General features: G+C 44.0%; 58 protein-coding genes, 1 tRNA gene and 2 pseudogenes. 33 read left to right on the forward strand and 28 right to left on the reverse strand.

What is annotated here, in order from left to right; genetic code table 11:
* The first annotated feature begins 414 nt into the window (after positions 1 to 414).
* Positions 415 to 645 (forward strand): hypothetical protein, encoded by a 231-nt coding sequence (locus Q8J68_RS12365; protein ID WP_305311823.1) that lies wholly within the window; start codon positions 415 to 417, stop codon positions 643 to 645.
* Between the two features lie 45 nt (positions 646 to 690).
* Here the strand turns inward: Q8J68_RS12365 and Q8J68_RS15020 are convergent, their stop codons facing one another.
* Entirely contained in the window at positions 691 to 798 is a 108-nt protein-coding gene (locus Q8J68_RS15020) for a transcriptional regulator FilR1 domain-containing protein (protein ID WP_370867648.1), read from the reverse strand.
* A 5-nt stretch (positions 799 to 803) separates the two neighbouring features.
* On the opposite strand from Q8J68_RS15020, the gene Q8J68_RS12370 reads away from it, so the two are divergent.
* A complete protein-coding gene (locus Q8J68_RS12370; RefSeq protein ID WP_305311824.1) occupies positions 804 to 1,373 on the forward strand; it encodes a hypothetical protein in 570 nt (189 codons plus the stop codon).
* A gap of 608 nt (positions 1,374 to 1,981) precedes the next feature.
* Complete coding sequence (locus Q8J68_RS12375) at positions 1,982 to 2,293, forward strand: hypothetical protein (RefSeq protein ID WP_305311825.1); 312 nt, start codon at positions 1,982 to 1,984, stop codon at positions 2,291 to 2,293.
* 1,137 nt (positions 2,294 to 3,430) lie between these two features.
* Here the strand turns inward: Q8J68_RS12375 and Q8J68_RS15025 are convergent.
* Complete coding sequence (locus Q8J68_RS15025) at positions 3,431 to 3,634, reverse strand: transcriptional regulator FilR1 domain-containing protein (protein ID WP_370867644.1); 204 nt, start codon at positions 3,632 to 3,634, stop codon at positions 3,431 to 3,433.
* Positions 3,635 to 3,795: 161 nt separating this feature from the next.
* Between Q8J68_RS15025 and Q8J68_RS12380 the strand changes: the two are divergent.
* Positions 3,796 to 4,350 (forward strand): annotated as a pseudogene (locus Q8J68_RS12380) (ArsA-related P-loop ATPase); the annotation flags it as partial.
* A gap of 83 nt (positions 4,351 to 4,433) precedes the next feature.
* On the opposite strand, the gene Q8J68_RS12385 reads toward Q8J68_RS12380, so the two are convergent.
* The 6 genes from Q8J68_RS12385 to Q8J68_RS12410 all read right to left on the reverse strand — a co-directional run bounded on the left by Q8J68_RS12385 (position 4,434) and on the right by Q8J68_RS12410 (position 7,627).
* Positions 4,434 to 4,907 (reverse strand): arsenate reductase ArsC, encoded by a 474-nt coding sequence (locus Q8J68_RS12385; RefSeq protein WP_305311827.1) that lies wholly within the window; start codon positions 4,905 to 4,907, stop codon positions 4,434 to 4,436.
* Positions 4,908 to 4,984: 77 nt separating this feature from the next.
* Positions 4,985 to 5,146: a hypothetical protein gene (locus tag Q8J68_RS12390; protein ID WP_305311828.1), complete on the reverse strand. Its 162-nt coding sequence runs from the start codon at positions 5,144 to 5,146 to the stop codon at positions 4,985 to 4,987.
* A gap of 56 nt (positions 5,147 to 5,202) precedes the next feature.
* Complete coding sequence (locus tag Q8J68_RS12395; protein WP_305311829.1) at positions 5,203 to 5,601, reverse strand: putative zinc-binding protein; 399 nt, start codon at positions 5,599 to 5,601, stop codon at positions 5,203 to 5,205.
* 24 nt (positions 5,602 to 5,625) lie between these two features.
* A complete protein-coding gene (locus Q8J68_RS12400) occupies positions 5,626 to 5,856 on the reverse strand; it encodes a thioredoxin family protein (RefSeq protein WP_305311830.1) in 231 nt (76 codons plus the stop codon).
* 48 nt (positions 5,857 to 5,904) lie between these two features.
* Complete coding sequence (locus Q8J68_RS12405) at positions 5,905 to 6,594, reverse strand: metallophosphoesterase (protein ID WP_305311831.1); 690 nt, start codon at positions 6,592 to 6,594, stop codon at positions 5,905 to 5,907.
* A gap of 19 nt (positions 6,595 to 6,613) precedes the next feature.
* The gene (locus tag Q8J68_RS12410) at positions 6,614 to 7,627 is read right to left on the reverse strand and encodes a permease (RefSeq protein ID WP_370867645.1); all 1,014 of its coding nucleotides are present in this window, start codon (positions 7,625 to 7,627) and stop codon (positions 6,614 to 6,616) included.
* Between the two features lie 295 nt (positions 7,628 to 7,922).
* On the opposite strand from Q8J68_RS12410, the gene Q8J68_RS12415 reads away from it, so the two are divergent.
* Positions 7,923 to 8,258: a helix-turn-helix transcriptional regulator gene (locus tag Q8J68_RS12415; RefSeq protein WP_305311833.1), complete on the forward strand. Its 336-nt coding sequence runs from the start codon at positions 7,923 to 7,925 to the stop codon at positions 8,256 to 8,258.
* A gap of 131 nt (positions 8,259 to 8,389) precedes the next feature.
* Positions 8,390 to 8,557: a hypothetical protein gene (locus Q8J68_RS12420; protein ID WP_305311834.1), complete on the forward strand. Its 168-nt coding sequence runs from the start codon at positions 8,390 to 8,392 to the stop codon at positions 8,555 to 8,557.
* A 47-nt stretch (positions 8,558 to 8,604) separates the two neighbouring features.
* Here Q8J68_RS12420 and Q8J68_RS12425 read toward each other — a convergent pair whose 3' ends face one another.
* The 4 genes from Q8J68_RS12425 to Q8J68_RS12440 form a co-directional block, all read right to left on the reverse strand.
* The gene (locus Q8J68_RS12425; RefSeq protein WP_305311835.1) at positions 8,605 to 10,593 is read right to left on the reverse strand and encodes a hydantoinase/oxoprolinase family protein; all 1,989 of its coding nucleotides are present in this window, start codon (positions 10,591 to 10,593) and stop codon (positions 8,605 to 8,607) included.
* 108 nt (positions 10,594 to 10,701) lie between these two features.
* Complete coding sequence (arsB, locus tag Q8J68_RS12430) at positions 10,702 to 11,757, reverse strand: ACR3 family arsenite efflux transporter (RefSeq protein ID WP_305311836.1); 1,056 nt, start codon at positions 11,755 to 11,757, stop codon at positions 10,702 to 10,704.
* A gap of 4 nt (positions 11,758 to 11,761) precedes the next feature.
* The gene (locus Q8J68_RS12435; RefSeq protein WP_305311837.1) at positions 11,762 to 12,610 is read right to left on the reverse strand and encodes a universal stress protein; all 849 of its coding nucleotides are present in this window, start codon (positions 12,608 to 12,610) and stop codon (positions 11,762 to 11,764) included.
* Positions 12,611 to 12,660: 50 nt separating this feature from the next.
* Positions 12,661 to 13,014 (reverse strand): carboxymuconolactone decarboxylase family protein, encoded by a 354-nt coding sequence (locus Q8J68_RS12440; protein WP_305311838.1) that lies wholly within the window; start codon positions 13,012 to 13,014, stop codon positions 12,661 to 12,663.
* Positions 13,015 to 13,123: 109 nt separating this feature from the next.
* Between Q8J68_RS12440 and Q8J68_RS12445 the strand changes: the two genes are divergently transcribed.
* Both Q8J68_RS12445 and Q8J68_RS12450 read left to right on the forward strand, forming a co-directional pair.
* A complete protein-coding gene (locus tag Q8J68_RS12445) occupies positions 13,124 to 13,453 on the forward strand; it encodes a helix-turn-helix transcriptional regulator (protein ID WP_305311839.1) in 330 nt (109 codons plus the stop codon).
* Positions 13,454 to 13,594: 141 nt separating this feature from the next.
* Positions 13,595 to 13,909 (forward strand): hypothetical protein, encoded by a 315-nt coding sequence (locus Q8J68_RS12450; protein WP_305311840.1) that lies wholly within the window; start codon positions 13,595 to 13,597, stop codon positions 13,907 to 13,909.
* 188 nt (positions 13,910 to 14,097) lie between these two features.
* On the opposite strand, the gene Q8J68_RS12455 is transcribed toward Q8J68_RS12450, so the two are convergent.
* Positions 14,098 to 14,271, reverse strand: coding sequence for a hypothetical protein (locus Q8J68_RS12455; protein ID WP_305311841.1), 174 nt, complete (start codon positions 14,269 to 14,271; stop codon positions 14,098 to 14,100).
* 202 nt (positions 14,272 to 14,473) lie between these two features.
* Positions 14,474 to 14,869: pseudogene (locus tag Q8J68_RS12460) on the reverse strand (transposase); the annotation flags it as partial.
* 171 nt (positions 14,870 to 15,040) lie between these two features.
* On the opposite strand from Q8J68_RS12460, the gene ileS reads away from it, so the two are divergent.
* The 4 genes from ileS to Q8J68_RS12480 all read left to right on the forward strand — a co-directional run bounded on the left by ileS (position 15,041) and on the right by Q8J68_RS12480 (position 20,896).
* Positions 15,041 to 18,214: an isoleucine--tRNA ligase gene (gene ileS / locus Q8J68_RS12465; protein ID WP_305311842.1), complete on the forward strand. Its 3,174-nt coding sequence runs from the start codon at positions 15,041 to 15,043 to the stop codon at positions 18,212 to 18,214.
* A gap of 32 nt (positions 18,215 to 18,246) precedes the next feature.
* Entirely contained in the window at positions 18,247 to 18,879 is a 633-nt protein-coding gene (locus Q8J68_RS12470; protein ID WP_305311843.1) for a 6-hydroxymethylpterin diphosphokinase MptE-like protein, read from the forward strand.
* A gap of 105 nt (positions 18,880 to 18,984) precedes the next feature.
* Complete coding sequence (locus Q8J68_RS12475; protein ID WP_305311844.1) at positions 18,985 to 20,109, forward strand: DUF373 family protein; 1,125 nt, start codon at positions 18,985 to 18,987, stop codon at positions 20,107 to 20,109.
* The gene (locus Q8J68_RS12480; RefSeq protein ID WP_305311845.1) at positions 20,084 to 20,896 is read left to right on the forward strand and encodes an MTAP family purine nucleoside phosphorylase; all 813 of its coding nucleotides are present in this window, start codon (positions 20,084 to 20,086) and stop codon (positions 20,894 to 20,896) included. The genes Q8J68_RS12475 and Q8J68_RS12480 overlap by 26 nt, the downstream gene beginning before the upstream one ends.
* A gap of 28 nt (positions 20,897 to 20,924) precedes the next feature.
* On the opposite strand, the gene Q8J68_RS12485 is transcribed toward Q8J68_RS12480, so the two are convergent.
* A complete protein-coding gene (locus Q8J68_RS12485) occupies positions 20,925 to 21,755 on the reverse strand; it encodes an RAD55 family ATPase (protein ID WP_305311846.1) in 831 nt (276 codons plus the stop codon).
* A gap of 108 nt (positions 21,756 to 21,863) precedes the next feature.
* Between Q8J68_RS12485 and Q8J68_RS12490 the strand changes: the two genes are divergently transcribed.
* The 5 genes from Q8J68_RS12490 to Q8J68_RS12510 all read left to right on the forward strand — a co-directional run bounded on the left by Q8J68_RS12490 (position 21,864) and on the right by Q8J68_RS12510 (position 25,713).
* Positions 21,864 to 24,341, forward strand: a complete 2,478-nt coding sequence (locus Q8J68_RS12490) for a DUF5814 domain-containing protein (protein ID WP_305311847.1) — start codon at positions 21,864 to 21,866, stop codon at positions 24,339 to 24,341.
* 108 nt (positions 24,342 to 24,449) lie between these two features.
* On the forward strand, positions 24,450 to 24,824 hold the full coding sequence (locus tag Q8J68_RS12495) for a DUF3467 domain-containing protein (RefSeq protein ID WP_015052191.1): 375 nt from the start codon (positions 24,450 to 24,452) through the stop codon (positions 24,822 to 24,824).
* 138 nt (positions 24,825 to 24,962) lie between these two features.
* Positions 24,963 to 25,187 (forward strand): LSM domain-containing protein, encoded by a 225-nt coding sequence (locus tag Q8J68_RS12500; protein WP_048146662.1) that lies wholly within the window; start codon positions 24,963 to 24,965, stop codon positions 25,185 to 25,187.
* A 33-nt stretch (positions 25,188 to 25,220) separates the two neighbouring features.
* On the forward strand, positions 25,221 to 25,571 hold the full coding sequence (locus tag Q8J68_RS12505) for an Lrp/AsnC family transcriptional regulator (RefSeq protein ID WP_305311848.1): 351 nt from the start codon (positions 25,221 to 25,223) through the stop codon (positions 25,569 to 25,571).
* Between the two features lie 67 nt (positions 25,572 to 25,638).
* Positions 25,639 to 25,713, forward strand: a tRNA-Glu gene (locus Q8J68_RS12510).
* Positions 25,714 to 25,791: 78 nt separating this feature from the next.
* On the opposite strand, the gene Q8J68_RS12515 is transcribed toward Q8J68_RS12510, so the two are convergent.
* Together Q8J68_RS12515 and Q8J68_RS12520 are read right to left on the reverse strand one after the other, a co-directional pair.
* Positions 25,792 to 27,015 (reverse strand): UDP-N-acetylglucosamine--N-acetylmuramyl-(pentapeptide) pyrophosphoryl-undecaprenol N-acetylglucosamine transferase, encoded by a 1,224-nt coding sequence (locus tag Q8J68_RS12515; protein WP_305311849.1) that lies wholly within the window; start codon positions 27,013 to 27,015, stop codon positions 25,792 to 25,794.
* A gap of 57 nt (positions 27,016 to 27,072) precedes the next feature.
* The gene (locus Q8J68_RS12520; protein ID WP_370867646.1) at positions 27,073 to 27,927 is read right to left on the reverse strand and encodes a PHP domain-containing protein; all 855 of its coding nucleotides are present in this window, start codon (positions 27,925 to 27,927) and stop codon (positions 27,073 to 27,075) included.
* 333 nt (positions 27,928 to 28,260) lie between these two features.
* Between Q8J68_RS12520 and Q8J68_RS12525 the strand changes: the two genes are divergently transcribed.
* Positions 28,261 to 29,391 (forward strand): UDP-N-acetylglucosamine--N-acetylmuramyl-(pentapeptide) pyrophosphoryl-undecaprenol N-acetylglucosamine transferase, encoded by a 1,131-nt coding sequence (locus tag Q8J68_RS12525; protein WP_305311850.1) that lies wholly within the window; start codon positions 28,261 to 28,263, stop codon positions 29,389 to 29,391.
* Positions 29,392 to 29,415: 24 nt separating this feature from the next.
* On the opposite strand, the gene Q8J68_RS12530 is transcribed toward Q8J68_RS12525, so the two are convergent.
* The 3 genes from Q8J68_RS12530 to Q8J68_RS12540 form a co-directional block, all read right to left on the reverse strand.
* Entirely contained in the window at positions 29,416 to 30,057 is a 642-nt protein-coding gene (locus tag Q8J68_RS12530) for an HAD family phosphatase (protein WP_305311851.1), read from the reverse strand.
* Positions 30,058 to 30,290: 233 nt separating this feature from the next.
* Positions 30,291 to 32,096 carry an ATP-binding protein gene (locus Q8J68_RS12535; protein WP_305311852.1) on the reverse strand — a complete coding sequence of 602 codons (1,806 nt, stop codon included), beginning with the start codon at positions 32,094 to 32,096 and terminating at the stop codon, positions 30,291 to 30,293.
* A 2-nt stretch (positions 32,097 to 32,098) separates the two neighbouring features.
* The gene (locus Q8J68_RS12540) at positions 32,099 to 33,034 is read right to left on the reverse strand and encodes a PhnD/SsuA/transferrin family substrate-binding protein (RefSeq protein WP_305311853.1); all 936 of its coding nucleotides are present in this window, start codon (positions 33,032 to 33,034) and stop codon (positions 32,099 to 32,101) included.
* A 194-nt stretch (positions 33,035 to 33,228) separates the two neighbouring features.
* Here Q8J68_RS12540 and Q8J68_RS12545 point away from each other — a divergent pair, with 194 nt between their 5' ends.
* The 12 genes from Q8J68_RS12545 to Q8J68_RS12600 all read left to right on the forward strand — a co-directional run bounded on the left by Q8J68_RS12545 (position 33,229) and on the right by Q8J68_RS12600 (position 45,340).
* A complete protein-coding gene (locus Q8J68_RS12545; RefSeq protein ID WP_305311854.1) occupies positions 33,229 to 34,065 on the forward strand; it encodes a phosphate ABC transporter substrate-binding protein in 837 nt (278 codons plus the stop codon).
* Between the two features lie 1,131 nt (positions 34,066 to 35,196).
* Positions 35,197 to 35,379, forward strand: a complete 183-nt coding sequence (locus Q8J68_RS12550) for a hypothetical protein (RefSeq protein ID WP_305311855.1) — start codon at positions 35,197 to 35,199, stop codon at positions 35,377 to 35,379.
* The gene (locus tag Q8J68_RS12555; protein WP_305311856.1) at positions 35,379 to 36,161 is read left to right on the forward strand and encodes a winged helix-turn-helix domain-containing protein; all 783 of its coding nucleotides are present in this window, start codon (positions 35,379 to 35,381) and stop codon (positions 36,159 to 36,161) included. Before Q8J68_RS12550 ends, Q8J68_RS12555 begins: the two co-directional genes overlap by 1 nt.
* A gap of 480 nt (positions 36,162 to 36,641) precedes the next feature.
* The gene (locus Q8J68_RS12560; RefSeq protein ID WP_305311857.1) at positions 36,642 to 37,754 is read left to right on the forward strand and encodes a uroporphyrinogen decarboxylase family protein; all 1,113 of its coding nucleotides are present in this window, start codon (positions 36,642 to 36,644) and stop codon (positions 37,752 to 37,754) included.
* Positions 37,755 to 37,798: 44 nt separating this feature from the next.
* Positions 37,799 to 38,260 (forward strand): hypothetical protein, encoded by a 462-nt coding sequence (locus Q8J68_RS12565; protein ID WP_305311858.1) that lies wholly within the window; start codon positions 37,799 to 37,801, stop codon positions 38,258 to 38,260.
* Between the two features lie 62 nt (positions 38,261 to 38,322).
* Entirely contained in the window at positions 38,323 to 39,765 is a 1,443-nt protein-coding gene (locus Q8J68_RS12570; protein WP_305311859.1) for a radical SAM protein, read from the forward strand.
* Positions 39,766 to 39,804: 39 nt separating this feature from the next.
* The gene (locus Q8J68_RS12575) at positions 39,805 to 40,941 is read left to right on the forward strand and encodes a phenylacetate--CoA ligase family protein (RefSeq protein WP_305311860.1); all 1,137 of its coding nucleotides are present in this window, start codon (positions 39,805 to 39,807) and stop codon (positions 40,939 to 40,941) included.
* A 101-nt stretch (positions 40,942 to 41,042) separates the two neighbouring features.
* Positions 41,043 to 41,747 (forward strand): class I SAM-dependent methyltransferase, encoded by a 705-nt coding sequence (locus Q8J68_RS12580; RefSeq protein ID WP_305311861.1) that lies wholly within the window; start codon positions 41,043 to 41,045, stop codon positions 41,745 to 41,747.
* Positions 41,748 to 41,799: 52 nt separating this feature from the next.
* A complete protein-coding gene (locus Q8J68_RS12585; RefSeq protein WP_305311862.1) occupies positions 41,800 to 42,795 on the forward strand; it encodes a radical SAM protein in 996 nt (331 codons plus the stop codon).
* Positions 42,796 to 43,779, forward strand: a complete 984-nt coding sequence (locus Q8J68_RS12590) for an ABC transporter substrate-binding protein (protein ID WP_305311863.1) — start codon at positions 42,796 to 42,798, stop codon at positions 43,777 to 43,779.
* Positions 43,776 to 44,570, forward strand: coding sequence for an ABC transporter permease (locus Q8J68_RS12595; protein WP_305311864.1), 795 nt, complete (start codon positions 43,776 to 43,778; stop codon positions 44,568 to 44,570). Before Q8J68_RS12590 ends, Q8J68_RS12595 begins: the two co-directional genes overlap by 4 nt.
* Positions 44,567 to 45,340 carry an ABC transporter ATP-binding protein gene (locus Q8J68_RS12600; RefSeq protein WP_305311865.1) on the forward strand — a complete coding sequence of 258 codons (774 nt, stop codon included), beginning with the start codon at positions 44,567 to 44,569 and terminating at the stop codon, positions 45,338 to 45,340. The genes Q8J68_RS12595 and Q8J68_RS12600 overlap by 4 nt, the downstream gene beginning before the upstream one ends.
* Here Q8J68_RS12600 and Q8J68_RS12605 read toward each other — a convergent pair.
* From Q8J68_RS12605 to Q8J68_RS12630, 6 genes are all read right to left on the reverse strand, one after another.
* Entirely contained in the window at positions 45,329 to 46,093 is a 765-nt protein-coding gene (locus Q8J68_RS12605) for a DUF5714 domain-containing protein (RefSeq protein WP_305311866.1), read from the reverse strand. The genes Q8J68_RS12600 and Q8J68_RS12605 overlap by 12 nt on opposite strands.
* 46 nt (positions 46,094 to 46,139) lie before the next feature.
* Positions 46,140 to 46,949 (reverse strand): SDR family oxidoreductase, encoded by an 810-nt coding sequence (locus Q8J68_RS12610; protein ID WP_305311867.1) that lies wholly within the window; start codon positions 46,947 to 46,949, stop codon positions 46,140 to 46,142.
* Between the two features lie 31 nt (positions 46,950 to 46,980).
* Positions 46,981 to 48,390: an aldehyde dehydrogenase family protein gene (locus tag Q8J68_RS12615; protein WP_305311868.1), complete on the reverse strand. Its 1,410-nt coding sequence runs from the start codon at positions 48,388 to 48,390 to the stop codon at positions 46,981 to 46,983.
* 42 nt (positions 48,391 to 48,432) lie between these two features.
* Positions 48,433 to 49,143 (reverse strand): hypothetical protein, encoded by a 711-nt coding sequence (locus Q8J68_RS12620; protein WP_305311869.1) that lies wholly within the window; start codon positions 49,141 to 49,143, stop codon positions 48,433 to 48,435.
* A gap of 408 nt (positions 49,144 to 49,551) precedes the next feature.
* Positions 49,552 to 50,571: a methylcobamide:CoM methyltransferase MtbA gene (gene mtbA, locus Q8J68_RS12625; RefSeq protein WP_305311870.1), complete on the reverse strand. Its 1,020-nt coding sequence runs from the start codon at positions 50,569 to 50,571 to the stop codon at positions 49,552 to 49,554.
* Positions 50,572 to 50,843: 272 nt separating this feature from the next.
* A complete protein-coding gene (locus Q8J68_RS12630) occupies positions 50,844 to 51,509 on the reverse strand; it encodes a corrinoid protein (RefSeq protein ID WP_305311871.1) in 666 nt (221 codons plus the stop codon).
* A 389-nt stretch (positions 51,510 to 51,898) separates the two neighbouring features.
* Between Q8J68_RS12630 and Q8J68_RS12635 the strand changes: the two genes are divergently transcribed.
* Positions 51,899 to 52,636: a formylglycine-generating enzyme family protein gene (locus tag Q8J68_RS12635; protein ID WP_305311872.1), complete on the forward strand. Its 738-nt coding sequence runs from the start codon at positions 51,899 to 51,901 to the stop codon at positions 52,634 to 52,636.
* A 1-nt stretch (position 52,637) separates the two neighbouring features.
* Here the strand turns inward: Q8J68_RS12635 and Q8J68_RS12640 are convergent, their stop codons facing one another.
* Together Q8J68_RS12640 and msrA are read right to left on the reverse strand one after the other, a co-directional pair.
* Positions 52,638 to 54,806 carry an FAD-dependent oxidoreductase gene (locus tag Q8J68_RS12640; RefSeq protein ID WP_305311873.1) on the reverse strand — a complete coding sequence of 723 codons (2,169 nt, stop codon included), beginning with the start codon at positions 54,804 to 54,806 and terminating at the stop codon, positions 52,638 to 52,640.
* A gap of 71 nt (positions 54,807 to 54,877) precedes the next feature.
* The gene (gene msrA / locus Q8J68_RS12645; protein WP_370867647.1) at positions 54,878 to 55,477 is read right to left on the reverse strand and encodes a peptide-methionine (S)-S-oxide reductase MsrA; all 600 of its coding nucleotides are present in this window, start codon (positions 55,475 to 55,477) and stop codon (positions 54,878 to 54,880) included.
* A 143-nt stretch (positions 55,478 to 55,620) separates the two neighbouring features.
* Between msrA and Q8J68_RS12650 the strand changes: the two genes are divergently transcribed.
* Positions 55,621 to 55,965: a hypothetical protein gene (locus tag Q8J68_RS12650; protein WP_305311874.1), complete on the forward strand. Its 345-nt coding sequence runs from the start codon at positions 55,621 to 55,623 to the stop codon at positions 55,963 to 55,965.
* Positions 55,966 to 56,262: 297 nt separating this feature from the next.
* Positions 56,263 to 57,045, forward strand: coding sequence for a winged helix-turn-helix domain-containing protein (locus Q8J68_RS12655; RefSeq protein ID WP_305311875.1), 783 nt, complete (start codon positions 56,263 to 56,265; stop codon positions 57,043 to 57,045).
* Positions 57,046 to 57,671: the final 626 nt, after the last annotated feature.

A 57,671-nucleotide genomic window follows, 5' to 3' on the forward strand; every position in this document is an offset into this window, starting at 1 on the left:
GAACTATCTAAGATAGCGTAAGCTATCCTAAAATTAAGGTGAAAAGGAACAAAAACATAAAAATCTTGGATGAAGTGGGACGAGTAACAACTTGAATTTATCAGATGCTTAAAAAAAGAGGGTTAATCTGAATCCTCTATATTATAAACCAATATCGAAACTACCTTCTGACTCACCACCATTTTAAGCACTAGATAAATTAGAATTATATCAGCTTGTATATATATTATAAATACACACAAAATCTCGTCAATTTGACTAGGGATTTTAATTTTTGCTGCTGCTAAAATAGAATTCTGTAATAAAATAACTTGTCACCAGTATTATTAATAAAAGGTCATGTTAAATAGAGAAAAGACCTACTGATTATTGCGGGTCGTGGGGAAAATGAACCGCAACACGGGAGTGGATTAGTTGAGAGATGTTGGGGAACATCTCGGATTCGTTAAGGAGAGAGGCGCCTTAAAGCGTGGTGGTTTCCAGGCGCCTCATCCTGCTTTCACAACAGAGTTGTGGATGTGGGGATTGAAGAGATATTGGGGAATATCTCGGATTCGTAAGGAGAGAGGTGCTTCAAAGCGTGGTGGTTTTCCAAGCACCTCATCCTACCTTCCAACTACACAGGAAATAGTTTTTCTGGTATAAATCGTTCTCGTAATCGAAAATGTTTTCACACGAGAAATATTTTGATTACAGTTGGGTTACTGGTGTTGAATCTTTCAGATAATGCTCAAATAATTCTTTACCCCATTGAATAGCACGTGGAGTACCGCATAAAATACGGTTATTATCAAAAATTCAACGTGAGCTGGAAAAGATACAAGACCCCTAAGGACTATTATCTAATTGTATTTGTGGGAAGGGACACTGTGGATAATAAAGAAAACAACGGACTCGATGAATCAAACATCGATATGGCTTCAACTGAATTACATGACTTAACTAAGTTCTGGAATGGACTGAGTTTATGGGAACGTGACCAATCGATAATAACAGTGGAGGATTTCTTGGGCAGAGCATCACTCTGTTCATCTGACACATCAACAAAGCAATTTGAAAAGATGCGTGAAAATATTAAGTTTTTTTCATTGTCAAATCATATAGAAAAACAATCCCAAATTAAGTCTTTGCTCATTGAGTCATCAACAGATTTGACGAATGAGCAGAAAAAACCCAACTTTAATGCCTGCATGGAGATTATCCTATCTCTATCACGGGAAGAACTATTGAACTTGGGTGATTATATGGGGATGAATAAAGCAAGATTGAGTCTTATCAAGTCTGCAGAATTGTGTCGGTTATATGAAGAGACCTTAACAACAAAGAGTATTGCTGTATTCTTTGCTGTTCGAAACTATCTTGGGAAGAAGTAAATGTAACAATATTTTGACCAAATGAGTGGATGCACAATCCATCTACTTTTGGGCGAATGTACTGCAAACTGATGAACCGATTTGCGGGCATATATAGGAGGGGTCACACCCTCAGATTCTCGACCATTCGGTCTCACTTCGTCAGTGGGCATCCATCGAAGATGGAGCCAGCCAACTCCGTACATATAGGAGTCTAAAAATCCTGCCGAGAATCGAGATGGATATAGTGATATCAATTACTTTTCTATCATACTACTGAATCAATGATTTCTATCTGTTATATGTCGTGACTTCGCTTTTACGACCCTATAGAGGGCCTCTAGTGAGATGATTTGCACCAAGCATGCTTATTCAATGACTGATAAAATGGTTGCAGCTAAAGCGATTGTGGTGAATGTCAGACAGGATAGAAGAGTTCACAGCTAGCACAAGCAGGCAACCTATATTAGGATATGTTTAAATATACTGCAGTCCTTATATATTTTACTTGTAAACCCATGACACACATGTATCCCAAATAAGTCTATTTTGAATGGTGTCAAACGCCTCGTGCGTTATTCAATATTCGATTAGGCTAAGCCTTTTACAAAAGGAATAAAGGGATAAACATGAAAATAAGGGAAAAGATGGAGCAGTGGCTTTGTGAAATATTGGTAATGGATATTTCTGATGAGGAAATGGAAAAGTTCGTTCGTCACGTCCAATTTGATAACATGTGGCATGGGGTCGTTTCATGCAATTCTAACCCAAATAGGTATTATGGCTTACCTTCTATCCATGACACCTATGGAATGAAATGGGGCGGACGCATGCACATTGACATGGGATATCCTGGTGTGCATATAATGCTAGGCCGGCATGCTGCACCTTACTTCATCAATTACATAAAGGAATTGAGGAAGCAAAATAATTTAGGTTAAGAGGGGTACTTCCTCTCTATTATTTAATATGATTATATTATTTAGTTAGTATTTAATTATTGAGTATTACATTTTAAACTTCTTGTAGAAATGCATTTCCTGAAGTCAAATGGTTGGTATTGAAGCTTACAATATCTTTTTGTGGATTACTATAAAATCGATATGGGAAAGTGGGGAAATCATAATGATTGTCAACTTTTACACTATTGTAAGGGGGCTGTATTTCTTTTAGACAATCAATTAAAATCCACTCGTCTTGCCACCATCTTTCATCATAATAGACTTCTTTTCTGAAGGGTGGAATATACTGTATCTCATTCTCGCTGATTTCTTGTTTATTTAATTTAAAGGATTCAATTCCAAATTTGAAATTAATATTTTTACTTTTGGATGAATAGAAGTATCCTGTTGTATCAACTTTTACTTGTGTACCGTTGATATCAAGGAATTTTCCGAGATTTGCAAGTAATAGCTGTAAGTGTTCCTTATGCTCTTGTTGAATACCTGCATTCGATAATCCCCAGCACCAGAAGACTTTTCCATGATCATTATAGAAATCGTAGTGAGCATCAAGATCACCAACCGGAGGGCCTCCATAATATCCTTCTGGCTGATCTTTCTCTGGTTTAATGGAGAACTAGATATATCGAAGAAATGTCAGCATCTTGCCCTAGAATCAGCTATGCAGGGACTTTTTGAGTTAGTTCAGGTATTTGTATGACCTGAAAAATGATGTTGCTAAAAGTGATTGTAATGAACATCAGACAGGGTAGGGGAGTGTGTCTTCTTTTACCAGTTGTTTTTAATTCTTCAACATTATAAGACTGTTGCTTCGGTTAACATATCTTAGCAACGGGTGGCTGATTCTTAAAGAACATTTTTATCGTTGTCATTTCCCGGCAAATAATTAATGGGGATATCTAAATCCATATCTCCACTCACCAAAAACTCCGCGAATACCGGATAGTGATCCGACACCTCCACTGTTTACTCTCTTGTCGGGTTATACCGAGGTTATTTCCCCGGGGATAGCTTGGATTCGTAAGGAAAGAGACACCTTAAGCGTGGTGTTTCTGGGTACCTCGCTCTGCTTTAACTGTGTAAGAACGATTTTTTCTGTATCAAAAATCTTCGTGATTAAAATTCTGCTATCGATATCGCATCTTTCAGATAGTGATTAAATAGTTCCTTTGCCCAGCTAAGAGCAGAAGGTTCAGAACATAGAATGTACTTATTGTCCAATTTTCCGGTGTTAGTCATTGGACTGAGCAGAACATAATAGTCATTATGCACAAATTCCAGAAAATCTATTTTTTTAGGATCAACGTAAAAATGAAGCAAATCGGAGATTTTTTATTATTTTCTGTTTTCTCACCATAACCCAACTTTCCGCAGATGTCTTGAGAATTTTCGGAATTATCTGGATTGCATGTATTTACCAACTACTAGGGAGAATAACAGTACAGATTAGCATTTATCAGGGCGAATATTGTAGTAAGTATTCAAAGGCCAGGGAAACAATGAGCGAAGATGATATCGCCTATATTGAAGAAGATCTGCGATCTCCCTGTACGCAGGAAATTGCAGTTTTCAGAGCATTTGCCCAGATCGTGGAAAGATCCAAAGATGAGATCGTCGTTATTGATACAGCACCAACAGGACATACTCTGCTGCTCCTTGACTCGACCCTAAGTTATCATCGGGAGATCGAGCGTTCACAAGGCGACGTCCCGGAAGCCGTTCAAAATCTATTGCCCAAGTTGAGGGATTCTGACAAAACAGAGGTGCTTATCGTTACATTAGCAGAGACTACACCTGTGCATGAGGCAATGAGACTTGAATCGGACCTGGAACGTGCCGGTATCAGTAGTAAATGGTGGATAATCAATTCAAGCCTGTATGCTACTCAGACAACAAACAAGACTCTCAGGGCAAAGGCCAGCAATGAGATCGAGTGGATAAACAAGGTTGATGAACACTCTAATGGGAATTTTGCAGTCATAGAATGGAAGGCAGATGAAATAAAAGGAGAGAAACTGCTGGACCAGATCGAATAGTGTGATCATCCAAGATACTTACATTGTGAAAGCAATAGTGATAATTTGGTACTTGCTTAGAATACGTGCCATCAATTTCGGCATTATTCCTTGAATGCTTCTGTAATCCATTCTTTGATCTCATCCCTGACCCGACGGAACACCCTGAGCTGTTCTTCCTTCGAACCTTCAGCCGATGCAGGGTCATCAAAACCCTTGTGGATCACTTTCTTCGCCCTTGGAGAATCGTCATTTTTTGAAGCCGGCACTTCTAAAGGCATACTGCATATAGGGCAGGCCTGTTTAGCCCGGTCACAGACAGTTATGGCAACATCGAATACAATATCCTGAAACTCTCTGGCCTTTTTGGAGCGCTGAGAAGAAATGTCAATGCCAATCTCCTGCATGACCTCAATAGCGCGGGGATCCACACGAGTGGCCTCTACTCCAGCGCTATATACCTCATACCAGTCTCCGTAAGTGGCTCTCAGGAGACCTTCAGCAATCTGGGACCTGGCTGAGTTGTGTGTGCATAGAAATAGAACCTTCTTTTTTTCCTGCAATCTCTTACCTGTCATTATCTTATGATTTTATCTGTGATCCTATATATCATTTTGAGGGCAGCTCTAAAAGTTGTCTATGAGAAAGTACTCTTTCACCTTTCTGATATTTTGTGCACCTCACTTGTTATCCCCTTTATCATTTCTCCAACAAGATTTGCCTTTTCACAGTGAGAAGCTTCTTTTGGTTTGCAGTTGAGCAGAATGCTCATTAGTCTGTCAGCCAGCCGGTAGAATTCCATATCTTCAAGTGTCATCAGGAGATTGGATAATCTTTCACCTTTGTTATTGGATTATGTTGTTCGGTCTGGTCTCAATTAGTCAAAGCATCCTCTACTTTGACCAGAATCTCATTGACGTCACTTTCCTGCAGATCCAGACTTCCACCCTTTTTCATACCAAGTTCAGTAATTACTATACCCTTGTCTACTGTGAAACCTGCACGTTCCAATGACTTCTTTGCACAGAGAAGAGGACAACCATCGATAGCAACTATCTCGTCGGTCCCTTCAGTACTTTTTATGATACCAGGAACATTGCCTCCAATCCCGACAGTGCACATGATCTTGCCTTTTCCCTGTTTAGTGAGCTCAACTGCAACTTTGTTTGCCATCTGTCCCACATTGGAGCCACCTGCACATGCATATAATCCGATGATTGCCGCTTCACATGCACATTTTACTCCTTGCGTTATTTTTAGTTCTTCTGCCATGATATGTCCTTCATTATTTTGCACTTATGATAACCATTCCTTTACTTTCTCTATCGTCGGAACCTTCCCTGCGATCTTTACATCACCATCGATCACAACGGCAGGCGTGATCATCACTCCGTAATCCAATGCAGCATTTATGTCCTCGACTTTAACCACTTCAGCATCAATACCAAGCTCGGCAACTGCCTGCTCAACTAGTTCCTTTGTCTTCTTGCACTTTGCACAACCAGAACCAAGAATTTCTATTTTCATCATATCACCTTTGCTTATAAAATTATCATATGGGAAGTGAATTTAACTTTACTTCCCTCTTTTTAATATTGAGATCAGTTCGTCCGCATGAGGCATGTTCTTCCTGATCTTGTCGAAAACTGCTTCCATATCATATTCAACTCTGATGAGCTCGGCCTGTAATGTATCGGTATCAAATACCGCGCAGCTTGCTCGGATATCTCCGTCCCTGGGCTGACCCACGGAGCCGGGGTTTATCAGGGTCACATCCCCCACTTTACGTGTGAAGGGGATGTGCGAGTGGCCTATGAATATGAAATCTGCATCGACCTCTTCTATATACTCCTTTACTGTTTCTTCCGGAGTATCCGGTTTTATGTAATCATAGAAGGACAGGGGGCTTCCATGGGTAAAATATAGTTTTACCTCGTTCTCTATCCGTTCATGATTCATAGGAAGTTTGCGAAGGAAGTCCATCTGCGTATCATTTAGAATATCTCTTGTGTATTTTCGAGTTGCTATGGAGAGGTGCTTGTATTCATAACCACAGCCGCATTCCATTTCAAATGCTACTGCATTATCATGGTTTCCCCTGATTGTTAGTATATCCTGCTCTCTAAGCAGGTCGATACATTCACCTGGTGACGGCCCATAGTCCACAAGGTCACCGAGGCAGATGGCATCATCATGAAGTACAGCCATAACAGCGTCAAGTGCTTCCTTGTTTCCATGGATGTCTGAAATGATCAATAACTTCATCCTTTACACCTTTTTTTACTTACAGTATATAGTAGTCGAATACGAATCCTGAGATCATTGCCATGATGACGACCAGCACAATGTATGAAAGTCCCTTTTTAATGCCCATGACCCTGCTGATCACTATCATGCTGGGAAGGCTCAATGCCGGACCGGCGAGCAGCATAGAAAGAGCGGGGCCTTTAGCCATTCCAAGGATAGTAAGAGCACTGATTATAGGGACTTCTGTGAGCGTGGAGAAATACATCAATGCAGCAGCTACAGAGGCGATGAAATACGACATGAAATTGCCACCACCTACGTATTTTACCACTACTTCGGAAGGAAGGAGTTCTACAATGATACCTGCGAAGAAAACGCCTATGAGTAGCAGAGGAGCTATCATCCTCACAAGGAACCAAGTTTCCTGCATCCAGCTTGCCCTTTCTTCTTTAGTGTACCATTTGAACGACAGATAAACGGTCACGGCTATGAGCGGAATTTCTATAAGGGCCAGGTAAGTCCAGGATTGTATGATCTCAGGGATCACAAGTATTGCCAGCAACAACAGGAAAAGGTAAACAGTATGTGAATGCTCTTCGCTATTAAAGGTCTTTATTCCCTTTTTCAGCTCGTTCTTCTTTTCAAACATCAGTGCCATCGTCAATCCAATCACTACCGATAGCAAGATCGCTGCTATTGCCCTGGCGATCCCAATATCATATCCAAGGATCTTTGCTGTATAGACAATTGCCAGGATATTGATGGCTGGTGCTGAGAACAGGAACGTGGTGGCTGGCCCGATCCCTGCACCTCTTTTGAAGATGCCCGCAAAAAGAGGAAGCACAGTACAACTGCACACCGCAAGCAGGCAACCGGAAACCGCTGCCACAGAGTAAGAAATGTATTTTGGTGCATCAGCACCGAAGTATTTCAGCACAGATTCCTTTGAGAAGAGTGATGCAATGGCTCCGGCAAGGAAGAATGCCGGGATCAGACAGAGCAGTACGTGCAAGGCCAGGTATTCCTGGACGGATTGCAAACCGACGTTCATTAGATGTAGGAGATAATCTTGGGTCATGTATTTCAAATGTATTTGAAATAAAGTACTTAAAGGTTTCTGTTTCAAAATTAGTTGAAATAAATCTATATATGATGAATAGCAACTATTCAATCATATATTCGATAAGTAGTGTATAGAAATGAGGCGTAGTGTGGAAATAATAGGAAAGGCAGCACTTTCTTTTTGCTACGTGCATGTAGACAGGAGTATTGTGGTAAAGTATCAGTCTTATTTAGGCAGAGGTATATTTTCAGCTTAAGCTGAATTCATTTGGGGAAACAAGTGCATGAAAATTCCAGAGCAGATATCCAGGGAAATAAAATTGAGTGGCGGGATAGATAAGATTATTGAAAAATTGCCTGATGAAAATCGAATCGTAAAGCAGAGCCTAATATACGATGCTCTTTCATCTCCCCTTAGACTTAAGATATTGAGTCTGCTCTCAATACAACCACTTTGTGCCTGCATCATTCAGAAAATAACGAAAACCTCTCCATCAAAGCTCTCTTACCATCTTTCAATATTAACTAACAATAATCTAATTGAAGGCAAGAAGGAAGCATCGTGGATAACATACAGCATTACAGAATTAGGACAGAAATATGTATTTCCAAACTTGTGAGCTTTGGTCATTTAATGCCTATGAACATTGATTAAATCCTAATTTTTCAATCGACGCGAACCTTGAAGCGTTTTCAATCTGGCCTTGCCTCCAGCATAAAAAAGAAATAGTCTCTGTATTAATGTTACTTCATGGCTGAGGATAATAAAGAGCAAGATAAAAAAGAAAACAAATCAAACGCTTCTGTTTTAAACAGCACTATTGATGAAGAAGAGGATCTTCTGTATACACATCGACAGAAAAACGATACTGCACAGATGCGATGGAACGCCAGTTTATGCAGGAAACCTGGGAAATAAATTGGGAATAAAAAGAGTAAAGTGGTACGAGTTAGATATTAGGGCCACTATTTGCATTTCAATATTGAGGAACTGTCAACGCAGTTATCATATGTATCTCTAAGTGCCATTAGAGGATCCCCAACTCCTACAACAGTCACTATCGTCTCGATTGGTGGATGTGGCCAGTTATCAGGAGAAATTGTCTGTTTAGATACTTTTATGATAGTATCTTCCTTTATTATACCGCATCTCTTCTCATAATCGAGCACCAATGATTGTCCTAATTTCATAGCATAGTCCACAGCATCCCCATAGCTTTCAAAACGTTCCCTGCCTTCTGAGGAAAATACAAGAAAACCGGTGTCAGGATAGACCAGAGATTCAACTTTTATCACAATCTCCACCTTTTTAACACTCTTCCCTACAAGTGCTCCTACAGCATTTCCAACAATGGCAAATTGCGGAACCTGTATGTCTGCATCAATAATGGTGTTTAGATCATCCACATATGCAGAAACAGGGCCCCCTAGTAGCACCACCGGAATGTCTGTCTTGAACCTTACAGGATAGTTGTTGCTTAGGACTTCATCGATTGCGTTTTTTGGAATTGCAGGTATGAGGAATGATATCATATCTTGAGCCATATTCATTGCAAAAGCGTCTTTGACATGTCTACAAAACTCATACTTACCCATGTTAGCATATTTAGACAGGTAAGAAGCTCCTATGTCTGAAGCCTCTTTATTCCACTGAGTATACTCCTCAAGCACATGGAGCACATCGGTAGGTGTAAAACCGATTGACTGTACAAGCCTTTTATTGATCAATGAATCGAGGGTATTATTGACGAGCATTATATCCCTTGAGTCAGTCATATCGGTTATCTCACTGACAGGAACCGGCTCTGCGCCTATAGACTTTAGTAGTTCATTCTCATTCTCACGGAGTCCGGTTGGCTCATACTCAGTTCTGACAACAAATTTAGTTTGCTGATAATTTTCGTTTAGATCTTTGCGCATAATCATTTTGTTGAGCTTTAGACTATGGAGAAAACCCGGATAGATAGTTGCCGCAACGCAAAGAGGTATGACCCTTCGGGGGCCGATATTCACATTTTTATCTTTAATCCAAACATGACTATCCCCACCTAGAGCCGAAGTTTCCATCTTCATGGCTTTTACTCTGGTTTTCCATCCTCCCACCATACAGCCCTCAGGACTGATCTGAGGAATTCCGTCTTTTATAGATGATACGTCTGTGCTTGTGCCTCCTACATCAATAACTGCACACGTATCGACCTTTGCAAGATACGAAGCACCAAGGATGCTTGCAGCCGGACCGGAGAATATTGTCTCGATGGGTTTTTCCAGGGCATCTTCTATATTATAAACAGAGCCGTCACACTTGAGCATCAACATCCTTGCATTGATGCCTCTGTTACGGATATCAGAGACAACAGAGTTTACGAACTGATAGGTAATAGGTATCAACTGGGCATTAAGAGCTGCAGTTACGGCCCTTTCATAGACACCCAGCTCCTGTGAGAGTTCATGTCCGCATACAACCGGCATGTCTGTGATACTATGGATTATGCTCTTTACTTTAAGTTCGTGTTCGGGGTTGCGCGTACCAAAATATGCAGATACCGCATAAGCTGATACCCATGGCTTAGATGTCCCTACATACCTTTTCACAGCCTCTATATCCAAAGGATATTCTTCTTCCCCGTTTGTATCATGACCACCCGAAACAAAAGTTACACTATCAGCAGGATAACCTTTGTCTGCCGGGTGTTCTCCTACTAATATCAATCCTACTGGCCTGCCGGTGTTCTCAAGGAGGGCATTTGTTGAAAGGGTGGTGGACACTGAAACCAGATTAACATCTTTCAAGTAGTTACTGTCCAGTGAATCTAATACGTTTTTAATTCCCTGTTGAATGTCAGGGTAAGTCGTAAATGCTTTTTTAGCATCAACGATAACTCCATCCGACCCCCTTATAATAACGGCGTCAGTGTAGGTTCCTCCGGCATCAATTCCTAAACCATAATGCATCTTATCACCTTTTCTAAAAGAAATCAGTTGGTATAAACCGCATGTTTTTATATATAGTATAAAAAACAGAGTAAGTTTTGTAATTCAAAACTTCTCTGATTCTGAAAATCAAGTTTCTACTCCAAACTGGAACTTGGCCTTGTTTCTCTTCATAATGCTTACCAGATGCAACATCACCGGCACTTCCACCAGCACACCTACCACAGTTGCAAGAGTCGCTCCGGAATCTATACCGAACAGTATAAGAGCCACTGCCACAGCCAGCTCAAAGAAATTGCTGGCACCGATGAATGTGGAAGGTGCAGCTTCCTGGTATGGTATTTTCAGTTTTCTAGCCCCAAAATATCCAACGAAGAATATTAAGTAAGTCTGGATTATCAAGGGTATAGCTATGAGCAGGATGTGCAACGGATAGTTGAGAATCTTGTCACCCTGGAATATGAATATCAGGACAAGCGTGATCAGCAGGCCCGCCGGGGTCACCCACTCGATCTTCCGGATGAGGCTGTTCTCAAGCCAGGAAACGCCTTTCCTTTTAATGGCCGCATGTCTTGTGATGAACGCAAGGGAAAGGGGTATTGCCACATAGAACAGCACCGAGAAGAAGACCGTCATTACAGGCACCGGGAAGTCCGTGGTAACTCCTACAAGCAGTGCTCCCAGTGGTGCGAAGAGTATCAGGATTATGATGTCGTTCACGGAAACCTGCACCAGTGCGTAATTGATGTTCCCCCGGGCAAGATGCGTCCATACCAGGACCATGGCCGTACAAGGTGCAAGCCCGAGCAGGATCATGCCTGCGATGTACTCTTCCTGCAATACGGGCGGTATGAGGTCTGCAAAGATGACGCTCATGAAAAGCCAGGCAATGAAAGCCATGGTAAAGGGCTTAATGGCCCAGTTAATAATAACTGTCAGGGTAAGAGGCTTGGAGTTCTTCTTTACATTAAGTACCTCTTCAAAATTGATCTTCAGCATGATCGGGTACATCATCACCAGCAGCACGAGCGCCACCGGGATGGAGACGTTAGCCACCTCTATCCTGCTGAGGGACTGAGCGAATCCCGGGAACAGATACCCTATTGCAGTGCCCAGTACTATACATATAGCAACCCATATGGACAGGTATTTACTGAAAAAGTCAAGTTCTCTTTCTTCTTCCATAATTTCACCTCTTGCTTACAGGAACAAGCAACACTGGCTTTCTTGTTTTTCTAAGCAGGCTCTCAGCAGTGCTTCCAAGCAAGATATGCTTAATGGACCCTATTCCACGATTTGTGATTGCTATGAGAGTGATGCCAAGCTCTTCTGCAAGACTATCAATCACTTCTGCAGGCTTACCTTCACTTACATAATAGCTGACTTCAAGATCACTCTTAAACTTACTTCCAAGTTTGGATAGGGAGTTCAGACTTTGTTCTTTAGTTATCTCAAGCTCTTCAATCTTTACATCCTCAAGTACATGAACAAAAACAAGTTCATCAATTATATCTACCAGACCACTGATTTCATCCAACAGTGTACGTGAGTTCTCCGACAGATCTACAGGAAGCATCACTTTTGAGAATTTAGCAGAACAGGCTTTTATGTAAAGCTCCTCTTCGCTTTCTTTAAGCGTATCATACTTTTCAATGAGTACTATTTTTCCGGACTCACGTGATATATATTCAGTCGTCCTTCCTATCAAGCGCCCCCTAAGACCGGAAGTGGTTGCACCCATAACTATACAGTCAACATTTTCCTCGTCTGCTACCTGTACAATTGTCTTTTTGACATCTCCATGGATAACAAGGGTGATTGCATCGATGCCTATTTCATCAAGCAGCTTTTTGTAGTCCAGAATCCTCTTCTTTGCATTCTCTTCAAACATTGGAGCCAGACCCTGGGCCTGATAGATGTCCACGACATGCAGTAACACCACTTTCTTTAACCCTGCATTTTTGAACTCTCCTACACAGGCTAGAAGTTCCTCACTCTCAATGGTAAAATCAGTAGGTACTAGTATAGTTTCAATCATAGATGCCTCTACATATATTTACAAAAACCTAGCAATATTTATTCATTTCACTATTTCTTCTCTCCACAACAACACGAATCATCTTTCTCACAGCATGCATTGTTGTTTTTGTCATCCTGCTGCCCAAATATCTTATCATAGACATTTGTCCATCCTATTTGGGAACCACATGCAATGAACATTGCTACAGCTATTGTTTCTGCAATTTCATCTTCGCTGGATCCGTTCAAAAGAGCTCTTTTAGAATGGGCCTCGGTACAATATTCACACCTCATCAAAACAGAGGAAGCAACTGCAATTAATTCCTTTGTTTTTCTGTCGAGTGCGCTGTCTTTAAAGATCGAATCTCGCATTTTACTGAATGCATCGGCGGTTTCAGGTAACTTCTTGTCTAAGAATGACATACGTTTCTCCAATAGTAAAAACGCAGTTTACAAATATAATATCATACGCTTTGTATCAAGATATCCTGATATGATTAAATTTATATGATTTGTCTTCTCATTCAATCTCATGAAATGTTGTCCAACTGATTCAAATATAAAAGAAGATTGGGAGCACGATTTAGAAAGCGACATTAACATAGATGAAAATGAAATTAACAGGTTATGTGAAACATTTAAAGTACTAAGCAATCCGATAAGACTTAAAATTGCTTATCATCTTCTAAAGCAGGACTATTGTGTCAATGCATTGGTCTATATGTTGAACGAGAAGCAAAATCTTGTTTCTCATCATTTAGCTATTATGAAGGAAAGTGAAGCTGTTGTTTCTTACAGGAGTTCAAGGTTTACCTATTATAGTTTAAACCAGCAAATACGACAACTTCTGAAGACAGAATGAATTTTCTACATATAAATAAAATCAAACATTTTCAAGTTTCTTTTTAACCAACTTCCCTTTGCTGTTTCAAATTTAATTGAAACATATATATTCGATGAGTATCTACACTTAAGTGACTTTAATAATAGAGGAGAAGCAAAAATGACAGATGTTACTATAAATTCTACTATTTGTGGCTTTGTTCACCACGTACATGGAAAGATGCAAGGAAAAAACATTGTTATTGATATCGAAAGTGATTGTGAGAAGATCAAAAAGATGTCACACATGGAAATACCCATGGATCAGACCTTTGACATTAAAGATAACTATGTGATATCAAAAGCCCAGGAAATGAAGTGCTCATCTAATTGTCTTGTACCTTGTGGAATATTGCATGTATGTAGAATAGAAATGGGTACTTTGTCGCAATCGCTGGCAAGGAAATCAGGAAACATCAGTATAGACTTTAAATGAATGCATATAGGATAGCATTTCAGTAAAGAGAATACTTTAATTTTTACTTCCATTTTTTGGATTCTGTAGAAATCTCAATTAAATCTTACTTTGATTTATGAGGACTGAAAAACAGAAAGTCATTGAGACCTCATTAATAAAACACATATCTATTGACAGGGATATTCTCCCTGCCAATCTGCAAAAGATCACTCCTTTTTCTCATTTGCCTCCGCCTGTGACATAATCTTGCTCATTAGATCGCGCATAGAAGGTTCACTCATTAATGCTCTCATCAGCATGTTCTGTGTGTCGTTGAACTTTGTAAGCTCTTCATTTGCATCTTCAAGCTCTTCGACACGTCCCCTATACTGGTACGCCAATGCACGGTTTGCATCATTCTGGTCACTGAGCTCCTCGTTCTTTTCTTTCAGTGCCTTGAACTCCGGAGAAGTTGAAACGTCTGCATTTTCATGAAAAATGGGAGCTCAGAGGGCCGTGGAAACCCACGATTTTACAGGCTGTCCGACAATTCCAATTTTACCTGTCATAGATAACTATAAAGTCCCATAAGATCTGATTTTAAAGTCCAACCATGCCTAATTCTCTGGCAACAGCAATTGATTGTTTGAATATTTGCTTAAGTAGATCCGTATTGTTTTTCCTAAAGTCACTGATCGTCCTAAAATCAGGTGTTAATTTTTCTGCCAGGTAAATATACACAACGTTCTCCCTAACATTGCGAGCTATAGCTCGCGATGATCGAACTCTGTCAAGCATTGATTGAATTAGTATCTTGCAAATTATTCTGGGATGATATGCAGGATGTCCTGCACCCTCATATCTGTTTTCAAATTCAGTAAAATCTAATTCTTCTACAAATGAATCAACTAAAAAGCAAATATGATCTTCTGGGATCATATCTTTGATATTGGGTGGAAATAACCATGTTTGATTTTTTGAAGACGCTATGAATACCATATATAAATAATTGAAGCTATTATTTATAAAATTTATGGTTTTAATTAAACAAATATATCATGTGGTATAATTGTCGGACAGCCTGTTCAGTCGGGGGTAATTGACCCATAATTATTAAATCAAATATCGCAGTAGGAATATCCAGATCTAATTAGAGTATGGAGACCTTTGATGTTAGAGGAGATTACCAATCAGTATAGCCCGGAAAAACTGGAAAGGAAGATTCAGGACTTCTGGGAAGAATCGGATGCGTACTCAAAGGTACGTGAGCACAGAAGAGGCGGGAAAAGATTCTTTTTCGTGGACGGACCACCATACACCACAGGGCACATCCACCTGGGCACTGCATGGAACAAGATAATCAAGGACTCCATTCTGCGCTACCGCTCAATGAAAGGCTATGACATACTTGACCGTGCGGGCTGGGATATGCATGGATTGCCAATCGAGGTCAAGGTGGAGGGCGTGCTTGGTTTCACATCCAAGAAGGATATCGAGAAATACGGCGTCGGTAACTTCATCGAGAAGTGCAAGGAATTCGCGCTGAACCAGAAGGACGAAATGACCGGGCAGTTCCGCATGCTGGGCGCATGGCTTGACTGGAAGGACCCTTACATGACCTTGCGTGACGAGTACATCGAGGCCGCATGGTGGACCCTCAAGCGTGCCCAGGAGAAGAACCTGCTGGAGCAGGGCAAGCGCGTTGTCAACTGGTGCCCCAGGTGCGAAACAGCCATTGCTGACTCTGAGGTAGAGTACAGCGACAGGGCGGATCCTTCCATATTCGTCAAGTTCAGGCTCAAGGGTGAGGAAAACACCTATGTTGTCATATGGACCACCACTCCATGGACCATCCCGTCCAATATTGCAGTAGCAGTTCACCCTTCATTTGAGTACTCCAGAGTAAAGGCAACAACTTCAGAAGGCAGGGAAGAGGTACTCATTATTGCTTCACAGCTTGTGGAGGCCGTCCTGAAGAAAGGACGCTATGCCGATTATAAGATACTGGGCAGCATGCTTGGCGAGGACCTCACTTCGCTGTCATACGAGCACCCTCTTGCAGATAAGGTGCCAAGACAGGCAGCTATGGAGCATAACATCTATCTTGCCGATTTCGTGACCGCCGAGAATACCGGCTGTGTGCATATCGCACCAGGGCACGGTATGGATGACTTTGATGTCGGTATCAAGAACAACCTGCCTATATTCTGCCCCGTAGGTTCTGACGGCAGGTACACTGAAGCTGCCGGTGATTACACAGGGATGCATATCAGGGATGCGAACACGAGTGTAATCGAAGATCTCAAAGAGCGCGGCCTGCTCCTTGCCCAGGGTAAGATAACTCACAGGTACGGGCACTGCTGGCGCTGTAAGACGCCTATCATATATCTTGCCACAGAACAGTGGTTCATTAAGATATCAGATCTCAAGGAACAGATGCTCTCCGAAATACAGAAAGTGAACTGGTATCCTTCATGGGCAGGCTCTTCAAGGTTCAAGGACTGGGTCGAGGGTGCCCGCGACTGGTGTGTTTCCAGGCAGAGATACTGGGGAATCCCAATACCTGTATGGAAATGCCGGACATGCGACAGCATGCATGTTGTCGGAACCAAGAAGGAACTCCTCGGGATGTCAGGCCTCTCCGGTGATATCGAGCTTCACAGGCCTTATGTTGACGAGGTCACTTTTGACTGCCAGTGTGGCGGGACAATGAAACGCGTGGAGGATGTTTTCGATGTCTGGTTCGATTCAGCTGTAGCTTCTTGGGCAACCCTCAGGTTCCCGCAAAATGCAGAGGACTTTGACAAGTGGTGGCCGGCAGACTTCATCACTGAAGGGCACGACCAGACCCGCGGATGGTTCTACTCACAGCTTGGAGCAAGCATGGTAGCATTTGGCAAAGCTCCCTACAAGAGTGTGCTCATGCACGGCTTCACCCTTGACGGTGAAGGCAAGAAGATGTCAAAGAGCCTTGGAAATGTGATAGAGCCAAAAGAGGTCATCTCAAAATATGGTGCCGATACTCTTCGTTGCTTTGTGATGTCAGCCAGTGCTCCGTGGGACGATCTAAAGTTCAATAGCGAGGAACTGGGGACCATAAACAGGACATTGAATATCCTCTGGAACGTGTATCGCTTCCCATTGCCCTATATGGTGCTGGACAAGTTCGACCCATCACAAGTATCCCTGGAATCTGTAAGGGAGCACATGAGGAAGGAAGATAAGTGGATACTCTCCAGGGCTCAGTCGCTGATCAATGATGTAAACAAGGCCATGGACCAGTACACCCTGCACAGAGCTCTGCGTTCCATCAACGAGTTCGCCCTTGAGGACCTCTCCAGGTGGTACATCCAGCTCATCCGGCCAAGGACATGGGTTGAGGCTGATGACCCCGACAAACTGGCTGTATACAGGGTGCTGTATGAGGTGTTTGTCATAACTGCCAAGGTCATAGCTCCTTTCATGCCACATCTTGCAGAGGAGATGTACCAGAACCTTGTTAGGAACGTTTACCCTGACGCACCGGAATCAGTCCATATGAACGACTGGCCTGTTGCTGATGAGTCTCTTGTGGACAAGGAACTTGAGACTCACATGGATATGATAAGGTCCATGGTGGAAGCATCTTCCAATGCCCGCCAGAAAGCAGGCAGGAAGCTCAGGTGGCCGGTATCCAGGATAGTGGTCGCTCCGGCCAATGAGCAGGTCGCAGAGGCTGTGGCAAGCCTTAAGTCCGTGCTCATGGACCAGACCAATGCGAAGGATATCGTACTCACGGCTGCGGGACAGCCATGGGATGAACTCAACTATGAAGCTATCCCCAACCCAAGCACCATCGGCCCTGTTTTCAAGGGCGATGCAGGAAAGGTCCTGGCTGCTATAAAGAAAACTGATGTGCTATCCCTCAGGAAATCCCTCGCTACAAACGGGCAGGCAGAAGTTGAAGTTCCCGGAGGTATGGCAACCATTACACCGGAAATGGTCAAATTCGAGGAAAAACTGCCGGAAATGGTCGCAAGTGCAGAATTCAACGCAGGCAGCGTATATGTTGACGCAAAACTGACCCGGGAACTCGAGTCTGAGGGCTTTTCAAGGGAAGTCATCCGCAGGGTGCAGGACATGCGCAAGGAGCTTGACCTTGCTGTTGATGAGAGCATCAGGGTGCACATCAGGATCAATGACCAAAGGGTGCTCGATCTTGTACTCGATCTTGAGCAACATATTGCAAAGGAGATCAGGGCGGATGTGCAGGTAATAGGCCTTGACGTGGATGCAAGCGGAAGTCTCAGCAAGGACTGGGATGTCGAAGGTGTGTCTATGAGCATCGGCATTTCACCGGCCTGAAACGCATCCGCACCAAAACCCAAAGGAGAAACATGGAATTTGCAAAATGGGAACCTGTATACTCAAGGATACTTGAGGACATGGGTTTTAGCAGGAAAGAGGATGAGCGCGCTGCTCTCATTCTCTCCCGCCTGCTGGACCATTCAAGGACTGCAGATGTATCTGTCCTCCATGAACTGATAGGCGAAAAGAACGTTCTGGTATGCGGCAATGCTCCATGCCTTAAGGAAGAGCTGGGATCTGTTGATGCAGGGAACCATGTAGTCATAGCTGCTGACGGGGCTGCGGCTGTTGTCCTTGATTTTGGGGTAGTGCCCGATATAATAGTGACAGACCTTGACGGGGACGTCGGAAAGGAAATTATCGCCAATAACAGGGGTTCGCTCATGGTTGTGCATGCCCACGGGGATAATATTGACAAACTTGAGAGATATGTGCCTCTTCTTCACAGCATTGTCGGAAGCACACAGTCAGTTCCCCTTAAAAATGTCTATAACTTCGGTGGTTTCAGCGATGGTGACAGATGTGTTTTCCTTGCAAAAGAATTCGGTGCTGCCAAAATTATTCTCATAGGCTTTGATTTTAATGATGAGGACGTTACCCCTACAAAGAAGAAGAAGCTGCAGTGGGCCAAAAGGCTGATAAGGGAGTTACTTTCGCAATGAGGAACGGCTCCATGGGTGTGGAGACCTGACATTTAACAGTCTTTCATTGTAACGATTTTATGAGAATCTATTTATATTTCCGTGTCACATAGCAAATGGAGTTATATGCAAATACTGATCCTCTGTATAGACAGAGACGATGACCTTGGCGTAAAAGCTAATGTAAGAGGCCCTGTTATTGGAAGGGAGGCAAACGTAGAGGCCGCCGTAAAACTTGCCACAGCGGACCCCGAGGACTCGGATGCCAACACCATATTTGGCGGTATCAAGGTGCTTGATGATCTGGCTGCAAGAGATATTGACGCGGAGCTTATCACCCTTGCCGGGGATAAGAACATAGGTATCATATCCGACCAGAAGATAGCAAACCAGCTCGATGTCCTCCTTAAGCGTTTCAACTTTAGCTCTGCTATATTCATTTCTGACGGGGCGGAAGATGAATCCCTGCTCCCCATCGTGCAGTCCAGGATGAAGGTGGATTCTGTCAAGCGTATTGTAGTTATGCAGAGTGCGAACCTGGAAAGTACCTATTATATCATCAAGCATGCTTTTAATGATCCCAAGATATCCCAGACATTCTTCGTACCCCTGGGACTGGCATCGCTTATCTATGCCTTTTTCCTTATGATCAATTATCCTCAGGGCGCTATCATCGGGATACTCGCTGCAGTAGGCCTCTATATGCTCTACAGGGGTTTCGGTGACCCGATATCTGTTTATGGGGAGCGCATTAAGGACTCTTTCCATTCAGGACGGATGACATTCCTGACATACCTCGCCGCACTTCTTGTAATGGTCGCTGCAAGCGTACTTGGCCTTAGCAGGGTATGGGAGCTTTACACGCGTGAAGGCATCTGGTATTATGGACTGGTACCTCTGGCAACAGTTTTCATAAACACCACTGTATGGTTATATGTAAGTGCTATACTGATAGCAGACGTCGGGAAGATAATTGACTGCTATAAGAACAGGACATCCACTTTCAGGTATATAATACCTGCTTTCTTTGTGATATCCATGGGCCTCCTATTCTGGGGTGCAAGCACATACCTGATATCCATAAGCACAGTCATAGGCGGCAGTTCTATTGACCCTGCAGTGGGAGTGCAGTATTTCGTTTATTCTATAGTTGCAGCTATAATCATTGCCCTGGTGGGAATAAAGGTCTCTGCAAGTATCAGGATGGAAGAGAAACAGGTTTTAAATGGTAGCAATAATGCGGACACATAGGTCAGGATCTACCACAGGTCCCAGCTTTGATGTTGCAGTGATCGCAGGTGTGAACTTCTCTTTCCCTGAAGTATCTGAAAACATAACTGTGGAAACGCCTTTTGGTGTGGTCCGGGCTTACCCTTTTGATGTCAAAGGCAGGAACTGCGTTTTGATACCAAGGCATGCTGACGGTCAGAAACATCTTCCTCCGCACATGGTAAATTATAGGGCCATTATATGGGCTGTCATGGAGCTTGGCATTGAAAGGGCCATATCGGTAAATTCTGTGGGTACAATGCAGGGTCATCCAATCGGCAGTTTCGTCCTGCCGGATGATCTTGTGGATATGACGCGTAACAGGATATCCACTTTCCACGATAACAGGACCGTACATGTTGATATGACGGAGCCTTATTGCCCGCAGATACGGCAAAGCCTTAAGGCGGCGCTCATAAAAGAGGACGTTGGTTTTGCAGATGGCATATATGTCTGTACCGAAGGCCCAAGGTTTGAGACAAGGGCAGAGATAAGGATGATGAGCAGGTTTGGAGATGTCGTGGGCATGACAGGCATGCCTGAGGTGGCCCTCGCAAAAGAGTTGAACCTGTGTTATGCTTCTATCTGTACTGTTACCAATAATGCCTGTGGTATGGGTGCTCAGAAAGTCACAGCCTCAGAGGTCGTCAGAACACTTCAGGAAAGGCAGGAGATACTTCTGGGGGTCCTGCTCGATACCATTGGCAATATCCCTGATCAGCGCAGCTGCAATTGCAGGTATGCGGCAGACACAGATGCCTGTCTATAAGCAAACACAGTTCATCTGGAGGGGCGGTTCAGGCAATATCCCTTGAAGTATCTATTTGTACTCCCTCTCCTATCTTGAACTTGATCAGCTCCGGGCTTGGCACCATTCCTCTTATCTTTGGTATGGCTAGCTTGCTGACCAGTTTATCAGAGTTTGTCTCCAGAGAGGACTCAAATATCACATCAACTGTGGCGAAGACTTCATTTACCATTTTTTCCGGGGTGCTGCCCTTATGACCGTAGAGATGTGTCAGGCACTGTATCTCCTTGGTGACCTCATAAATGACATTGGTCAGCTGGCGGATAAGCCCGGGGTTGACGCGGAGATTCATATAAAATGAGAAGGAATCGATTATGAGGTTGATCTCCTCACCGGTTGAATCATTGGCAATGTTACGCAGGTTGTATTCAGTGAACTCTATTATCTTGGAATCGATATATTCATTGCCTACATTTTCTGACATTTCACCGCATGCGCTGAAATAATATTCACTATATACATCAACGAAGATTATGTTGGACGGGTCAAATCCCAGGTTGATGATATCATTGAGGACGAACTTGGGCCTGCGTCCGGTTGTGAAATAGAATGTCCTGCGGGATTGTGTGAACTGATAAAGGAATACTTCTGACATCGAGCGGGGATCGGCTGAGAAATAAGATACTGAACCAGCAGGCAGGCCTCCGCCAAGGTTCCTGTCAAGGACTAATATGCCTGTTGAAAGTAAAGTTGGCTGTTCCTGGTATGTCACAGTAGAGGACGTTCTTTTGAGGCTGTCGTATAGTGACACCTCTTCCTGGTCCTTTGATATCTCATCCTGCATAAAGGAGTTTGCCGCAAAAGATTTGGTTGTTAACATTGTCCCGTTCCTTGTAAGCAAGCAGTAATATATTGTTATTTATATTTTTACTTATGCTTTCCATAAAGCCAATAGTATTTATACTCACTGTGCTATCTGAGTGCGCAGATGACTCTCTGGATACTAATAATTGCCGACAGGGCGAAAATAACCGTTCTGCCGATACGGGATAAAATGAAAAGACCTCTTTTTGTAGGGGAACTGGTCATGCAGACGACTGCTACAGGACCACGACCCCACAAATTCAAGGTCGTCCTGAATAATAAAGAGGAGCTGCATCCCCCCTCCGAGCTGACCGAACTCTTGAGGACTGCTGATCGAATCATGATAGCAAAGGACGGGGATGCCCAGCAGACAGCTGCTGTTGTTGATATGTTACAGGGATTCCAGCTTCGCGCTGATATTGTAGATGTCTGCAGGTTCTGCCTGCTGAAGAACATGTTCAATTTTCTCAACAGAAGATCCGTGAGATATCATCGGGAGAAAATATGCGCGGATTGTGCAAAGGACGAACTGTCCAGAGTACTCTCAAGTTCGCAGGTGACTTATGGCGAGGAAGTATGTGAGAGACTGGAGGAAATATTGCTAAGTACAAGGGACCTTGACAGAACCTTGTCCATGCTAAGCCCCGAAGAACTTGACCATGAGCTCACAAGATTTGATTCAATAGCAGCAAATACAGAGGTCTCTACATCTATGATAAGGGACCTGCCGATAAACAGGAAATTCAAGGACCTTCTACTTCAAAAGTCGGATGTGCTCCTGCCGGTGCAGTCAATCTCAGTGGAGAATGGCCTTCTGAAAGGCCAGAACCAGCTTGTGACCTCAGTGACAGCCACAGGTAAGACACTTATCGGCGAGCTTGCAGGTATCGAGAATATCCTGCGCAGGAAGGGAAAACTGCTGTATCTTGTGCCTCTGGTAGCGCTTGCAAACCAAAAATATGACCAGTTCACTGATAGGTACTCAGGATTGGGGATACAGACATCCATCAGGGTCGGAAGCGCACGTATAAAGGCATCTAAAACGGATTCAATGCGCAGGTCCCTTGATTCTGATATCATTATAGGTACCTACGAAGGTATAGACTATATCTTAAGGATCGGTGCTGCGGACATGCTGGGTAAGGTAGGTACTGTTGTTGTGGATGAAGTGCACACTATCGAGGATTCGGAGCGCGGTCACAGGCTCGACGGAGTGATAGCAAGGCTCAAGTACAGCGCACCTGATGCACAGTTCATCTACCTGTCCGCGACTGTCGCAAAGCCGGAAATAATGGCAAAGCATCTGAATGCAAAGCTTATAGAGTATGAGTACAGGCCGGTTCCTATTGAAAGGCATCTCGTGCTCTGCCCGGAGCATTCAAAGATAAATATCATGACCAAACTTGCCAGGGATGAGTATAGCAAGGTTTCATCAAAGGGGCACAGAGGTCAGACCATTATCTTCACGAACTCAAGACGTAACTGCCATCGTATATCCGAAGCCCTTTCTATTCCTTCTGCTCCCTATCATGCAGGACTGACAAGCCAGGAGCGCAAGAAAGTGGAAGTGGGCTTTGCAAAAGGCAGGCTTCCTGTTGTAGTTACCACTGCCGCTCTTGCAGCAGGCGTCGATTTTCCGGCATCGCAGGTGATATTCGACTCCCTTGCTATGGGTATCGAGTGGCTTAATATGCAGGAATTCCTCCAGATGCTGGGCCGTGCCGGCAGGCCGGATTACCATGACCTGGGAGAAGTAGTGTTGCTTGCGGTACCTGGCAAGAGGTACACGGGTGACCAGGGTGATACGGAAGATACTGTAGCCCTGAAACTTTTAAAGGGAGAGATGCTGCATACAAAGGTGGAGTACGGGGAAGAGGAGAAGCTTGAGGAGATCCTCGCAACCGCGGCCATAACCTCTTCCGAGAAGGACCTGATTAAGATACACGGGGATATGCTTGCCGGCTATGCGGTGGATGTGCTTGTGCGCAGGCTTGAACGACAGAAATTCCTTTACAGGAAAAAAGGCACAATTGAGCTGACAAGTTTTGGCAAGATCGCTGCAGGCCACTTCCTTTCTGTTTCCAGGGCTTTCCTTATACGGGATGCTGTGCTGATGGACCACGATCCGCTTGCTATCATTACTAACCTTGAGTTCTTTGACGGGGTGTATTTCAAGTATGTTTCCAGGATATCTGCAGCTCTTAACGTTAATCTTCCTTCGCGGGTCTTTCAGGGGGCTTCACTGGATATCCTCTTTGAGGGGGAGAACATGGGAAAGCTCGATATCTCTTTGAGAGAGCAACTATTTGATTTTGCATCCGAGTTCCTGGCCTGCAGTTGCAGGGATTCTCCATATTGCGGCTGTGCCGAGCGTAAGTTCTCCGAAAAGATCATCATGATCAGGACAGAGGGGTACGATCCGGCAGGCATTGTGAGGAAAATAGAGAATCTCTACGGGATTACCGCCTATCCGGGAGATGTACTCGGATATCTGGACAGTGCAGTGCGTAACCTTGATGCTGTTGAGATGATAGCAAAGACCTACTCCAAAAGAGAGATCGCATCTGAAGCTCGCCGGCTTAAAAAAGAGATAGAAGGGTAACCGGATATGTTCATCATATCGCAACGTGCTATCATAATGCTTTAGAATGATGCCGACAGATAAGGTAGGACAGATGATGCATGAGCCAGTCTGCAAGGAAACATTAATATGAGTGAAAAATCAGAAGGGATAAAAGGAAAAAGAAAAGTAAGGATAGAACTGTTCAAGCCTGATGATTTCAAACAGGTCTACTCTATAGGAGCTGTGGGGGGGCACAGTCCGTACGATTTCAGGATTGGCTTCTATAATGACACACCTCTGCCGTCTGATAAGGCATCGGAGGAACAGGTGATCCAGAGGAAACTTGAAACAGAGGTAATCCTTTCCCCTTTGGCTGCCTTGGAGCTTGCGAGATGGCTTAATCAGCATATCCAGGATTATGAGAAGATGTTTGGCCCGATAAGGAGGCCTCATGAGAACATGAATAAGAAAGATGATGCTGAAGCGCAGCAAGCTACTACTGAGATCCAGGGGTATATGTAAATATCTCTAGGCATGAGCAGTTTCCCCAGGTATATAGTAAAGGTTAAATCGCCAGTAATAAATATTAGATTGTATTATTGTATTAGCCTATAACCGGAAAGGCTCTAATGTTGTTTTAAAATGATGTGAGGATTAATTTTGTTCCCGAATAAGAAAGTCCAGAAAATGATTGGATCTAAAATCCAGGTTGAGATGAAAGGTGACCTTCACCTGCTTGAAGGAACCCTTAGCAGTGCAGATGATTACATGAACCTCCATCTTGTCGATACCGTTGAAATAGCAAATGGTGAGCGTTTAAGGTCCCTAGGTTCCGTTGTCCTTCGTGGAAACAATATAATTCTTGTCATTCCAGTTGAAGGCTAACTGTAAAGTAGTTACTGTTAGTGGTAAATTGATATGAGTATTGAAGAAACTGCTCTCAATGTCATTCGCTCTCAGGAAAGTGGCGTTTTTCAGAACCAGCTATGGAAGATGCTGGATATAGACAGCCGCAAGTGCTCCAGGATCATTTCAAAGCTCCTGGAGGATGGGCTCATTATTCGTGAGCAGGCCGTTTCCAATGGCGCCAGGACATACCTTCTGAAAGTGAAAGAGGAAAAAAAGCCGGTTTTTGAGTTACTCATGGCAGGGGAGGTATTCTCCCCCTGTGCAGGCTGCAGGGATGCATGCCAGCCGGAAAGCTGTGCAAAGCTCACATTCTGGGTAATGAATCTTGAAAAAGGTGAAGAACAGGGTGAAATATACTGATCTGGGCGAAAGCTTTAATACTGATATGTACTATGTTGGAGTCGCTCATTTAGAGCGAAATCGACGTGCTCCGATAGTGTAGTCCGGCCAATCATTCCGGCCTTTCGAGCCGAAGACTCGGGTTCGAATCCCGATCGGAGCACTATAAATATTTTTAGATATTACCTGTTCCGTAACCGAGTTTATGAAGAAACTGTTTTCCTCTATAGGGGGAACTTTTTTAGCTCCTCTTCTTTTGCATCCTTTTTGCCAGTGTTTTGCCTCTTAGTCGGGATAATACAAAATAATCTCTGGTGTTTATCTCTTTGCCCTTTCTTACGCTGTGTTTTGATTCCAGCATCTTGAGGATGAATGTTGTACCTTCATATCTTTCTGCTAGTTTCCTTAGTTTCAGCACATTTTTCCTGTATTTATTATCACAAAGTAACTCATGTATCTCTGCAAGGATATCTTTGGCTGAAGCTGAATATTCTATCATCTTACCAAGTGAATCCTCATCGATAGCAAAAGCGTTGTTGTGCTGTTCACTATGGTTAATATCGGGTACTGAAAGCATGGGAATACCAAAACTCATGGCTTCCATCATAGTGCTGTGCCCTCCGGGCGCGATTATAATATCGCAGGATGCAAGGAAGGGGAATTGGTCTTCAATGAACTCAAGCATTCTTACGTTTTCTGGTAAGGGCTTGAAAGCATCAAGGTCTATAAAGGGTCCAGAGAGTAGGGTATAGTGTATCTTGCTGTTCAATTGTGCAGCTTGGATAACTTTTCGAAAAATTGGTTCCCTGTATCCAAAGCCACCAAGTGTGGAAATAACATGAGGCCTTTTAAGATCCAGTCTTTCGACCTCTCCATATTTCTTTCCAATAAGCGGACCTGTGTAGAGGACTTTTTCCCATATATCCTCGGTGAAATCCAGATTTTTGCGGCATATGGTGTGCGGCATTGGGAAATCGGGTATCAGGATACCATCGGCCATCCTGAATACCCCTGTATAGAATCGCCTTATAATATCTCCTACTATCCTTCCAGGAATACCCTTCTGAACGAAGAACTGTTCCATGTTCGACTGATTAAGAACCAGATAGCAAGGGATTTTTCGGGCTTTTGCGCTCAGAATGCCCATATAGTAACTATCAGAGATAACAACATCAGGCATGATACGCCTCAATATTCTTGCGAGCTTAAGCAAACCCAGGAACTGTCCTCTTTTGAAGGTAGCAAAGACCGATTTTCTCAGGTTCAATGTGCCAGCCTTTCCTACAAGCGTGACTTCCGAGGGTATTTTATGCGCAGTATATCCTTTCTTCTCGATGAGTTCCTTTGAGTATCCATATGCACCAAAATGTACATCATGTCCTGCAGCTTTTAGTTCTCTTCCCAGCGAGATACACCTGCTGGTGTGTCCGAGTCCTTCTCCACACACAAATATCATTATTTTCATTTTGCACCAGAGTTTGTGTTCTATGATCTTTGTATGCTCATAACTTGCAGGCAAAACTTAACCATTGATCATCCTGCCGATTTTTGAAACCTGTGGCTGCTTTGAGACCATATACAAAAGGACAGGCAGCCCTGATCCAGATATATGTTTAATAAATTCTTTTGCAGCGTTATTTACCAGAGGGCTTCTCCCCAGTATATCGCTCTCCATGATACTAACCAGCCTGTCAAAGGCACCCATGCCTGTAGTGAAGCCCATTTCCTCCCTGATATCTCTCCTCATGCTAAAAACAAGCTCTATCCAGGCATTCAGTTCTCCTGTGATGTGTTTCCATATGGGCTGGTCTACTACCATATATGAACGCCCTTTGCATATATTGGAGAAATACTCGTGGAATGTGTCACCTTCGGCAACAGTATATACATTACCGATGCTTCCGGTGTGGCTGTCGGTTGTTATCGCCATTCCTTTTCCATATCGTTGAGCAAGGATCATCGCAAACAGATTTTTCTGCTTCAGGTCCTGCATGTTATATTCTATCACCGGAAAGTGTCTGGCAATTTCGGGGATTGCGAAGATATTGGGCCTGTCACCGACTTGGAACCAGAATGGGTGATTGTATATGTATGGAAGATCATTGCTCCTGAAATAATCTATGATACTGTAGATATTGCACTCCTTCTTTGCCAGGTTGCTGAACTCCATATACTGTTGCCTGTCAAATCCGAAGACATTAATATGCACGGTGTGCCCCACATTCACCGGATCGCTGACCGATAGCTCCACGCCAGTTGTCAGGTCATCTCGCTTCCAGCCAAGGATGTCATAGGCCTTTACAGTATCATGGTCTGTAAATGTTACAAAATCAAGACTATTGTCCTTCCCTTTCTGGAGTAGGTTCTCTGGACGCATTGATTCTGTTGGTGGCACATCATATGAGCAGCAGGTATGTACATGCAAATCCGCTTTATGCCACCCGTTTCCCAAAAGTTCGACAGCCTTTTCGGAAGAAATGATTTTTTGTTTATTGAGATCTATCCTATGGGGCAAGATCATCACTCCTCTTTATGGTCTCAATTTTTTTAATTGACATTTGTCTATATAAACACTCCTAAGTAAATACTTTATGTATATATAATATATTTAAGCCCCGTAAATATATATTCTACACACAAATATAATATCTACTACAATTCTCATATGCAATGTAAATTAATATTGTACAAAAATAGACGGCACGATATTATGAAGTTCTTCATTTTCACATGTGGCGAGGGTCTGGGTCACACGGGGAGGAGTATTTCCCTTGGCAGGGAACTATTATCAGCAGGACATATTGTCCATTTTGGAGCATATGGTTCCTCAAAAGAGCTTATTGAGAATTCTGGGTATGAAGTCTCTTTTATACCTCAGGAGCTCCGGCTGGAAGGCAAAGCTGGAAGTTTTGACTTGGAGGCTTCCATAAAGAAGACAATAGTGAACATCTCCGCAAAGGATATTCGCTCCGTATTTGCCCTGATAAAGGAAAAGAATCCTGATGTAGTTATCTCTGACGGGTATTATCTTGCAATACTGGCAGCTAAGTACAAAAACATCAGAACCTGCATGATAGTGAACCAGTCCAACATGGAGGAGTTTTTCATTAATAAAGGACAGCTTGTGAAATTACTTGGAAGATTTGTCAGGAATTTCTATCACTACATCTACAGGAGAGTAGATGTCATCGTAGTTCCTGACTTTCCAAAACCGCATACTGTATGTGTACGCAATCTTGCATTCCCGGCAGATGTTGTAGGTAAAGTGAAATTCAGCGGTCCACTTGTTCGAAAAAGGTATAGTGAAGTGCTTGCAAAGGACCTATCCAGGCCGCAGGTATTGTGCACTGTAGGTGGTTTTGGTTACAGGAAGAGAATATTAGAAAATATTCTGGGTGCTGCCAGAATGGATGAATCTATCAAATATACTTTCATAACCGGTCCTGCTATTGGGAAAGATGACTTGCATGAGGTTCCTGTGAATGTCAATATTTGCACATTTATTGCAGACCCGTTCCCGTATTACAAAGCAAGTGATCTTGTAATTTCTGCAGGTGGGCATGGGACACTTATGGAAACTCTAAGCTTTGGACTGCCTTTGTTCTCATTCCCTGACAAAGGTCACAATGAGCAGGAGAACAATGCCCAAGTCGTGGAGGAAATGGAGTATGGCAGAAAACTTGATTATTCTGTATCTTCTGAAGAGATTCTTTCTACGATAAGGGAAGTGGTTTATAGGGGACGTTTCATGGAGAATACAGAGAAATTAAGGCAACAAGCAGAAGTGTTCTACGGCCCTGCCTTTGTAAGGGAGCTATTGGAAAACTCAGATGAAGAATAAATGTAGTTTTATCGTCTTATTTATTCAAGAGTAGAGTTCCCGGAGATATCCTTGAAGTTCTGCATGGTCTTTTACGATCCTGTCTGCATACTCCAGATGTGCAGCATCCACATAGGTTGGCAATCCTACACAAAAAAGCCCTGCATTCTTTGCAGCTTCAACTCCCAAAGGTGCATTCTCAATTACAATACATTCTTCCTTCTTGACGCAAAGCATTTCCACTGCTTTCAGGTATGGATCAGGAAAGGGCTTCCCCCGAATTACATCGTTGCCACTGATAATGACATCAAAAACACCAGAGTAAAATCTGTCTGTCATTTTTTCCACGGCATCCCTGTCAGAACCGGAAACAAGGGCAAGGTGAAATTGTTCATGCATTTCGCGCAGGAACTTTTCCATACCATTGAATGGTTTCACATGGTCCACATTGAATAATTCATGTTTTCTTGCAGGAACCGAAATGAAGATATCGTCACTGAAAACATGCTTTTCCTTCCGGAGCACCCTTTCTACAATTCCCCGGTCATTGGCACCCTCCATTTCAAATATATCCCTTATATCTACTTCAATTCCGGCTTCTTTAAAAGATGTCTTCCAGGCTGTGGCATGAAAGTACATGGAGTCTACCAATACGCCGTCTAGGTCAAAGATCAAAGCTTTTTTCATGGCTATATACAAACAGCATATCTATATATAATTTATTTAAAAAGCCTTTTTTAAAATGAAAGTATGTACTTAGGGGGAATTCTGGAGTTGACCATTTTGTTTATCGTTCTTACCTGTGATCTTCAGAAGAAAGAAGATTGACTTACCGGGACAAAAACCCCAATGATGTGTCTTTTCTTTTAGCACCACCTAAGTTTAAGCTTCAGTTGTAATTTTAACTAGAATGCCAAGGATTAGATATCAACAAAATAAGGAACACTCAAATAAAAGGTACTGCCTTCACCAAGTTTTGATTCCACCCACAATTTACCTTCATGTTTCTCAATTATATTCTTTGCTATAGCAAGCCCAAGCCCATTTCCTCCGAACTTACGAGTTGAAGTGCCATCTACCTGATAGAACTTCTCAAATATTCTTGCCAGATTTTCCTTTGGAATGCCAGTTCCGGTGTCCCTGGTGTAGATAACTGCCCCATCATCATCCAGTAACGTACCTATTTCGATATCTTTGCCTTTGTCTGTGAATTTCAACGCATTGTCAATAATCTTTGTAAGCGCATAAGCAAGCTTTTCAGGCTCTGCCTTCACGAAACTGTCAGTACCAAGTTTTATTGTAACATTTATACCTGAAGCATCGAGTTTCCCTTTAATCTCTCGACATGCCATCTCAACAACTCCATTAATATTTGTTTTTACCATGTTCAGTTTCCCCGTTTCATTATCTCCCCGAGCAACTTCCAAAAGGTCCTGAATCATCCAGTTCTGCTTTTCAAGGGCTTGCAAGGATTTTTGCAGGTAAAGGCGCCTTTTATCATTGTCATGCTCATCAATGGATATTTCTACGAATCCTTTCATTATATTTAGAGGAGTGCGTAATTCATGTGAAATATTTGCAATGATGTTGCTTTTCATTTGTTCCAGTTTCTTTATTTCCGTAATATCTTTTGTAACAGAGACATATTTCAGCTCATTCCTGTATTTCACACTCCCCATACTCAGGATAACATATTTCAGCGTGCCATCACGGGTGATGAAACTTAGCTCGTGTACAAAAGTGTCGCTAATCTCCGTATTTCTCAAAAAAAACCTAAGTTCTTCACTTTTTTCTTTAAAAAGAGAACACAAATCTAATCCTATCAACTCGTCTTCTTCAGACTCAGCTATTCCTACAAATGCCTCGTTTACAAACTCTATCTTCCCAACACCGTCACTAACAACTATTCCATCAAGGCTACCTGATATTATCTTTGTGAGGTAGTTTCTTGTATCAAGCACTTCCGTAGCAGCTTTCTCTTTCTCGATTATCAGGTTACCTATATGCACTGCCATATCATTGAAAGAACTGGCAAGCTGACCAATCTCATTTTGAGAGTCGATGCTGACCTTGTGATCAAAGTTGCCTTCACCGAAGACCTCCACTCCTTCCCTGAGGTCCATTATTGGGCGGGAGATGACTGTACCTGCGACATATGCAACATTGGAACCGGCAATCATTAGTAAAAAAACGAATATTCCCAGAGTTACAGTGAATTTGTCTACTGTAGCACTTATACTTTCCTGGCTCACGCCAACATGAACCTCGCCGGCTTTTCCTCCAAGAATAGGATAAGAGATATCCCTGATATACCCTTCTTCTGTATCAAGCAGCATGGTGCTTGTCTCGCCAACAGCAGGATTCAATCCCCGCAGTTCCACCGGAAATCCCCGTTTGAAGGTATGAGCCATCACCTCCCCGCTTTCATCAATTATGAATACATACACAACTTCAGGTTCACTTTCTTTTATCGTATCCACAAGCCACTGAAGACGGACCTGATTATCAGTGAGGATCGGATTTATGCTATTCTCGGCCAGATTACGCGTGATAGAGATGCCTTTCTCATTAAGTTCTGTTTTCATCATATTCGTTTGGACCACATTGAGATACGAGCCCATCAGAATACCCAGGATGAGGATAATACCGACAACGTTGAGGATTAATTGTGTCCTGATGCTGAAGTGACCGAAATAGGCGGTAATCTTCCTTAACTGTTTGTCCATTGTTACTCAACCTTCCGCGAATCATCTTCGTAGCTTGCATATGTATCATGGTCCATTTGAAGGAACATATCAAAATACATGTTCTTCAGAACATCCCGTCCACTGGATGAATCGTGCATCCTGAGCAGTGAGGTCTTTATCTTATCCCTGAATCCCTTATCAGTGTCCGGGTGGACCGCAACTGCATGGACGAGTTGCGGTGGAGATGTATGTATTATCTGCAAATTCGACGAATAATCCTCAGAATCCTCCACGACATAAGCCCACATAACACAATCAACCTCAGCACCGTCAAGAGTCCCCTGAGCAATCATATTAATAAAATTATCCTGGCTGTTACTGTAGATATAGCTGGAAAAATAAGAATCAGGAGATTCATTTATCAAAGGGCGCATATAGTCGGGAACAACTTCTCCGCGATTAAAGCGATAACTATTGAATGCAAATCGTTTGTTGCGCAAATCTTCCAAGGAGTTGATATTGCCATCAGACCTTGTGATCACATATGAGGAATAGCGTATATCTCCATGAATTACAGGCACTGCAATTACCTGCATTCCAAAATCCTCATAGCCTTCGAAATAATCGCTCTCCCTTACGAATACAGCATCCAGATATTTAGTTTTCAGCAAATAGTTTATTTCAGCAGGATTATCCCTCTGGACAAGCTCAAAATCAAGACCTGTATCTTTTGACAGGTAGTCAAGGAAGTCCTGATAGTATTCCATGGTCATTTTTGGTGATGCCATTGAAAAAACACCTATGCGGACAGATTTGCCCTTAGTATCCTGTTTATCAAGAATATCTGTATTCCCAAGAGATACTTTCAAAGCCTTCTCGCTTTCGAAACATCCGCTAGAAACCGTTACCAGTACAATGATTATAAGAAGGGAGATCAGGAGGAGGTACTTACCGTAATTCACTTTAGGTCCTTTCATTCTTTATCCACAACAACATCGTTTTTGATTCCATATATTGACTAAAATATATGCTACAAATGTATTTAAAATATAAATAGATTTATAGTATTTAAAAGTATAGATTTATATACATAAAATGCTAATTGTATATATAAAGGTCGATTTCTATGTCTCAAAATAATAAATACATATTAGGAGTCATTGTTTGCTTATTGCTGCTTTTTGTTATATTTCTGTCACACTCAGTTTTCCAGGAGAAGGACGTATTAACAACGCCTTCCACTAATGCTGGAAGCAAGATATTTATCAAAGGTTCGGATACGATTCTGCCTGTTTCAATCGCCGAATCCAAAATTTACATGGATCTGCACCCCGGCAATGAGATTATCGTCATTGGAGGAGGTTCTTCTCTAGGACTTGCCAGTTTCATTGAAGGCGAGGTTGAAATCGCTATGGCCTCACGAAAAATAAAAGAATCAGAGATCACAAGTGCGACTAATAAAGGCATTGAGCCTGTAGAGACTATCATTGGATGGGATGGCATATCTGTTATCGTCAACAAGAATAATCCTCTTGAGAGCTTAAGCGTTGAACAACTCCAAATGGTCTACAGCGGAGAAATTACAAACTGGAAGGAACTTGGAGGCAATGACGAGAAGATCAGGGTTCTGGTTCGTGACCAAAGCTCAGGAACCTACGGATTTTTCAAGGAACATGTACTCGGGGACAAAGCCTATACTAAAAACGCGATTATTGAACCTAACACCGAAGCTGTGGTCAAGGATGTCTCATTGAACACGGCATCTCTAGGATACATCGGACTCGCATATATGGATGAAAGTGTGAGAATGATTGGACTTGGCACATCAGAAGGCACATTTTATCCTAATGCCGATACGATCAGGAGAGGAACCTACCCGCTTTCCAGACCACTTTACTATTATACCGATGGTGAGCCTGAGGGAACTGTAAAAGAATATATTGATTTTGTATTGAGTGCTCAGGGGCAGGAAATTCTCTCTGATATTGGGTATCTGCCAATCAACTAAACTTGCTAGGATAGGAAGAGCAATATCTCACGTTATGATGAGATTCCCATGTTGTTGCAATTATGCGCTATAAGTGCATATTTATCTTATTTTACTCCATTGTCTTGCCTTGCGGCATGGTAATTATTTGAAGTTTGCGTAATCATTGAACCTATAAAAAAGCGTCCATATTGCAGCCACAGAGAACATTGAGTTCACAGAGAGGTATTTCACACTCCGGGTGGGAATCTTCCGGGCCACTATTTGGTCTAAATCTGATAATTGAAAAACTAAATGATTACTAAGTAAGTAAATTACTCGATAATCGATAATAGAACTACATAATCTATAGGGGGAGTATTATTATCACAGTAATCCAATTTAAACCAAAACCCAAGTTAAAGGTAGTAGACTGAAGAAAATATATAATAATGGTATAAATGGGGTGAATAATTGAAGCAGCTAAAAGAATGTCCTGAATGTAAGGCACTCCTGAGTGATATGGACCAAAGCACACAGCATTGTGAAATATGTGGATACTGGACACGGAAGGGCACTGCCAGACTTGAACAGATAATGGTATGTTGAGGAGGGAAACTAATATGTGTTTTTGGGTTCAATTCCAAGATGAAGACATTTTAAGAGAGGTGCCTATACACGCCGATACAACAGAAGAGGCTAAAGATATATTCCAGCAAGATTTTCCTGATGTGAGTCAGTTTGAGTTGATATCCCCTTAAAGTGCACAAATATTTAATCTTATTCTTTTTCAAGTGCACATCTAACTCAACTTCTTCTCCCGGTATTGGTTGTGGTAGTAAGCATGACTTAATAAACTTCTACTATTCATCAAATGACGCTTATAAAACAACGATACATTTTTAAGTATCCTATATATACATGTTTCCAATATATCTGTGACATGACTAAATATGACTTTAACTGCCAGTGAGAATTAGAACCTGGTTCAAATTAATTTCAATGGTTACTATTCGACACAGTAAACAATATAAACACCCTGAAATGACATTATATCAATAATGATTTATCGATGATATGACTAATTGACCATAAGATAGGCCTGCTTTATGGTTATGCCCTGATCATTATCAGGTGTTATGGCTTAAAATAATCGCAATGAATTAAAATAAAATGATAGTTAACGGCGTGAAGAAAGAAATAAGATCAATTGCTTATAGTCCTCAGCATGGCTATCTGTCACAGGATTACCTGGGAGGCAGGCGCACATCTCATGAAACGATATACTCGATGATGTTCAAAACAATCGACTGCATTTTAGATGATCACTACGGACCAAGACTCAAGAGGAAATAATGAAAACAGAGCTAATAAGTACAGTGTTCCTCTCAGAAAAAAGAAAGAACACTCTCCTCATGTTGATGGAGCGGCCGGCCACCATAGATGAGATTAAGGATTCCCTCACAGGAACCACCAGTGCAATAATGGCTCAGATGAAGATCCTTCTTGAGCAGGGTCTCATTGAACAGTCAGCTGATGAATACAGCCTGACATATATAGGGAAGATCATATTACGAAAGATAAAGCCCCTGATGGAAGCGCTGAATGTCCTTGAGGAGAATAAGGAATACTGGGAAAGCAGGGATATGAGCGCTATACCTGATCCACTACTGGACAGGATTGGCGACCTTGGGCAGATAATGGTATATCAGCCTGATCTCAACCATCTTTTTGAGCCACCGACAGCATTGCTTACGAGTTTAAGGCAATCTTCATCAGTATGCACATTCTATTCGTATTTCTGTCCAAGTTGCCCTATGAATTATTCCGAACTGGCAAAAAAAGAAGTAAATTTCAATTTGATGTTGACCAGGTCTGTATACAATAGGTTGAAAGATGAATATACGGAACAGTATAATGCCATGATGGATTCTCCAAGTTCCAATATGTTCATATGTGAAGATAACACGATTCGTCTGGGCGCTCTCTCTATAACGGATAATCTCATGCTGATTGCCTTTTTCAACAAACAGGGGATTTTCGATCACAAAAAAGTCATCACTTTTGAGAACAGTGCACGTCAGTGGGGATTGGACCTTTTTGAGCAATACAAGCAAACCGCTGAAAAAGTTAAATGAAATATAACCTCCAGTCACTGCAGAATATTGACATCAATTATTTATCCGAATTATATTTTTTTGCCTACGGCTTTTTATTGTTTTATTTTGCGATAATTCATAAAAAGGCCTTTTTTGTATGTCTGTATGACTTAATATCAAATTTCCTTATGTCCCTATTCATGGTCTCGATATTATCGAAGGTGTTAATTTTTTTCCTGCCGGGGTTTTCCTGAATGCTTTAGATTAAGAATATGCTCTCGGTAAAAACTACAATTCAAACCTTGAACAGGCAATTGATAATAATAATGGCATTGACTAATTACCGGGAGTTATTATATATATCTATGCCCAGATACCAATTAGTGTCAATAATGACAAATTCATAATTTGCATGGTTGACTGCGAAAAGATTTGATTTCAGATTGGTGGTTATGGATGGAAAAAGTGTACTATTTTCGCCATTCCTAACCAGTAATAACAAAAGATTGGTGATGAATTATGCCAGCACAAGATTATATCCCAATAGATCAAAATTGGCTAGGAAATGCAGGAAAGTTATGGACTACTCCATGGGTGGACAAGCCATCGGATAGAGTTATCGTGGACCCTATTATACTGTCACACGCAGCCACTCTATTCAGAAAGAACGCAGGGTACTTCTATTCGAATCCTGATGAAGCAGTAAGGATGGTTTGTGCCGCCTGTGAACTCTACGATGTCACTCCGGTTGGTCACTACCTTTATGCAGATTACTGGGGAGCCGACTACGGAGCTGAAATAAAGATTCAGACAAATGCTCCACCAGGTATCACAAACCGCCCGATAAAGACTGCTGAAGATGTCGATAAGTTTGAAGTGCTGAGCACAGAAGAACTGGTCAAAGGCCCGACCCTTGCGACACACTACAAAGCACTTGACACAGTGAAGAATGAATATCCACAGATGTTCGCCCCTATCACTCAGCTGGGTGGTACCATGGAAGTAGCTACCAACTGGGCTTCAATTGAAGATGTATTCATGTGGATGATCACAGAACCTGAACTTGTCGACAAGCTATGTATAAAGGCCGGAGACCACATGGTCAATGCCTGCAGAGCAACAGCCGAGAGGTATGGAGCAAACGTCATGATCACCGGTTCAGTAATAGCAAGCGGTGACCTCATGGACAGGGAACAGATCAAGAGGTTCAGTTACCAGCCCGTATCCAGAGCTGTCAGGAAAGTCCTGAGCGCAGGCGCAGGTCCGGGTGTCTATTACCACCTCTGTGGAAACCACACCGACGACTTCGACCTGTGGAAAGATGCACCAATGAGCCCGTTCACCATTGTCCAGATAGGATATGACGGACAGAAAATATTCCCGACATCAAAGCTGGTAGAAAACTTCGGAGACAGGTGCACATGCTTTGGAACTGTTGATACAAAGCTGGTTGACCGCGGTACACCTGCACAGGTCTATGCACAGGCCAAGGAACAGGTCCTTGCCGGTAAGGACAGCCCAAGAGGTTTCATCCTGGGAACTGCATGCGAATGCCCAACCAACGCTCCACCTGTGAACGTCCATGCACTTGTAAGGGCAGCAAAGGATTTCGGAAAGTATGAGAAGTTCTGAGAAAGGGGATGAACAACAACAGTACAAAATAATGAGGGTTTCTTATGGATATAAAGATAACTGAACAAGTGGACAATTTATTGAAGGACAACGGCGTGAGGAAAGAGGAGATCCTGGACATAATCAAGAAGGCTGAATCCAGCGGTCAAAAACTCAAGTCAAAGGATGGAAACACCTGTATTGCAAAGGGTGCATCCGAGAACCTGACCATCTACGCTGTTTATTCTGCAACTGAACTGCTTGATGTCTACGCCCACAAAATGAACATCCTCGGAATCACCGGCGGAGAGATCAAGCCAGTGGAGTACGATGATGCAAGTGACTGGATATGTGCAAAGTGCGGAGAGGTCGCACTGGAGAGGAATGTTGACATGAGCTACCTGGGAGTCACCAGGCCAGGCCCTGGTCTCGTCTGTGCCAAATGCGGCGAAATGTATGTCTCAGCCGGCATGGCAAAGTCAACACTCAAAACAGCAGAAGCGATCCTTGAAGAAAAAAGAGCTTAAGAATACCTGAGAATCAGAGGGATTCTCGGGTAGATTACCACCACCAACCAGAGAGGGAACAGATGGAACCGATAAGCACAGTAGAAAGCCTTTGTCCGGAGTGCCTTGGAAAAATAGGCGGCATCAAGTATGCAGAGAACGGACAAGTCTACATAAAGAAGGAGTGCCCTGACCATGGTAGTTTTACAACCCTTATATCTGAAGATATAGGTCACTACCGACAAATGGAGGAATGTTTCGAGGTCAATAGGTCACGTGCCAGGGCATCTTTAACTGATGTGGAAAAAGGCTGCCCCTTCGACTGCGGCCTCTGTCCCTCTCATAAACAGGATACCTGCCTGGCAGTGGTGGAAGTAACAGACAGGTGCGACATGGGATGTGCTTATTGTTTCGCCAGTTCTTCAATGGATAAGAGCCTTGACCCCGATATGGACACAATAAGGTTCATGTTCGAAACAGTAAAGAAATGCCAGAACAAACCAACCTGCATACAGATCTCGGGAGGAGAACCAACTCTGCGGGATGACCTGCCTGAGATAATAAGGATGGGAAAGGAAGTAGGCATCGATCACATAGAATTAAATACCAATGGTCGCAGAATCGCCAGCGACCAGGATTATTTTGATAAGATCGCCTCAGCAGGTATAGATGCTATCTATCTTGGATTTGATGGCGTATCCGATGATATTTATATAAAAAGGACCGGAAAGAAGCTCTTTGACATAAAGGCCGAGGTCATCAACAGATGTGAGAAGGCCGGCATCGGCGTTGTTCTTGTGCCTCTTGTGGCTAAGAACTATAACCTGCACGAAGTCGGCAGGATCATAGAGTTTGCAGGCAGCAGGGTCCCGACCGTAAGAGGCGTGCACTTCCAGCCTGTATTCTATTCCGGCCGTGCACCTTCAGGTCGTGAAGGAAGGATTACCATTCTCGAACTTCTCCGGGAGGTCGAGAAGCAGACCAAGGGGCAGCTTAAGGTTGAGAATTTCACACCTTCACTGATGCCTCATGCCCATTGCGGAGCAACCTGCCTGACAGTCATTGACAGCAATGGCTTCCTGCCACTGACCAATGTCTCACTGGGAGCACTCAAATCCGCTTCTGATGTAGCAAGCAAAACAAAGAAGTCTATCATGGGCAGGTGGAGAGGTTCTGAGAAGGATGCTCAGAAGTCCTCATGCGGCGATCTGCTTATTAAAAGCTCATGCTGCGAGAAGCCTATAAGCCAGCTGACAGTGAAAGGCTCATGCTGTGAAAAGCCGATCACTGATGTCCTTCCACAGAACTCCCTTCTGGGCGGGGGATGGGCGGACTTTATTGAGATGAGCAAGAACAGCTATCTCACTATCTCAACAATGGCATTCCAGGACGTCTGGTCATACGAGAAAGAAAGAGTGGAGAACTGCTGCATACATGTGGTGACACGTGATGGGAGGTTTGTTCCCTTCTGCAACTACAATATGACCGATTGTGACGGCAAGTTCCTTTACAGGAATGCCGCTTAATCATTACTTTTTATTTCTGAGGAAAACAGGAGGCGTAACATGAGTCTTTCTGCAAAGATCAATACTGCTGTTCGGATGACTATAGCAAAAAGGAAACTGGAGTCCCGGAAAATAGAAGACGGGACCGGGAATCCTCTTGAGCAATGGGGCCTGGCCAAGATAAGGAATGACGTGAAGAACAACAGGGAGCTGAAAGAGTTCTTTGGCCAGAGGGAACTTGACAGGGATTACATCAATGAGTACAAGCTCATAAAGTTCAGGCAACTGATGGCGTATGTACTGGAGAACAGTCCCTATTATAAAGAGATTTACGAAAAAGCAGGTATCGATCCTTCTCAGATCACCGGATATGAGGACCTGGAGAAACTGCCACTGACCGAGCAGCAACTGTTAGCTGAGCATCCGTATCATTTCCTTTGCGTATCAAGAAAGGAGATAGCCAGGGAGTTTACAAGTTCCGGTACCACCAACATGCTCAAGAGGATGGCATATACCCAGGACGAACTGCTGGAAATTGTTGATTCGGTCATCTCAGGCCTGAAAATGGCAGGAATGAATTCTAAAGAAGATACATTGCAGATAATGTATCCCACCATAACAGCCACCTGGGACCCCGGTCTTGTCCTCAGTAAGGCCTGTGCCCTTGCCGGTTATAAATCGGTCATTAATGATTCCCTGGATGTGGACGATCAGTTAAGGACCATGAGGGAGTCAGGGACGACTCTTATCATTGGGACATCATCCTTCCTGCATGACCTGTCAAAGGCCGTCCGTGAGCTTATAAAGCCCGGAGAAATGGGAATAAAAACCATTATCTGCTCATCCGAACCCCTGACGCCTTCCATGAGGGAGGAAATAGAGAGCGTATGGGGCTGCAAGACCCTGAGGCAGTGGGGCATGACAGAACTGGGGCTGGCCAATGCAATCGAATGCTCTGAGCAGGATGGTTTCCATCTCAACAACCCGGATTTCCTGGTTGAGGTCATTGATCCAAAAACCGGAAAACAGCTACCTCCCGGTGAGGAAGGAGAGCTTGTCGTCACAACTCTGCGGAGAAGGTGCATGCCTCTTATCCGTTACAGGACAAGGGACATCACAGCTCTCATTGACGAGCCGTGCAATTGTGGCGCCTGCTTTGACCAGCGAATAAGTGATATAAAGAGAATGAACTCCTGAGGGCTCATATCTCAAGGGAGGGACTCCGGTTCCTTTCTTAGTCTTTCTTTCAGAAACGGATGTTATGAACATTTATCCCAGGGACGGTTCTTACCGTTCTGATGCTCTTTTATGGAAGTGATGCAATGAACCAGAGAGGACCGGATATAGATAAAGGAGCCCTGAGCAGGCAACAGCAACATTGGGAGTGCGTATTTTCAAGCAATGATTCTATGTTTGGCGAGGACCCCAGCAGTCCGGCCCGGTGGGCAGCCCGGCTGTTGAAGGAAGAAGGCAAGACAAAAGTCCTTGAGCTTGGTTTTGGACAGGGAAGAGATACCCTGTATTTTGCAAGGAATGGTTTTGATGTAACTGCTCTTGACTATTGCGAAAAAGGAATCAAATCCCTGAGGGAGAAAGCCAGTGAGTCCTCAGTATCAGGTTCTGTAACTCCCATGCAGCATGATGTCAGGAACAGACTGCCTTTTAAGGATGACACATTCGATGCGTGCTATTCTCATATGCTTTACTGTATGCCCCTGACAATTTCGGAATTACGCTCACTTTCAACAGAGGTCATGAGGGTCCTTAAGCCCGGAGGACTGAACATATTCACCACAAGACATACAGAGGACCCCCAGTACGGGACCGGTATCCACAGAGGTGAGGATATGTGGGAGATACAGGGAGGATTCATCGTGCATTTCCTGAGCAGGGAAAAGGTGGACCTTCTCTCGGAAGGCCATGATGTATTGGATGTTACGGAATTTCAAGAAGGCGACCTGCCTAAGAAACTGTATCGTGTAACTCTGAGAAAAAAGAGCTGAAAGGTTCTGTTGCTTTAAAGCAAATACGTTAAAACAAAAGTGGTGAGTAAGATTGTCTGATTTAGACCTTATCCAAAAATCAAAAGAAAAAGCATTGAAAGGTGAAAGGTTGGACCGGGATGATATAATCGCTCTACTGGAGATAGACCCGGATTCAAAGGATGCGGAAATTCTCGGGAAGGCGGCACGGGAAGTTGCTGCCGTGATCACAGGGAACAGCGGGAGTGTCTGGGCTTCAATTGGTGTTGATTATAAGAAATGTGCTATGAATTGTGATTTCTGTGCTTTTGGCCGTAAATGGGGAATTGTGAAGGATGAAAGCGAACGAGACTCCCAGGAGATCATAGAGCTGGTCCGCCAATTCGTTTCCCATGGAGCCAGATGGATAACTTTACGGACTACGCAGTTTTACGGAATTGAAAGACTGACCCAGATTGTCAAGGATATCAGGGCTTCAATTCCGGGAGAGTACCAGATAGTCGTCAATACCGGGGAGTTCAACGAGACACAAGCAGAGACCCTGTCCGGCGCAGGGGCGCAGATGGTCTATCATACCATCCGGCTTCGCGAAGGCATAAATACGAGATTCAAAACCGAAGACCGGATCGCAACTCTTGCTTCTGTCAGCAGTTCCCCGCTGGACCTTGCCTACCTTGTCGAGCCTGTTGGCATAGAACACACGAACTCCGAAATAGCCGACGTCTTCCTGACAGCAATGGAGTACAATGCCAGGCTATGTGGCGTTATGGCAAGAGTGCCTCTTCCAGGCACGCCTTTGAGTGATTATCCTCAAATTTCGGAGCGAAGACATGCACAGATAGTAGCAGTGACACGTCTGGCTGCCGGCTATCATGCACCGGATATATGCGCACATCCCCCCTCACGGCTTGCTGTGGAATGGGGTGCTAATGTGGTTGTTGTCGAGACCGGGGCCATTCCAAGAGAAGGTGCTGACTGTAAGACTGAATGGCATGGTTTCGGTCTGGAAACTGCCAGGGATTATTTCACGAATGCAGGATATGGATTTTACTCCGGGAGGGAGAACTGAATGCAAAAACGCGTCTCTATGTTATGCATGCTTTTCATCCTTTTTTTATCCCTTCTGGCATCCGGATGCACAGGACATGCATCTGAGGGTACAGAGAAAATAAAAGTAGGAACATGGAAGACCGCCCAGACCATCCAGCCATTTCTCTACCAGGACTACATTGACGACAGGTACTCGGTAGAAGTGCTCCCCTTCACAAATCCCGGTGACCAGAAAGCTGCACTGCTTGCGGGAAGCCTGGATATGACAGGTACGACAATAGCACTTGCCATCACGGCTGCTTCTAAGGGTGAGCCGGTGGTTATTGTGAGCGGACTTGCCAACAAATGCTCGGCCATTGTTGTAAGGGAAGACTCTGACATCAAAACGGCTGAAGACCTCAAGGGTAAGAGAATCGCATACGTCCCGGGGACCATGCATCATGTCCTTTTGCTTGAAACACTGGAGCAGGCAGGACTTGATCCTGCAAAAGATGTCAGGCTTCAGCGTATCGACTTCTTCGATATGGGGCAGGCGCTCTCTCAGGGCACTGTGGATGCTTTCTGCAGCGGGGAACCTTATCCGTCCCTTGCGGTTGCTAACGGATACGGGCGTGTGCTTATTTATCCATATTACGGGGAAAGTGTGGGAACTATCAATGCCGGCATGCTCACAACAAAGAGCAATATTGAAAATGACCGGGAAAAGATCCAGCAGCTGGTAACTGCTCATGCCCGAGCGACAGAATATCTAAACGACAATCCTGACGAATGGATCAACATGTCCTCGTCTTTTGGAACTGACCCTGAAGTACTGAGGATCGCTCAGGATAATATGGAACTGGCATGGTATATGGATGAAGCATATGTTCAGCAGGCGGAGAAGCTTGCAGAAAGGATGAAAGACCTTGGCATGATCGCTCAGGTGCCGGATATGGATGTCCTCTTTGATCGGAGCTTTGTGGAACAGGCACGCAATGATCTTCAAAACAGTGAAACCGCATGACAGTCAGTAACTGGAAAATGGACTATATAGGATTTGTTCTTCCAGCATTGATATTTACCGCATGGTATCTTGTGACTCTGGAGGGAGGAGTACCGGCATATCTTATTCCCTCACCATCGAACCTGGTTCGCGTGGCAGTTGATTTTGCTACCGGGCATGCGAATCTCACACCTTATGCAGGGACACTGTTAGTACATACCCTTGCCAGCGTTCAAAGAGTGGCGATGGGTTTTGGTCTGGCTGTTGCTGTGGGACTTCCCCTGGGTTTTCTGACAGGGCGCATGTCCCTTGCAAAGAACTCTCTTGACCCAACTGTACATCTCATCCGTATCATCCCCGGCATTGGGTGGTTACCCATAGCCATAGTATGGTTTGGCGTGGGGGAGAATACAACCCTGTTTCTCATATCACTGGCAGCCTTTTTCCCGATATATGTGAATGCAGCCCAGGGAGCCTCTTCAGTACCTCCTTTACTCATCCGTGCAGGGAGGATGCTGGGTGCCAATAAGCTGATGATATTCACTACGGTAATCATACCAGCATCCATGCCTTCCACTTTGGCCGGACTACGGCTGGGTTTGGGCATTTCCTGGGCCTATCTTGTACTGGGTGAGCTTACAGGTGTGACATGTGGACTGGGTGCGGTTATGATGGATGCCCGGATGCTGGGGCACGTAGAGATGATCCTGGTCTCTATGATATTCATAGGATTGTTTGGCCGCATCAGCGATATGATACTCGTAGGTTCTTTTAAAAGGCTGGACCTGCTAAGGGAGGAGAACAAAGAATGAAACTCATGCAACGCACGAACCTGTCGGCAGATGGAATAAACAAAAGTTTTTCCCGCCCAGGCGAGCATGACCCTTTAAAGGTTCTGGAGGATATCCATTTTGAGATCAGGGAAGGTGAGTTCGTCAGTATACTGGGTCCAAGTGGCTGCGGTAAATCCACATTCCTTAATATCCTTGCAGGATTTGAGCCTGCAGACAGTGGTCATGCAGCCTGTTGCGGTGAACACATAAGAGACCCCTCTCCCGAAAGAGCAGTAGTATTCCAGTCACCTGTACTGTTTCCATGGCTCAATGTTAAGGACAATATCCTTTACGGGCTGAAACTAAGGAAGGACGTCAGGAACGAAGCAGAAGAGATAGCTTCTGAATATATAAGAGCTGTAGGACTTGACGGTTTTTGGGACTATTACCCTTCCCAGTTATCCGGCGGCATGCAGCAAAGGACTGCCCTGGCACGTGCGCTTGTATTAAGGCCGAAGGTCCTGCTTATGGATGAGCCCTTCGCAGCATTGGATGCCCAGACACGTTACAGCATGCAGCAATTGCTGCTTGGTCTCTGGGAAAATTATAGGCACACCATTGTTTTCATCACACATGATGTGGAAGAGGCTCTGTTACTGTCAGATCGCATCTGCATTATGAGTAAAAGGCCAGGCAGGATGATTGAAGAGATAGCTGTGCCTTTTGAGCGTCCCCGTCCACTGTCATTGACCGGCACCCAGGAATTCTCAATGCTAAAGGGCCATATACTTGGCAGATTAATGGATTAAGTATGGAGTGGTAGTTTTATTGTTATCAGTACCAGATCTATCCTTATATTCACAGTTCTCATCGCATTCTTTATTGTATTTTGTGTAATTACATTTCGCAGACAGGTCCAGATTCTCATACCACAGCAGGCCAAATATATCTGACAGATATGCCACTCCTTTTCTCAGAGAGATACGGGTTGCTTTTTTGCAGCATCTGGCTCCTCCTGCATCTGCAATGCACCTCAGGGCCCCTGATGTAGCCCAGTTTGCATGGGAGCGTTCAGCAGGTGTGAAGGGCGTAGCTTCCGCCAGTATACAAACAGCGACTCCAACTCCAATTCCTGCGCCGCATGCTCCATAGATACCGCAGTAACCGCCGGGAACTTTGCTTCCTCTTTTGATTGCTTCTAAAATATCTGCTTCTTTCTTCTTTCCTGTGTAATTCTGGTATGCTGCTATAAGGACAGCGGGCACAAGTGCATGATGCTCCGGTCCGTGCATGTGCACACTGGGATGTTCCATGATCTTCTCAGCCAGTGTTACAGGGTTCTGCATGTCGGTGCTCAGACAGATATTCTCAATGATTTTGAGCGCGTCCTGCGAATGACAGGAATTGCAGATATAGTGTCCGTTCTTACATTGGATATAAGCTTCTTCTTCAACACCGCAGTAGTGACATTTTGCAACAGTTGCCTGACAGGAGTGAACTATCCTGTTTCCGCATAGCATACAGTTGTTTTTCTCATTACACAACGTATCAATGTTTATCATCTTATATCACCTGCTTAACCTCTAACTGTAAACATAAGTTTTCTTCTCATAGTGATTCTATTTCCCGCAGCTGGGAGCGGGATATCCTCATCTGCCAGCTTGCCGGGAGAAGGCTTACCAGAGCCTGCCCGAAACCAAATCCCCTTCCGGGTATCACCACATCCTTACCACACTGCATAGCCCTGTACGTGTCGCGTGCCACGATAGCGGGTGTTGTAGCCATCCAGGAACTGAATGCCCTGGAGCACTCCATCCTTGCCGATGTCTGGAAACCAGTGCCTTTAACAGCGGTAGGACAAACAGCTAATACCCTGACCCTGGAGCCCTGTTCCCGTAATTCGTAGTTAAGGGCCCGGCTGAAGTTGAGTATGAAGCTCTTGCTGGCTCCGTAAGTTGCAAAAGTCGGGTTTGGCTGGAAGGCCGATATCGAGGACATATTAATGACCTGACCATTGTCCCTTTCTACCATTTCCCGAAGGTAGAGCCTTGTAAGATGATAGAGTGTCCCGATATGCAGTTGCAGCATGGCCAGCTCCCTTTCAATGTCTATCTCATTGACATGGCCGTAAGTGCCAAAACCGGCGCAGTTGACCAGCACATCCACCGTGAGATCATGGGACAAGGTGAAGTCATAGACCTCCGTTGCCGCTCCTGGCCGGGACAGGTCCTTTTCCAGCAGGAAGATGCTGGTGAATGGACTGATGGCCTGCAATATATCCCCGGCATGCTTAAGGTCTTCACCGGGCATCGCGACAATGATCAAACGGTAGCCATCTGCCACGAAAAGCTTGCCAAGCTCCAGTCCTATCCCACCGGAACCGCCGGTTATCAGTACTGTCCTTCTGCCATCTTTCATAGTTTCCCTTCATCTTTCTGCCCAGGCATGTTCACATCCACCTGTACAGTGTTTTAATAAGCTTTCTGACACGATCATTATATGGCGGGTGTATCATGCTCAATGACCCCCACCTGCGGTGTATTACGCTGCGTTCGTTAGAGAAGCCTGTAAAGCAGTGAAAACCCAATGACCTGCCAATCCCGCTACTGTTTATTCCTCCGAATGGCAGGGAAGGATTGCTGTAACCCAGCATATAATCGTTAATCACCGTCCCTCCCGCAGATACGCTTCCCATGAAGTACTCGATGTTGCTCTTGTTCCGGCTGGCTATATACAGAGTAAGGGGTCTTGGGAGACGGTTTATTATATTCCTTACTTCTGTCCTGTCGCTGTATGTCAGCACCGGCAGCAGGGGACCGAATATTTCTTCCTGCATGATGTCCATGTCCTCAGTGATCCCATCAAGCAAGGTAGGAGAAATGAAGCGATCCGACTCATCGAACTCACCACCAGCCAGAACACCTGCACCTTTGCTCAGTGCATCTTCATAAAGGGACTTCAGTCGCATGAAATGCGCATCACTGACAATACGACAGTAGTCCGGGGATTGCTTTATTCCCCTGCCATCCGGGTCATATAATTGCTGCAGTGCAGTTCTGAATTCCCGGATAAAGGGCTCTCTTATTGATTCGTGGAGAAATATGTAATCCGGAGTGATGCATGTCTGTCCGTTGTTGACAGACTTGGCCCAGGCAGCACGCCGGGCTATCCGGCTGATGTCTGCCGTTTCATCTATAATGGCTGGCGATTTTCCTCCAAGCTCCAGGGTAACGCTGCAGAGATGCCTGGCAGCCTCGGTCATGACTATCTTACCAACTTTCGGGCTGCCTGTGAAAAAGATATGATTGAATGGTTGGTCAAGCAATGAACTGGCAACCGATGCGTCGCCTTCAAAGACGGCAACTTCACTCTCTTCAAAAAGCTCATCTATCATGTGCTTAATGAACGATGAAGTGTGAGCCGAAATTTCGCTGGGTTTGAGCATAACCGCATTACCGGCAGCTATAGCGTAGACCAGCGGCACCAGTGACAGGTTAAGGGGAAAATTCCAGGGAGATATAATTAGCACCACGCCTCTGGGTTCGTACCGGATGTGAGAGCGGGTTCCGATAAGTGGCAGAGGTGTGGGTACCGCCTGTGGCTTCATCCAGCGTTGGAGATGCTTTTTCACATGGGATATCTGAGCCTGCACAACACCTACTTCTGTAGCAATTACCTCCACTTCCGGCTTGCGAAAGTCCTTATGCATGGCCTGGCAGAGTTCAGAAAGGTGCTTTTCATCACGGAGATAGTTGTCAATACGCACCAACCGCTCTATCCTCTCAGAGGCTTCCAGGCGGGCCAGTTGTGGCCACTTTGCCTGCTGCAAATTGAATACGCGTCTGATTTCCTCATACATGACATTTCATCTTCATGCGTACTTATTTACATATCCCTTTACTCAGACAGCAACTATCCCAAGTAGCAGCAATATATAGAATGATGTAATAGAAACAGCAGCTATCGGCTCTACCTTGCCCCATTTTTTCTTACCTTTTACCACATCACTTAGCGTGATGCATATCCAGAGAAGGAACACGTATCCTGCCATCAGGGAGAAAATCGAGAAAGTAGGGTGCGTCCATGTTCCCAGCATCTCTCCTGTGAACTCGGTAAGGACAGTGAAAAATCCCGTAAAATATGCAAGTCTCAGACCATCAAGGCTATTGAATAGCATGAGTGCAAGGGAGAATTTCAAAAGTATTGCCATCGGTTGCAGGGAGAGATCGAAAATGGTGTAATCGGCCACAAGCATTAAAGCCACACTTGCGACTATGAAATAGTTCACCCTGTGGAACCACTGTTTTTGCGAATATCTTTCCTGGAATATCTTCCAGAGATTATAGGATGACCAGAATATAGCACCATAGCCTGGAATCAGCCATATGGGAGCGCCACCTATAGCTCCGCCAAGATATGTGAAATATCCATGCTGGACGCCCAGAAGCTCATGCACATATCCAAAGACAGACGCTATCACCAGGAGCATCCTGCCTTTAAGCATACTGTTATTCCAGAAAAGCAGCCACAAGACCCAAAGTATTATGGCTGGTATGACCTCGTTCTGCGTATGCCTGTAGAACACAAGGATACCAAGTATGACCGTGAGCATGAATATGGCAAAGTACCATACATTACTGAAAAGGATCTGACTTTTCTTTTCTATTGATCTGTGTAATGATTGAAAAGAAGGTACATTTAGATCAACTGTATTTTTTTCCCATGGAAGGTATCTAATCAATTTTGATAACATTCAGATCACACTTTTATATTTTATTTACATCTGTTATATTTAGGGGTAAAAAACTTTCATTTGATATATTGGGAAGGCCGTCTGCTGTTATGGGAAATGGGCCAGTGTTATTCCACTGGCCTGGGATGGATGGAGGTAGATAGGCTGGTGAAGACCCGAATGCATTTTTTGATTGCAAGTCTAGCTCCCCCAGACTACAAAAATAATGTCTCCGGGCTGTTGGTGACCAAGAACATGAAAGAAGGGCCCGGAGCATTATCTTTGATCTTAATATTTACGGTTCTTTGCGGATTCGACCATTGCCTGAAGGTTGGCGCTGGGTGTCTTGCTGACGATTCCGCAACCCGGAGCAAGGAGATCGACACCTGCATCGATAGCTTTCTGTGAAACTCCCCTGATTGTATCCGGGGTGCCTTTCCAGAGAACTGCTACCGGGTCAAGGTTTCCAATGATCATTGCCTTGTTAACCTTGCTCTTTGCGGTTGCAATGTCCACGCTCTGGTCAACGCTGATGGCGTCCACACCGGAAGACTCCATAAGCTCCAGGCTCATTGTTGTGTCACCGCAGATGTGTATCACTACCGGTACGTTCATCTCATGCATTGCATCGACGATTTTCCTGTGTGCAGGTACTACGTATTTCTCGTAATATGCATCGCCAATGAGCATTGCACTTGCTGTTGGGTCGATGATGACCATTGTATCCGCACCGTTCTCAGCCATTTTCTTTGCGTATGCAATGTTGAACTCTGTTGCAAGATCCATCAGTGCTGTTGCGAACTCCTCATCTGTCATTATTGCCATGAACCAGTCATCGCCGTTCATGTGCTGTGCAAGGGAGAATGGACCAAGCATGCTTGCCATGATAGGGAGTTCCTTGCCATACTTGTCTGCAAGGATCTTTATCGCTTTGCAGATAGTAGCTACTCTGCCCTGAGTTATGTCAAAGTTCTTCAGTCTCTCGACATCAGACATATCTTTTACACAGTGGCTGCTTACAGATGGCTGCTGTTCTTTTGTGCCTGCCTTGATGTCACAGCCGAAGAACTCAGCTTCTGCGCTGATGTCGAACGGGACACGCACAGCTTCAAAGCCCACGACGGTGTGGCCTGCTTCTGCGAGCTTTGCCATGGTTTCTGCATTATCGTTTGCTTCCGGCCAGAATGCGCCAGCTGCTTCCATCTGTTCTACCGTGCCTGTCTGCGTGAATGAGACAGCAGGCATCCTGTCAACAGGTTTTCCTGTCAGAGCACGTGCCAATCTCTCTTTAGGGGTGTATGTTACCATTTAACTGAACTCCTGTGATAATTGCATAATGTTAGTATTGCCTGCTGCAAAGCAAGCTATGAGTGGTATAGATTTGTTAAGTGTATCTCGCAGGAATGTGACAGCGCCTGCAGCAGCTCCACCTATTTCTGCAAAATACCTTTTTTGGGAGAGTAAAGCATCTTTCTTACTGCAGATAAGCATTAGTAGATGTTACTCTCGCCTTTGACCCATGTAAGAAAATAGAGATTTATGCAGTAGTGAGCTACATACATAAATTCCAGTTTGTTTACTCAGTTCCACCTGTTGTCAGGAAGCTCTTTTACGACTTCCTTTGCCCACTTTGCAGCTTCCATTGCATCCGGCTTGGATGTGTCTGCTCCGATCTCAGCTGCATAGTCAGGGGTTATAGGGGCTCCACCGACAATGATCTTTACCTTGTCCCTGATTCCTTTCTCTGTGAAGCTCTTTACGATCTTCTCCATGTTGTCCATTGTGGAGGTCATAAGTGTGCTTACAGATATGACATCTGCTTTGTGTTCGATAGCAGCTTCCGTGAACTTGCCTATTGGTACGTCCTTGCCCAGGTCAATAGCCTCAAAGCCCATTGCACTCATCATGGTCTTGACAAGGTTCTTACCAATGTCGTGAACGTCTCCTTCTGCAGAGCCGATGACAAGAACTGCTCTTTTGGCACCGCCTTCTAATTTCATGTGAGGGGTAAGTACATCCATGCCACCATACATTGCATTGGAAGCCATTAGGAGGTGGGGCATAAATGCCTGTTTACAGTCATACTTCTCACCCATAATTTCCATGCCCCTTGCAAGACCCTCGATGACCGCCTTATAAGGTTCAATTCCAGCTGCAAGTGCCTGGTTTGCCAGTTCAACAGCCTGGTCTTTCTTCCCATTTACTACCGCATTCGTTAATCCGTTTATTATTTCGCTTTCTTCCATAGAAACGCCTCCAAATGTTTTATTGCTAATGCCGGTCAGTAACGCGGAGCATGTTGACTTTCTCCACCTTTTCCGCTTTTGACCATGATCTGACAATCATATTTTGCTTTAGGCCAATAAGATGACAAATCACTTATCGACAATTACGGTATTCAGGTATACGTATATATAATAACTCATGGTAATCAACCAATAGCGTGATTATTATCAATCATCTGTTCCAGGTCTAAATTATAGATTTTACTGCGTGCATATTCTGAATCCATGACACATCGGAAAATCCCGGCAGGGCTAAAAACAAGGCTATTGATTATATCAAAAGCATGAATATAACTGGAATGAAATGTGAACTACTTTTTAAAAAAAGACAATGAAAAGGAGTTCACTGAATGTCAAATGGAAATGGAACATCCCCGGAAGTGTATACCAATTCACTAGGCATGGAGTTTGTTTTGATCCCCGCAGGTGAGTTCTGTATGGGTTCACTGTCAGATGAGAAAAACTGGTACAGGAACGAACGCCCCTTGCATAAAGTAAGCATAATGGATGACTTTTTCCTGGGAAGATATGAAGTGACACAGCAACAATGGACTGACATCATGGGTATTAATCCTTCCAGGGCTTCTGGAGATGACAGGCCTGTCGACAAGATATCGTGGAACGAAGCACAGGAGTTTATCAGGAGGCTTAATGAAAAAGAAGTCACAGATAAATACCGCCTTCCAACAGAAGCTGAATGGGAGTACGCATGCAGAGCCGGTACGACCAGCAGATACTCATTTGGAGATGACGAAGTACAACTCAGTGATTACGGCTGGTATGGCGAAAATGAAAGCACCGGGACTTTTCCTGTGGGACAGAAGAAACCAAACCCATGGGGGCTGTACGACATGCATGGCAACCTGTGGGAATGGGTCCGGGACAGGTATCACGAGAGTTACGAAGGCGCTCCCGCAGACGGCAGTGCGTGGGAAGAGACTGCCGACAATGCAAAGGTCCTGTATGTCCTGCGCGGTGGCAGCTGGATAACCTCTGCAGTGGGCTGTCGTTCAGCAAGCCGCTATTATTATTCCCCGGACGGCCGTCGCAGCCGAAGGATTGGAGTACGTATCGTAAAGGAAGTATAAATTATATATTCCTTGCAATCTCGTTTGCTCCTGTTATAGCTTCCCATACTCTCCCAGGCTCTTTCGCATCGCCTGCGGAGTATATTTCAATAGCAGCTCTCGTTTTTAGCAGCTCATAATAAAGATCATCATCGGCTTGTGTTCCGGTCGTAAGTATTACCAGATCTGTATCCAAAGACAGCTCTTCCACATTGCCCGGGTCAAGCTTTCTGCTGAATGGATTTTTTACATTATCAGGTATCAGGGCTTTCCATGGAGTATAGGGTTCGCTTCTGCCTCTGTTTGCCACTATATGGGCCTTGCCTTCTGTGAACCTGGTGACCTTTGAAGCATTATAAACGATGACAGGTTCTTTCAAGGCATCTTTCTTCTTTCCCGAAGGAGAGCCTCCTCCAAGCAGCATCCACAGCATCTGGCCCCTGTTAGCCATTACAGTATCAGGCATCAGTGCATCGTTCTTTCCCACTATAGTGACACTGACACCTTTTTCATAGGCAAGGGAATAACCGATCTCGCAGCCTATTATCCCTCCCCCTATAACCAGGACCTTTTTCACATCGGCCGGCAATTCCATGCCCTTATCAAGAAAATCCCTGACTTCCCGGTGCCTGACCTTATCCAGTCCTTCGATTGGAGGGATGATCATTCTGAGACCGTTACAACATATTATCACATCGAATATGTTCCTGATATTCTCCGACCCGACCTCTGTATTGAATACGACTTCCAACCCGTCTTTTTGAAGCAGGCTCATCTGGTATTCAAGATTCTCAATGTATCTTTTAACATCATGTTTTATGGCCATCCTGCTGGCTGTATATAACTGCCCGCCAATCCTGTCACTCTTTTCAAAAAGGGTTACATGATGCCCTCTTTTGTGGGCGGTCATTGCAGCTTCACATCCTGCCGGCCCGGCGCCGATAACTGCTACTTTCTTTATCTTCTCTGCTCTTACCAGTTTTTTCTTTTCCTCAAAACCGGTGTACGGATTGACAGAACAGCAGGGGTGTCCTCCTTTTTTAAATGACTCGATGCATCCTTCCTGATCCCCTATACAATGGATGATCTCCTTTGTCCTGCCCTGTCTGACCTTCTCAGGCCAGCGGGGGTCAGCAAGCAGTGGCCTGCCAAGCATAACAAAATCCGCCCATCCATTCTCCAGGACTTCCTCGGCACACTCAGGTTTACCCATCTTTCCGACAGCTATCACTTTTGCATCGATGCTCTCTTTGCGGAAGAATTCCTTTAATCGGCCAGCGATCTCCTCAACATAGATGCTATCATCAAAGTAAGCAGGCGGATGTGGCCAGAACCAGTTCTCATAGCAGCCTTTATCCACATCGAATGCATCTACTCCCGCTTCATGCAGCACCCTGCAGAATTCCAGCCCCTGCTCAACTGTCCTTTCCTTACCATGGAAACGTTTCCTGAATATCGCATCCCCGTATGTTTCCTGCAAAGCCTGGGTCAGGTCGATCCTGTAGATAACAGGAAAATCCTCTCCGCAGCGCTTCTTGATCTCTCTTACAACATCGATCCCAAATCGGTTCTTGTCCCTGTACCTGCCAAACATTCTCCGGTTCCATGGGTCAGACGTCAGCTGGTCCATGAGGTAACCCTCGTGGCCGTGTATCTGGACGCCATCAAAACCGGCAGATTTTGCATTAGCCGCACACTGGCCAAAGCTTTTGACAATCTTTTTGATACTCCTGTCAGAGAACGGGACATGAGGTATCTGAGGCACGTAAAAGTTCCTGTTCCAGGATGAAGATCGCAGTATCTTTCCCTTTAAGGCGGGTTCAGGAGAGCCGACCCTGCCAAGCCCTGCAGTAAGCTGGATGAATATCTTTGACCCGTAAGGCCGTACTCCGGCGGTAAGGTCCCTCCAGCCTGAAAGCCGGGTCCTTGATGTACCATCGATTCGCGGGAAATAACTGGTGTCATTATCTTCAGATACCGTGGGATCGATCCCGTAAGATACCGGTACAAGTCCTGTTATCAAAAGACCTGTTCCTCCCTTTGCCCGTTCGATGAAGTATTCTATCATCTTATCCAGGGGCCGGCCTGTAGGATCGGCCATATTGATGTTTCCCATGGGAGCCATGACGATCCTGTTCATCAGCTTGCATTTTCCGATCTGTTCAGGTTCGAACAGTTTTTCAAAAGACATAATAATAACTCCCGTTCATTCAGAAATTGATATTGCAGGGATTCAAAGTACACTATATATTATACTATATGTTACTTTATCGTACAGCTCCTTACGCTGCATAACTTCACCTTGCCTTCTTCCGGGCTGTTCTCCATATATTGCTGGTGTTTGCTCTCAGCCTGATAGAAGACAGTAGCAGGAACTATCTCTGTAAGTATCTGTTTTCCGGGATCCAGGGAATTCTCCATCTCCTTCATGGATACTGCCGCCTGTAATCTCTGATCCTCATCATGGTAAAAGATAGATGAGCGGTAATGGCTACCCGCATAATCCGGAATCGTATCCAATGTGGAAGGGTCATGGATGTTCCATAAATGCATTATCAATTCCCTGCGTGTCAGGGTGGGATCATGGATACTCCAGAAGGCTGTAAGCAATTCATTATAAGTTACCAGAGCAGGGTCAAATGTGATCTCCACTGCCTCGGCATGACCTGTCTTCCCGCTTAGTACCTCCGTATAGCCAGGATTTTCCTTAGCTCCTCCGGTATATCCGACACGGGTGCTCAGCACACCGTCAATTTTCCTGAAAGCATTTTCGACTCCCCAGAAACAGCCTGCAGCAAATGTAGCTTTCTCCATTGTAATATTCCTTTTGTCCTCATTTTTGAGCAGAGCAGTATAATACATAAAGATATCCTGTATGTCAAATTCATAGCTTGAACATAGAATATGCCATTGATAATCTCCGTATCATTGATTGCTTGTAGTAAGTTGTTATATATATTCTGTAAATAATGGTAAAACGTAGTCATTTTATGAGGTGTAGATAAGTGCCCGAAAGAGAAAACAGATATGCTGATGATTTATCCCGCGATGACAGGTACTCTTTTGAACTGCAGAGAAGAGGGGTTAACAAACAGTTCTATGATGCGAACAGGATGCTCCTCTGTCCTGAATGCGGCCAGTCGTTCAGTCTCTTTTACTCACGGGCAAAGTATTGCGCTGACTGCCCGAGCCTGGCAAGGGGCTGTGAACTTGCCCGCTGTACTCACTGTCACACGGAGTTCCCTCTCAACAATTTCATGTCTAAGACATCCTCACGAACTACTTCCAACTATATCGGATCTGTAGTAAAGCGGTATAATAATACCTTTGGAGAGCGACCCGGCAGATAATAAGAAAATAAATATATTCGGCATATCTCTTATTTGATCACATACTCTTGCGGCCTATGTGAATACCCTAATCAGGATTCTGATCAAAAAGTCGGTTTTGAACTTTCAGGAGTTGGCTTTATATCGGTTAAGCTTCTAAGAGTACCTTTTATCGGGCCAGGCTTTCAAGCTATAATTGGTTTCTGAAGGCATGAGGCGTGAGAACTATTAGCATAATATTCGATTAAGTAAACGAAAATTAGTTAAGCAGGAAACGTACTAAATAAATCTATAACAGTATAACATAAGAGGACATAAATGAAAGCCGAATTGATCAGCACGGTGTTCCTATCGGAAAAAAGGAAGAACACTCTTCTTATGTTAATGGATAAACCGGCAACCATCGACGAAATAAAAGATTCCCTCACAGGAACCACCAGTGCAATAATGGCCCAGGTAAAGATACTTATTGAACAGGGTCTTATTGAACAGAAGTCCGACGAATACCGGCTGACCTACATCGGCAGGATCATCCTGAAAAAAACAAAGCCTCTTATAGAGGCACTTAGTGTGCTTGAGGAAAATAAAGAATACTGGGAAAGCAGGGATATGTGTGCCATTCCCGAGGATCTTCTTGACAGGATTGGAGAACTGGGGAAAGTAATAGTTCACGAATCGGACCTGAACCATCTTTTCGAACCACCTAAAGAATTATGCCTGAGCCTGAAGCAGTCGGTGAAAGTGTCTACGTTCTATTCTTATTTCTGTCCTACCTGTCCTTATAATTATGCTGAACTTTCCAGAAAAGAAGTGAATTTTGATCTGATACTGACAAGATCCGTATATACGCGGTTAAAAGAAGAATATACTGATCAATATAATGCAATGATGGAATCCCACAACTCAAATCTTTTTGTATGTAATGATGACGCGATAAGGCTGGGAGCTCTTTCGATCACGGATAACATGATGCTGCTTTCTTTCTTTAATACCCAGAGGATATTCGACCATAAAAAACTGCTCTGCTTTGATGAAAGTGCCCGTCTCTGGGGAAAAGATCTATTTGCACACTACAAACAAATGGCAGAGAAGGTTAAATAAAGAACCTATATTGCGCCTTTACTCTCATCCCTCTGCATTAAGTCATTTCTGATTCATGACATTGATTTTATCAAAGGTGTTTATTCCCCAGTGACCGCTGTTTTCTGGCTTCTGCTGAATCCTGAATGTACCATGTGTATAATCTATAATTGGGCAGGATGACACCTGTTTGATAATACATACGCGGTTGTTAAATTACCATAAGTTATTATTTATATCTATATGTTAATAGCGTGATTGCTCAATAAGGGCATGAAGTAGTTTGCAGAAAAAAATTTCACTAAACTGGGTCGATCCAGCCTACCTCCATCATACAATGTGAATTGCACTTCCCTAACATTTCTGCTTGACTGCGTGATTGTATCATGCAGTACTACTTCGGATTTGCAAGGCCCGTCTCCACAATCTAAAGGGCCTTGCAAACCAGTATTCTAAGTGTTTGTATAATTATTGTAAACTTTGTTCTGATTCTCCTGCCGATAAAATCAACAGCTTTGATTTTATCAACCCTGTCAATTTGGAGTTAACGCCGTTAAAATCAACTGCATTAATTTCGCCATCATTATTGATAATATCGTAACCTCGGCTTTATTACTTGAAGTTATTATTTATACCTTAATAACAGA

The sequence above is a fragment of the Methanolobus sp. genome (genome assembly GCF_030682845.1).
GTDB lineage: Archaea > Halobacteriota > Methanosarcinia > Methanosarcinales > Methanosarcinaceae > Methanolobus.

Coding starts and splice junctions, on each gene's coding strand:
- Q8J68_RS12375 (WP_305311825.1), top strand. CDS start 1,982: ATGAAAATAAGGGAAAAGATGGAGCAGTGGCTTTGTGAAATATTGGTA.
- Q8J68_RS12385 (WP_305311827.1), bottom strand. CDS start 4,907: ATGACAGGTAAGAGATTGCAGGAAAAAAAGAAGGTTCTATTTCTATGC.
- Q8J68_RS12390 (WP_305311828.1), bottom strand. CDS start 5,146: ATGACACTTGAAGATATGGAATTCTACCGGCTGGCTGACAGACTAATG.
- Q8J68_RS12395 (WP_305311829.1), bottom strand. CDS start 5,601: ATGGCAGAAGAACTAAAAATAACGCAAGGAGTAAAATGTGCATGTGAA.
- Q8J68_RS12400 (WP_305311830.1), bottom strand. CDS start 5,856: ATGAAAATAGAAATTCTTGGTTCTGGTTGTGCAAAGTGCAAGAAGACA.
- Q8J68_RS12405 (WP_305311831.1), bottom strand. CDS start 6,594: ATGAAGTTATTGATCATTTCAGACATCCATGGAAACAAGGAAGCACTT.
- Q8J68_RS12410 (WP_370867645.1), bottom strand. CDS start 7,627: ATGAACGTCGGTTTGCAATCCGTCCAGGAATACCTGGCCTTGCACGTA.
- Q8J68_RS12415 (WP_305311833.1), top strand. CDS start 7,923: ATGAAAATTCCAGAGCAGATATCCAGGGAAATAAAATTGAGTGGCGGG.
- Q8J68_RS12420 (WP_305311834.1), top strand. CDS start 8,390: ATGGCTGAGGATAATAAAGAGCAAGATAAAAAAGAAAACAAATCAAAC.
- Q8J68_RS12425 (WP_305311835.1), bottom strand. CDS start 10,593: ATGCATTATGGTTTAGGAATTGATGCCGGAGGAACCTACACTGACGCC.
- arsB (WP_305311836.1), bottom strand. CDS start 11,757: ATGGAAGAAGAAAGAGAACTTGACTTTTTCAGTAAATACCTGTCCATA.
- Q8J68_RS12435 (WP_305311837.1), bottom strand. CDS start 12,610: ATGATTGAAACTATACTAGTACCTACTGATTTTACCATTGAGAGTGAG.
- Q8J68_RS12440 (WP_305311838.1), bottom strand. CDS start 13,014: ATGTCATTCTTAGACAAGAAGTTACCTGAAACCGCCGATGCATTCAGT.
- Q8J68_RS12445 (WP_305311839.1), top strand. CDS start 13,124: ATGAAATGTTGTCCAACTGATTCAAATATAAAAGAAGATTGGGAGCAC.
- Q8J68_RS12450 (WP_305311840.1), top strand. CDS start 13,595: ATGACAGATGTTACTATAAATTCTACTATTTGTGGCTTTGTTCACCAC.
- ileS (WP_305311842.1), top strand. CDS start 15,041: ATGTTAGAGGAGATTACCAATCAGTATAGCCCGGAAAAACTGGAAAGG.
- Q8J68_RS12470 (WP_305311843.1), top strand. CDS start 18,247: ATGGAATTTGCAAAATGGGAACCTGTATACTCAAGGATACTTGAGGAC.
- Q8J68_RS12475 (WP_305311844.1), top strand. CDS start 18,985: ATGCAAATACTGATCCTCTGTATAGACAGAGACGATGACCTTGGCGTA.
- Q8J68_RS12480 (WP_305311845.1), top strand. CDS start 20,084: ATGGTAGCAATAATGCGGACACATAGGTCAGGATCTACCACAGGTCCC.
- Q8J68_RS12485 (WP_305311846.1), bottom strand. CDS start 21,755: ATGTTAACAACCAAATCTTTTGCGGCAAACTCCTTTATGCAGGATGAG.
- Q8J68_RS12490 (WP_305311847.1), top strand. CDS start 21,864: ATGACTCTCTGGATACTAATAATTGCCGACAGGGCGAAAATAACCGTT.
- Q8J68_RS12495 (WP_015052191.1), top strand. CDS start 24,450: ATGAGTGAAAAATCAGAAGGGATAAAAGGAAAAAGAAAAGTAAGGATA.
- Q8J68_RS12505 (WP_305311848.1), top strand. CDS start 25,221: ATGAGTATTGAAGAAACTGCTCTCAATGTCATTCGCTCTCAGGAAAGT.
- Q8J68_RS12515 (WP_305311849.1), bottom strand. CDS start 27,015: ATGAAAATAATGATATTTGTGTGTGGAGAAGGACTCGGACACACCAGC.
- Q8J68_RS12520 (WP_370867646.1), bottom strand. CDS start 27,927: ATGCGTCCAGAGAACCTACTCCAGAAAGGGAAGGACAATAGTCTTGAT.
- Q8J68_RS12525 (WP_305311850.1), top strand. CDS start 28,261: ATGAAGTTCTTCATTTTCACATGTGGCGAGGGTCTGGGTCACACGGGG.
- Q8J68_RS12530 (WP_305311851.1), bottom strand. CDS start 30,057: ATGAAAAAAGCTTTGATCTTTGACCTAGACGGCGTATTGGTAGACTCC.
- Q8J68_RS12535 (WP_305311852.1), bottom strand. CDS start 32,096: ATGGACAAACAGTTAAGGAAGATTACCGCCTATTTCGGTCACTTCAGC.
- Q8J68_RS12540 (WP_305311853.1), bottom strand. CDS start 33,034: ATGAAAGGACCTAAAGTGAATTACGGTAAGTACCTCCTCCTGATCTCC.
- Q8J68_RS12550 (WP_305311855.1), top strand. CDS start 35,197: ATGATAGTTAACGGCGTGAAGAAAGAAATAAGATCAATTGCTTATAGT.
- Q8J68_RS12555 (WP_305311856.1), top strand. CDS start 35,379: ATGAAAACAGAGCTAATAAGTACAGTGTTCCTCTCAGAAAAAAGAAAG.
- Q8J68_RS12560 (WP_305311857.1), top strand. CDS start 36,642: ATGCCAGCACAAGATTATATCCCAATAGATCAAAATTGGCTAGGAAAT.
- Q8J68_RS12565 (WP_305311858.1), top strand. CDS start 37,799: ATGGATATAAAGATAACTGAACAAGTGGACAATTTATTGAAGGACAAC.
- Q8J68_RS12570 (WP_305311859.1), top strand. CDS start 38,323: ATGGAACCGATAAGCACAGTAGAAAGCCTTTGTCCGGAGTGCCTTGGA.
- Q8J68_RS12575 (WP_305311860.1), top strand. CDS start 39,805: ATGAGTCTTTCTGCAAAGATCAATACTGCTGTTCGGATGACTATAGCA.
- Q8J68_RS12580 (WP_305311861.1), top strand. CDS start 41,043: ATGCTCTTTTATGGAAGTGATGCAATGAACCAGAGAGGACCGGATATA.
- Q8J68_RS12590 (WP_305311863.1), top strand. CDS start 42,796: ATGCAAAAACGCGTCTCTATGTTATGCATGCTTTTCATCCTTTTTTTA.
- Q8J68_RS12595 (WP_305311864.1), top strand. CDS start 43,776: ATGACAGTCAGTAACTGGAAAATGGACTATATAGGATTTGTTCTTCCA.
- Q8J68_RS12600 (WP_305311865.1), top strand. CDS start 44,567: ATGAAACTCATGCAACGCACGAACCTGTCGGCAGATGGAATAAACAAA.
- Q8J68_RS12605 (WP_305311866.1), bottom strand. CDS start 46,093: ATGATAAACATTGATACGTTGTGTAATGAGAAAAACAACTGTATGCTA.
- Q8J68_RS12610 (WP_305311867.1), bottom strand. CDS start 46,949: ATGAAAGATGGCAGAAGGACAGTACTGATAACCGGCGGTTCCGGTGGG.
- Q8J68_RS12615 (WP_305311868.1), bottom strand. CDS start 48,390: ATGTATGAGGAAATCAGACGCGTATTCAATTTGCAGCAGGCAAAGTGG.
- Q8J68_RS12620 (WP_305311869.1), bottom strand. CDS start 49,143: ATGCTCACGGTCATACTTGGTATCCTTGTGTTCTACAGGCATACGCAG.
- mtbA (WP_305311870.1), bottom strand. CDS start 50,571: ATGGTAACATACACCCCTAAAGAGAGATTGGCACGTGCTCTGACAGGA.
- Q8J68_RS12630 (WP_305311871.1), bottom strand. CDS start 51,509: ATGGAAGAAAGCGAAATAATAAACGGATTAACGAATGCGGTAGTAAAT.
- Q8J68_RS12635 (WP_305311872.1), top strand. CDS start 51,899: ATGTCAAATGGAAATGGAACATCCCCGGAAGTGTATACCAATTCACTA.
- Q8J68_RS12640 (WP_305311873.1), bottom strand. CDS start 54,806: ATGTCTTTTGAAAAACTGTTCGAACCTGAACAGATCGGAAAATGCAAG.
- msrA (WP_370867647.1), bottom strand. CDS start 55,477: ATGTATTATACTGCTCTGCTCAAAAATGAGGACAAAAGGAATATTACA.
- Q8J68_RS12655 (WP_305311875.1), top strand. CDS start 56,263: ATGAAAGCCGAATTGATCAGCACGGTGTTCCTATCGGAAAAAAGGAAG.